The organism is Paraburkholderia sp. XV (assembly GCF_020177535.1).
GTDB classification, from domain to species: Bacteria; Pseudomonadota; Gammaproteobacteria; order Burkholderiales; family Burkholderiaceae; genus Paraburkholderia; species Paraburkholderia caribensis.
Genome location: NZ_JAGUUD010000033.1, coordinates 1 through 57142 on the forward strand (window position 1 = coordinate 1; position 57142 = coordinate 57142).

Annotated in this window: 51 protein-coding genes and 1 pseudogene; 36 read left to right on the forward strand and 16 right to left on the reverse strand. The window is 62.7% G+C overall.

Annotated features, from left to right (window positions below):
* Positions 1-162 precede the first annotated feature (162 nt).
* Positions 163-609, reverse strand: a complete 447-nt coding sequence (gene smpB, locus KFO72_RS17610) for an SsrA-binding protein SmpB (protein WP_035990850.1) — start codon at positions 607-609, stop codon at positions 163-165.
* A 131-nt stretch (positions 610-740) separates the two neighbouring features.
* Between smpB and KFO72_RS17615 the strand changes: the two genes are divergently transcribed.
* Both KFO72_RS17615 and KFO72_RS17620 read left to right on the forward strand, forming a co-directional pair.
* Positions 741-1178, forward strand: a complete 438-nt coding sequence (locus KFO72_RS17615; protein WP_035990853.1) for a type II toxin-antitoxin system RatA family toxin — start codon at positions 741-743, stop codon at positions 1176-1178.
* Positions 1175-1507, forward strand: coding sequence for an RnfH family protein (locus tag KFO72_RS17620; protein ID WP_054934485.1), 333 nt, complete (start codon positions 1175-1177; stop codon positions 1505-1507). The genes KFO72_RS17615 and KFO72_RS17620 overlap by 4 nt, the downstream gene beginning before the upstream one ends.
* Positions 1508-1618: 111 nt before the next feature.
* Here KFO72_RS17620 and KFO72_RS17625 read toward each other — a convergent pair whose 3' ends face one another.
* On the reverse strand, positions 1619-2593 hold the full coding sequence (locus tag KFO72_RS17625; protein ID WP_225032678.1) for a DMT family transporter: 975 nt from the start codon (positions 2591-2593) through the stop codon (positions 1619-1621).
* 308 nt (positions 2594-2901) lie between these two features.
* On the opposite strand from KFO72_RS17625, the gene guaB reads away from it, so the two are divergent.
* The 3 genes from guaB (at position 2902) to guaA (ending at position 6981) form a co-directional block, all read left to right on the forward strand.
* Positions 2902-4362 carry an IMP dehydrogenase gene (guaB, locus tag KFO72_RS17630; RefSeq protein ID WP_054934486.1) on the forward strand — a complete coding sequence of 487 codons (1461 nt, stop codon included), beginning with the start codon at positions 2902-2904 and terminating at the stop codon, positions 4360-4362.
* 6 nt (positions 4363-4368) lie between these two features.
* Entirely contained in the window at positions 4369-5187 is an 819-nt protein-coding gene (locus KFO72_RS17635) for a hypothetical protein (RefSeq protein WP_225032679.1), read from the forward strand.
* Between the two features lie 210 nt (positions 5188-5397).
* Positions 5398-6981 carry a glutamine-hydrolyzing GMP synthase gene (gene guaA / locus KFO72_RS17640; protein WP_107200946.1) on the forward strand — a complete coding sequence of 528 codons (1584 nt, stop codon included), beginning with the start codon at positions 5398-5400 and terminating at the stop codon, positions 6979-6981.
* A 112-nt stretch (positions 6982-7093) separates the two neighbouring features.
* Here the strand turns inward: guaA and KFO72_RS42105 are convergent, their stop codons facing one another.
* Entirely contained in the window at positions 7094-7228 is a 135-nt protein-coding gene (locus KFO72_RS42105; RefSeq protein ID WP_257722136.1) for a hypothetical protein, read from the reverse strand.
* Between the two features lie 347 nt (positions 7229-7575).
* On the opposite strand from KFO72_RS42105, the gene KFO72_RS17645 reads away from it, so the two are divergent.
* The 4 genes from KFO72_RS17645 to KFO72_RS17660 are packed head-to-tail and all read left to right on the forward strand — an operon-like array spanning position 7576 to position 14282.
* A complete protein-coding gene (locus KFO72_RS17645) occupies positions 7576-9030 on the forward strand; it encodes a DUF3375 domain-containing protein (protein ID WP_225032680.1) in 1455 nt (484 codons plus the stop codon).
* Positions 9031-9032: 2 nt separating this feature from the next.
* Positions 9033-9674: a DUF4194 domain-containing protein gene (locus tag KFO72_RS17650; protein WP_224101568.1), complete on the forward strand. Its 642-nt coding sequence runs from the start codon at positions 9033-9035 to the stop codon at positions 9672-9674.
* Positions 9667-13044: an ATP-binding protein gene (locus tag KFO72_RS17655; RefSeq protein WP_225032681.1), complete on the forward strand. Its 3378-nt coding sequence runs from the start codon at positions 9667-9669 to the stop codon at positions 13042-13044. Before KFO72_RS17650 ends, KFO72_RS17655 begins: the two co-directional genes overlap by 8 nt.
* The gene (locus KFO72_RS17660; RefSeq protein ID WP_054934491.1) at positions 13041-14282 is read left to right on the forward strand and encodes a Wadjet anti-phage system protein JetD domain-containing protein; all 1242 of its coding nucleotides are present in this window, start codon (positions 13041-13043) and stop codon (positions 14280-14282) included. The genes KFO72_RS17655 and KFO72_RS17660 overlap by 4 nt, the downstream gene beginning before the upstream one ends.
* A gap of 32 nt (positions 14283-14314) precedes the next feature.
* Here the strand turns inward: KFO72_RS17660 and KFO72_RS17665 are convergent, their stop codons facing one another.
* Together KFO72_RS17665 and KFO72_RS17670 are read right to left on the reverse strand one after the other, a co-directional pair.
* Positions 14315-15775: a UdgX family uracil-DNA binding protein gene (locus KFO72_RS17665; protein ID WP_225032682.1), complete on the reverse strand. Its 1461-nt coding sequence runs from the start codon at positions 15773-15775 to the stop codon at positions 14315-14317.
* A 15-nt stretch (positions 15776-15790) separates the two neighbouring features.
* Entirely contained in the window at positions 15791-17002 is a 1212-nt protein-coding gene (locus tag KFO72_RS17670; RefSeq protein ID WP_225032683.1) for a putative DNA modification/repair radical SAM protein, read from the reverse strand.
* A gap of 272 nt (positions 17003-17274) precedes the next feature.
* Here KFO72_RS17670 and KFO72_RS17675 point away from each other — a divergent pair, with 272 nt between their 5' ends.
* Positions 17275-18816 (forward strand): tetratricopeptide repeat protein, encoded by a 1542-nt coding sequence (locus tag KFO72_RS17675; protein WP_225032684.1) that lies wholly within the window; start codon positions 17275-17277, stop codon positions 18814-18816.
* A gap of 64 nt (positions 18817-18880) precedes the next feature.
* Here the strand turns inward: KFO72_RS17675 and KFO72_RS17680 are convergent, their stop codons facing one another.
* Together KFO72_RS17680 and KFO72_RS17685 are read right to left on the reverse strand one after the other, a co-directional pair.
* Positions 18881-20221 carry an APC family permease gene (locus KFO72_RS17680; protein WP_060601236.1) on the reverse strand — a complete coding sequence of 447 codons (1341 nt, stop codon included), beginning with the start codon at positions 20219-20221 and terminating at the stop codon, positions 18881-18883.
* A gap of 170 nt (positions 20222-20391) precedes the next feature.
* Complete coding sequence (locus KFO72_RS17685) at positions 20392-21237, reverse strand: carbon-nitrogen hydrolase family protein (RefSeq protein WP_062915266.1); 846 nt, start codon at positions 21235-21237, stop codon at positions 20392-20394.
* Between the two features lie 184 nt (positions 21238-21421).
* Between KFO72_RS17685 and KFO72_RS17690 the strand changes: the two genes are divergently transcribed.
* Entirely contained in the window at positions 21422-22240 is an 819-nt protein-coding gene (locus tag KFO72_RS17690) for a response regulator transcription factor (RefSeq protein ID WP_054934497.1), read from the forward strand.
* 106 nt (positions 22241-22346) lie between these two features.
* On the opposite strand, the gene KFO72_RS17695 is transcribed toward KFO72_RS17690, so the two are convergent.
* Together KFO72_RS17695 and KFO72_RS17700 are read right to left on the reverse strand one after the other, a co-directional pair.
* Positions 22347-23021 (reverse strand): glycine zipper 2TM domain-containing protein, encoded by a 675-nt coding sequence (locus KFO72_RS17695; RefSeq protein ID WP_060601232.1) that lies wholly within the window; start codon positions 23019-23021, stop codon positions 22347-22349.
* A 176-nt stretch (positions 23022-23197) separates the two neighbouring features.
* Positions 23198-23434 (reverse strand): hypothetical protein, encoded by a 237-nt coding sequence (locus tag KFO72_RS17700; protein ID WP_225032685.1) that lies wholly within the window; start codon positions 23432-23434, stop codon positions 23198-23200.
* Positions 23435-23593: 159 nt separating this feature from the next.
* Between KFO72_RS17700 and KFO72_RS17705 the strand changes: the two genes are divergently transcribed.
* The 11 genes from KFO72_RS17705 (at position 23594) to KFO72_RS17755 (ending at position 33259) form a co-directional block, all read left to right on the forward strand.
* Positions 23594-23995, forward strand: coding sequence for a DnaJ family domain-containing protein (locus tag KFO72_RS17705; RefSeq protein ID WP_060602705.1), 402 nt, complete (start codon positions 23594-23596; stop codon positions 23993-23995).
* An 80-nt stretch (positions 23996-24075) separates the two neighbouring features.
* On the forward strand, positions 24076-24654 hold the full coding sequence (gene tadA / locus KFO72_RS17710; protein WP_224101588.1) for a tRNA adenosine(34) deaminase TadA: 579 nt from the start codon (positions 24076-24078) through the stop codon (positions 24652-24654).
* A gap of 13 nt (positions 24655-24667) precedes the next feature.
* On the forward strand, positions 24668-25594 hold the full coding sequence (gene ldcA, locus KFO72_RS17715; protein ID WP_176052528.1) for a muramoyltetrapeptide carboxypeptidase: 927 nt from the start codon (positions 24668-24670) through the stop codon (positions 25592-25594).
* 327 nt (positions 25595-25921) lie between these two features.
* Positions 25922-26638 carry a GntR family transcriptional regulator gene (locus tag KFO72_RS17720; RefSeq protein WP_225032686.1) on the forward strand — a complete coding sequence of 239 codons (717 nt, stop codon included), beginning with the start codon at positions 25922-25924 and terminating at the stop codon, positions 26636-26638.
* 394 nt (positions 26639-27032) lie between these two features.
* Complete coding sequence (locus KFO72_RS17725; protein WP_054934502.1) at positions 27033-28529, forward strand: NCS1 family nucleobase:cation symporter-1; 1497 nt, start codon at positions 27033-27035, stop codon at positions 28527-28529.
* Positions 28530-28614: 85 nt separating this feature from the next.
* On the forward strand, positions 28615-29472 hold the full coding sequence (locus tag KFO72_RS17730; protein WP_062915270.1) for an aspartate/glutamate racemase family protein: 858 nt from the start codon (positions 28615-28617) through the stop codon (positions 29470-29472).
* Positions 29473-29627: 155 nt separating this feature from the next.
* A complete protein-coding gene (puuE, locus tag KFO72_RS17735) occupies positions 29628-30581 on the forward strand; it encodes an allantoinase PuuE (RefSeq protein WP_054934504.1) in 954 nt (317 codons plus the stop codon).
* The gene (uraD, locus tag KFO72_RS17740; protein ID WP_225032687.1) at positions 30578-31099 is read left to right on the forward strand and encodes a 2-oxo-4-hydroxy-4-carboxy-5-ureidoimidazoline decarboxylase; all 522 of its coding nucleotides are present in this window, start codon (positions 30578-30580) and stop codon (positions 31097-31099) included. The genes puuE and uraD overlap by 4 nt, the downstream gene beginning before the upstream one ends.
* A gap of 66 nt (positions 31100-31165) precedes the next feature.
* On the forward strand, positions 31166-32179 hold the full coding sequence (gene alc / locus KFO72_RS17745) for an allantoicase (protein ID WP_042313548.1): 1014 nt from the start codon (positions 31166-31168) through the stop codon (positions 32177-32179).
* Positions 32176-32688, forward strand: coding sequence for an ureidoglycolate lyase (locus KFO72_RS17750; protein ID WP_225032688.1), 513 nt, complete (start codon positions 32176-32178; stop codon positions 32686-32688). The genes alc and KFO72_RS17750 overlap by 4 nt, the downstream gene beginning before the upstream one ends.
* Before the next feature lie 202 nt (positions 32689-32890).
* Positions 32891-33259, forward strand: a complete 369-nt coding sequence (locus KFO72_RS17755; protein ID WP_225032689.1) for a VOC family protein — start codon at positions 32891-32893, stop codon at positions 33257-33259.
* Between the two features lie 118 nt (positions 33260-33377).
* On the opposite strand, the gene KFO72_RS17760 is transcribed toward KFO72_RS17755, so the two are convergent.
* Entirely contained in the window at positions 33378-34571 is a 1194-nt protein-coding gene (locus KFO72_RS17760; RefSeq protein WP_054934507.1) for a urate hydroxylase PuuD, read from the reverse strand.
* A gap of 228 nt (positions 34572-34799) precedes the next feature.
* Positions 34800-35153, reverse strand: coding sequence for a hydroxyisourate hydrolase (uraH, locus tag KFO72_RS17765; protein ID WP_042313565.1), 354 nt, complete (start codon positions 35151-35153; stop codon positions 34800-34802).
* 622 nt (positions 35154-35775) lie between these two features.
* Between uraH and KFO72_RS17770 the strand changes: the two genes are divergently transcribed.
* On the forward strand, positions 35776-37185 hold the full coding sequence (locus tag KFO72_RS17770) for an 8-oxoguanine deaminase (RefSeq protein WP_225032690.1): 1410 nt from the start codon (positions 35776-35778) through the stop codon (positions 37183-37185).
* An 81-nt stretch (positions 37186-37266) separates the two neighbouring features.
* Here KFO72_RS17770 and KFO72_RS17775 read toward each other — a convergent pair whose 3' ends face one another.
* Entirely contained in the window at positions 37267-38196 is a 930-nt protein-coding gene (locus KFO72_RS17775; RefSeq protein WP_035990911.1) for a LysR substrate-binding domain-containing protein, read from the reverse strand.
* 317 nt (positions 38197-38513) lie between these two features.
* On the opposite strand from KFO72_RS17775, the gene KFO72_RS17780 reads away from it, so the two are divergent.
* The 4 genes from KFO72_RS17780 (at position 38514) to KFO72_RS17795 (ending at position 43434) form a co-directional block, all read left to right on the forward strand.
* The gene (locus KFO72_RS17780; protein ID WP_225032691.1) at positions 38514-40142 is read left to right on the forward strand and encodes an ABC transporter ATP-binding protein; all 1629 of its coding nucleotides are present in this window, start codon (positions 38514-38516) and stop codon (positions 40140-40142) included.
* A 65-nt stretch (positions 40143-40207) separates the two neighbouring features.
* Positions 40208-41308 (forward strand): ABC transporter permease, encoded by a 1101-nt coding sequence (locus tag KFO72_RS17785; RefSeq protein WP_225032692.1) that lies wholly within the window; start codon positions 40208-40210, stop codon positions 41306-41308.
* A gap of 24 nt (positions 41309-41332) precedes the next feature.
* Entirely contained in the window at positions 41333-42262 is a 930-nt protein-coding gene (locus KFO72_RS17790; RefSeq protein ID WP_054934511.1) for an ABC transporter permease, read from the forward strand.
* 77 nt (positions 42263-42339) lie between these two features.
* The gene (locus KFO72_RS17795; protein ID WP_054934512.1) at positions 42340-43434 is read left to right on the forward strand and encodes a BMP family ABC transporter substrate-binding protein; all 1095 of its coding nucleotides are present in this window, start codon (positions 42340-42342) and stop codon (positions 43432-43434) included.
* Positions 43435-43633: 199 nt separating this feature from the next.
* Here the strand turns inward: KFO72_RS17795 and KFO72_RS17800 are convergent, their stop codons facing one another.
* Positions 43634-43843: a dodecin gene (locus KFO72_RS17800; protein WP_035990918.1), complete on the reverse strand. Its 210-nt coding sequence runs from the start codon at positions 43841-43843 to the stop codon at positions 43634-43636.
* A 172-nt stretch (positions 43844-44015) separates the two neighbouring features.
* Between KFO72_RS17800 and KFO72_RS17805 the strand changes: the two genes are divergently transcribed.
* The 5 genes from KFO72_RS17805 (at position 44016) to KFO72_RS17825 (ending at position 50339) form a co-directional block, all read left to right on the forward strand.
* Positions 44016-44924, forward strand: coding sequence for an NAD(P)-dependent oxidoreductase (locus KFO72_RS17805; RefSeq protein ID WP_082845360.1), 909 nt, complete (start codon positions 44016-44018; stop codon positions 44922-44924).
* A gap of 98 nt (positions 44925-45022) precedes the next feature.
* Positions 45023-46615: an ABC-F family ATPase gene (locus tag KFO72_RS17810; RefSeq protein WP_060601204.1), complete on the forward strand. Its 1593-nt coding sequence runs from the start codon at positions 45023-45025 to the stop codon at positions 46613-46615.
* 170 nt (positions 46616-46785) lie between these two features.
* Complete coding sequence (locus tag KFO72_RS17815; protein ID WP_225032693.1) at positions 46786-48222, forward strand: aldehyde dehydrogenase family protein; 1437 nt, start codon at positions 46786-46788, stop codon at positions 48220-48222.
* A 185-nt stretch (positions 48223-48407) separates the two neighbouring features.
* A complete protein-coding gene (locus tag KFO72_RS17820) occupies positions 48408-49598 on the forward strand; it encodes an NAD(P)H-dependent flavin oxidoreductase (protein WP_054934516.1) in 1191 nt (396 codons plus the stop codon).
* Between the two features lie 96 nt (positions 49599-49694).
* A complete protein-coding gene (locus KFO72_RS17825) occupies positions 49695-50339 on the forward strand; it encodes an OmpW/AlkL family protein (protein ID WP_054934517.1) in 645 nt (214 codons plus the stop codon).
* 119 nt (positions 50340-50458) lie between these two features.
* Here KFO72_RS17825 and KFO72_RS17830 read toward each other — a convergent pair whose 3' ends face one another.
* The 3 genes and pseudogenes from KFO72_RS17830 to KFO72_RS17840 all read right to left on the reverse strand — a co-directional run bounded on the left by KFO72_RS17830 (position 50459) and on the right by KFO72_RS17840 (position 52458).
* A complete protein-coding gene (locus KFO72_RS17830; RefSeq protein ID WP_054934518.1) occupies positions 50459-50662 on the reverse strand; it encodes a DUF1289 domain-containing protein in 204 nt (67 codons plus the stop codon).
* A gap of 102 nt (positions 50663-50764) precedes the next feature.
* Positions 50765-50902 (reverse strand): annotated as a pseudogene (locus KFO72_RS17835) (phospholipase); the annotation flags it as partial.
* A 254-nt stretch (positions 50903-51156) separates the two neighbouring features.
* The gene (locus KFO72_RS17840; protein ID WP_054934520.1) at positions 51157-52458 is read right to left on the reverse strand and encodes an Nramp family divalent metal transporter; all 1302 of its coding nucleotides are present in this window, start codon (positions 52456-52458) and stop codon (positions 51157-51159) included.
* Between the two features lie 547 nt (positions 52459-53005).
* On the opposite strand from KFO72_RS17840, the gene KFO72_RS17845 reads away from it, so the two are divergent.
* The 4 genes from KFO72_RS17845 to KFO72_RS17860 all read left to right on the forward strand — a co-directional run bounded on the left by KFO72_RS17845 (position 53006) and on the right by KFO72_RS17860 (position 57129).
* The gene (locus KFO72_RS17845) at positions 53006-54106 is read left to right on the forward strand and encodes a polyamine ABC transporter substrate-binding protein (protein ID WP_054934521.1); all 1101 of its coding nucleotides are present in this window, start codon (positions 53006-53008) and stop codon (positions 54104-54106) included.
* 115 nt (positions 54107-54221) lie between these two features.
* Positions 54222-55385: an ABC transporter ATP-binding protein gene (locus KFO72_RS17850; protein WP_225032694.1), complete on the forward strand. Its 1164-nt coding sequence runs from the start codon at positions 54222-54224 to the stop codon at positions 55383-55385.
* Positions 55382-56311, forward strand: coding sequence for an ABC transporter permease subunit (locus KFO72_RS17855; protein WP_060601192.1), 930 nt, complete (start codon positions 55382-55384; stop codon positions 56309-56311). Before KFO72_RS17850 ends, KFO72_RS17855 begins: the two co-directional genes overlap by 4 nt.
* Positions 56311-57129 (forward strand): ABC transporter permease subunit, encoded by an 819-nt coding sequence (locus KFO72_RS17860; RefSeq protein WP_062915281.1) that lies wholly within the window; start codon positions 56311-56313, stop codon positions 57127-57129. The genes KFO72_RS17855 and KFO72_RS17860 overlap by 1 nt, the downstream gene beginning before the upstream one ends.
* Positions 57130-57142: the final 13 nt, after the last annotated feature.

Genomic DNA, 57142 nt, shown 5'->3' on the forward strand with positions numbered 1-57142 from the left:
CAGCGCAAAGGCCAGCGCAAAGGCCAGCGCAAAGGCCAGCGCAAAGGCCAGCGCACCGCACAACCCCAACCACGCCAAAACCAAAACCAAAACCAAAACCCGCACCGCGGCAAAACCCCAAAACCCCAAACCCTCACCGCGCCGCGCAGGCCAAAAAAACCCTCACACCGGCGTCCGCATCAACCGGGCCTTTTCCCGCTCCCAATCCCGCTTCTTCTCGGTCTCACGCTTATCGTGCTGCTTCTTGCCCTTGGCAAGCCCAATCTCACACTTAACGCGCCCATTCTTGTAATGAAAATTCAACGGCACAAGCGTATACCCGCGCTGCTCGACCTTGCCAATCAGCTTGCTGATTTCCTCGGCATGCAGCAGCAGCTTGCGCGTACGGACCGGGTCCGGCGTGATATGGGTCGACGCTTCGGGCAGCGGACTGATATGCGTGCCGATCAAAAACAGCTCCGCGTTCCTGATCACGACGTAGCCTTCCTTGATCTGGCCACGCCCGGCGCGCAGCGCCTTGACTTCCCAGCCCTCAAGCACGAGCCCCGCCTCGTAACGTTCTTCGACCGAGTAGTCGTAGAACGCTTTTCTGTTGTCGATGATGCTCATGAATGGAAACTGGCCAACTCGTTTAAAATCACGATTTTAGCAAAGCGGGACGCCGAAAACCCGCCGCGGTGTCATTCAGATGTCACGCGCTCGCTATTTATCAATCCCTGTTGCCACGCGCCGTTCAATTTATGGCAGATGTCCAGAAAACCGTGTTGATACGCCACTCGGCGGAACAGATGTTCGACCTCGTCACCGATGTCGCCGACTACCCCAATTTCCTCCCGTGGTGCGGCGGCGTCGAGATCCGCCGCCAGGAGGAAAACCTGATGGAGGCGAAGATCGACATCAATTTCAAGGGCATCAAGCAGCACTTCGCAACGCACAACACGCAAGAGCGGCCGACGCGCATCGACATGAACTTCGCCGACGGCCCGTTCAAGAAGTTCACCGGCTACTGGCGCTTCACGCCGCTGCGCGCGGACGCCTGCAAGATCGAGTTCGCGCTGCACTACGAATTCGCGAACATTCTGCTGGAGAAAATCATCGGTCCGGTGTTCAGCCATATCGCGAACACGTTCGTCGAATCGTTCGTGAAACGCGCCGACCAGCGCTACGGCAAGGCATGAGCACGACATTGACCATCGAGGTCTGCTATGCGCTGCCGCGCGAGCAGACGCTGATCGAACTTCAGTTGCCCCAAGGCACGACGCTCGGCCAGGCCATCGACGCGAGCGGTATCCTCGCCCGACATCCCGCAATCGATCTGACGAAACAGAAGACAGGCGTGTTCGGCAAGCTCAAGCCGCTCGACACCGTGCTGGCCGACCATGACCGCGTCGAAATCTACCGGCCGCTGATCGTCGATCCGAAGCTCGCGCGGCAGCGGCGCGTCGAGAAATCGCGCCAGGAAGGCTCGGTCGAAGGGCGTAAGTGGCTGCACAAGGATTCGCGCTGACGTCGCGCTGAACCTGCGACTGGCAAACGGCAACGGCGCACCGTGTCACGCGGTGCGCCGTTGCCGTTTTTGCGGCCTGCGTTGGTCGCCCGGCCCATGGCGAGCCGCAGCCTAGTGAACGGCCGCCTGAGCCTTTTCTTCGAGCGTCGAGCGGTCCGAATCGTCATCGGCATGCTGGCGCACCGACCAGCTGACGCCCGCGACCAGCAGCAGGATGGCGGCCATTTCGAGCGGACGGGGCATCCGGTGGTCGTAGATGAACGCGTAGAGCAGCGCGAACAGCGTCTCGAAGACGATCAATTGGCCCGACAGCGTGAGCGGCAGACGCTTGGACGCCGCGTTCCACAGGCCGTTGCCGAGCCACGACGCGCCAATCGCGAGTCCCAGGTTCAGCAGCCAGAACAGATGCCAGCGGGTGTCGACATGCGTCGTATCGACGGCCGACGACGGCACCACCGCCACTACGAGCCACAGCAGCGCGCCGAGCAGGCCCGTCACGACGCCCCACAGCACCGACCACTCGTTGCCGCTGAAATGCGTATGACGCTGCAGATAGCGCGCGTTTTCGACGGCGAACCACGTCCAGCAGGCCAGCGCGCCTACAGCGCACGCAATGCCGATCAGCTTGTTCACGATGGTTCCCGGTGTTTCGCCTGCCGTGCCGAACACATCGACATTGATGCACGCGATGCCCGCGACGACGAGCGCAAGCGGCCACGCGAGCCGCGCGAGCGGTACGGCGCCATGGTCGCGCCGTCCCAGCAGCGTCACGGTGACGGGCAGCACGCCGACGATCAGCGAGGACGGCGCAATGCCGACGAGGTGCACGGCGCCCGTCAGCAGCAGGTAGTACAGCAGGTTGCCCGCCAACGCGAGCCTGACGAGCGCGTTCAGGTCTTCGCGCGTGAGCCGGCGCAGCAGCGAGCGCGCGGAAGGCAGCGCGGCCAGCAGCGAGACGACGCCGTACATCGCGTAGCGGCCGGCGCTCAGCAGCACGGGCGAAAAATCGGGCAACAGCCGCGGCACCAGAAACACCATGCCCCATAACGCTCCCGCCAACATCCCATACACCACGCCGCGCTGCATTGCCTTGCCCCGATCGAAAAACTGAAAGTGCGCGAAGCATAGCCGGACGGGCGTCGTCGCGTCTTGTTCGATTCTGCACTTTGCAGCGCGTCGCCTATGCTGGAAAAACGCGCTTCGAAGGATGACGGGCAGCGCGTGCGTTCGAACGAGCATACGAAACCGGTTCGAACCCGAGCCGAACGCAGAAGCGAAATCAGACGGTCGTTCGACGCGAAAAAACATTGAAGAATTTCGCTAACTGACTGTTCGCGCAGTGAAAACCGGGGAGGTATCGCGTATAATTCGCTTTTGCGCCTATAGGATTTGCCATGCGTCTGATCCAAAAAGCACTCACGTTCGATGACGTGCTCCTCGTCCCGGCCTTCTCCGACGTTCTGCCGCGCGACACCAGCCTGAAAACCCGGCTGACCCGCAACATCTCCCTGAATATGCCGCTCGTGTCCGCCGCCATGGACACCGTCACCGAAGCTCGCCTCGCCATCGCGATGGCGCAGATGGGCGGCGTCGGCATCATCCACAAGAATCTCACGCCGGCCGAGCAGGCGCGTGAAGTCGCCAAGGTCAAGCGCTTTGAATCGGGTGTCGTGCGCGATCCGATCACGGTTCCGCCGCAAATGAAGGTGAGCGACGTGATCGCGCTGTCGCGCCAGCATGGCATTTCTGGCTTCCCGGTTGTCGAAGGCGCGCAGCTGATCGGCATCGTCACGAACCGCGATCTGCGCTTCGAAACGCGCCTGGACGAGCCGGTGCGCACGATCATGACGCCGCGCGAGCGCCTCGTCACGGTCAAGGAAGGCACGCCGCTCGCCGAAGCGAAAGCGCTGATGCACAGCCACCGCCTGGAGCGCGTGCTGGTCGTCAACGACGCGTTCGAGCTGCGCGGCCTGATGACGGTGAAGGACATCACGAAGCAGACGGAACACCCGGACGCGTGTAAAGACGAGCATGGCAAGCTGCGCGCGGGCGCAGCCGTCGGCGTCGGCGCGGACAACGAAGAGCGCGTGTCGCTGCTGGTGCAGGCGGGCGTGGACGTGATCGTCGTCGATACGGCGCACGGCCACAGCCGCGGCGTGCTGGAGCGCGTGCAGTGGGTCAAGAAGAATTTCCCGCACGTCGAGGTGATCGGCGGCAACATCGCGACGGCTGACGCGGCCAAGGCGCTCGTCGAGTACGGCGCGGACGGCGTGAAGGTCGGCATCGGCCCGGGCTCGATCTGCACGACGCGTATCGTCGCAGGCGTGGGCGTGCCGCAGATCAGCGCGATCGCCAACGTGTCGGCGGCGCTCAAGGGCACGGGCGTACCCGTCATCGCCGACGGCGGCGTGCGCTTCTCGGGCGACGTCAGCAAGGCGCTGGCAGCGGGCGCGAATGCGGTGATGATGGGCAGCATGTTCGCCGGCACGGAAGAATCGCCGGGCGACGTGTTCCTGTATCAGGGCCGCCAGTACAAGTCGTACCGCGGCATGGGTTCCGTCGGCGCGATGAAGGACGGCGCAGCTGACCGCTACTTCCAGGACAACTCCGCGAACATCGACAAACTCGTGCCGGAAGGCATCGAAGGCCGTGTTGCGTACAAGGGCTCGGTCGGCGCGATCCTGTTCCAGCTGATCGGTGGCGTGCGCGCGTCGATGGGTTATTGCGGCTGCCGCACGATCGACGAACTGCACGACAAGGCGTCGTTCGTCGAAATCACGGCGGCGGGCATGCGCGAATCGCACGTGCACGATGTCCAGATCACGAAGGAAGCCCCCAACTACCACGTGGACTAATTGCCGATGAAGCCGCTGCTGCGTGCCGTACTGATCATCGATGCCTTGTTGTTGCTGGCGTTCGGGCTGCTGTTCTTGCTCACGCCGTGGAAATCGCTGTACGACGCGCTGCAGCTGGTGCAGACGGACCCTGCGCTGGTTGGGCAGGGGGCGGGCATTGCGCTGATCGGCCTGGCGTGGCTTGCGCTGCATGCGTCGATCGACGGCGCGATGACGGCGACGACGGCCAAGGTCGTCGGCCATGTGAACTGGCTGACAGGCGTGCTGATGCTGGTCTGGCTGGTCGGGCTGCATACACCGCAGTTGACGGGGTTTGGTCAGCTGGTGGCGGTGCTGACGGGTGTGGTGCTGCTCATTATCGGCTTGGGTGGTGTGAAGCTCTCCAGCGCGGTGAAGCGGCGCGAGCGGCTGGCCGGCACGGCTGCCGCCGAACGCACCGATCGTGTGGCGGCGCGCGAGGCCGAGAACGAGGCGCGCAAGGCCGAGCGTGAGCGTAACGCTGCTCGCCCGGGTGTGGTTTATCCTGCTACCACGGGGCCGCATGTGGAGCCGACACTCGCCGCCACGCCTGCCGTGGGCGCGGCAACGCCTGTGAGTCCCGCGACGGGGCATCCCGTCGAGCCGGGCCTGACGGCGCAACCGCCGCGCGCGACGATGCCCGAAGCGGCCGCCGCCGCGCGTGAAGATGCGTTGGCGCATGAACGCCGGGCCGAAGCCTACCAGGACGCCGCCGCGCGCGAACGCGCCGCAGCCCAGCGCAACGAAGCCGACGCGCGCGCTGCCGAAGCGAAATCGGGCACGCCCCGGCCGCCGTTTCATGGCTGACCCGCGCAAGCTCACGCCCACTGCCGAAACAACTGGAATCCGTCTGCGCAGGTCTTTTATCGCGCTTTTTATCGATCACGGCACGCAGCGATGCGGCGCTCACGCCGCCGTCGCCGCGCAAGCCAATCCGTTTCGAATACAACGCCGTTCTGTCGCGATGCGACCAGCGCGGCTTTCCCTATCCGTTCTTTTTAGATTCCGTCCGCTGCCATGCATGACAAGATCCTGATCCTCGACTTCGGTTCGCAAGTCACCCAACTGATCGCACGCCGCATCCGCGAGGCGCACGTGCTGTCGGAAATCCATCCGCACGACGTCAGCGACGAGTTCATCCGCGAATTCAAGCCGAAGGGCATCATCCTGTCGGGTGGCCCGAACTCCGTGACCGAGAGCGACACGCCGCGCGCGCCGCAAGCGGTGTTCGAAGCAGGCGTGCCCGTGCTCGGCATCTGCTACGGCATGCAGACGATGGCCGAGCAGCTCGGCGGCAAGGTCGAGACGGGCCATTTGCGCGAATTCGGTTACGCGGAAGTGCGCGCGCGCAACCACACGAGTTTCCTCGACGGCATCCAGGACTTCGCGACGTCCGAAGGACACGGCATGCTGAAGGTGTGGATGAGCCACGGCGACAAGGTGCTGGAAATGCCGCAAGGCTTCCAGTTGATGGCGTCGACGGACTCGTGTCCGATCGCGGCGATGGCCGACGAGGCGCGCCACTTCTACGGCCTGCAATGGCACCCGGAAGTCACGCACACGGTGCAGGGCCGCGCGATGCTCGAGCGCTTCGTGCTGAAGATCTGCGGTGCGAAGCCCGATTGGGAAATGGGCAACTACATCGACGAAGCCGTCGAGAACATCCGCAAGCAGGTTGGCGACGAGCATGTGATTCTCGGTCTGTCGGGGGGAGTGGATTCGTCGGTGGCGGCGGCGCTGCTGCATCGCGCGATCGGCGATCAACTGACCTGCGTGTTCGTCGATCACGGCCTGTTGCGTCTGAACGAAGCCGAGCAGGTGATGGCGATGTTCGCCGACAACCTCGGCGTGAAGGTGATCCACGTCGATGCGAGCGAAGCGTTCATGTCGAAGCTCAAGGGCGTGACCGATCCGGAAGCGAAGCGCAAGATCATCGGCGCCGAGTTCGTCGAAGTGTTCCAGGCGGAAGCCGGCAAGCTGACGGACGCGAAGTGGCTTGCGCAAGGCACGATCTACCCGGACGTGATCGAGTCGGCGGGCAAGGGCAAGAAGGCTGCGCATACGATCAAGAGCCACCACAACGTCGGTGGCCTGCCGGAGACGCTGAATCTCAAGCTGCTCGAACCGCTGCGTGAACTGTTCAAGGATGAAGTGCGTGAGCTCGGCGTGAAGCTGGGTCTGCCGCCTTCGATGGTGTATCGCCATCCGTTCCCGGGCCCGGGCCTCGGCGTGCGGATTCTCGGCGAAGTGAAGCGCGATTACGCGGATCTGCTGCGTCGTGCGGACGCGATTTTTATCGAAACGTTGCGCACCTTCATCGACAAGGAATCGGGCAAGTCGTGGTACGACCTGACGAGCCAGGCATTCGCGGTGTTCCTGCCGGTGAAGAGCGTAGGCGTGATGGGCGATGGGCGCACGTATGAGTATGTCGTCGCGCTGCGCGCGGTGCAGACGCTCGACTTCATGACGGCGCATTGGGCGCATCTGCCGCATGATCTGCTCGGCCATGTGTCGAACCGGATCATCAACGAAGTGCGCGGCATCAATCGCGTGGTGTATGACATCTCGGGGAAGCCGCCTGCGACGATTGAGTGGGAGTGATCGGACGCCTGAACGTACCGAAACCTGCAAGCATCAGAATGTTCAAAAGCCCGCGTCAGCGGGCTTTTTTTTACTTCGATTCTTCGCGTCGGCAAATTGTGGAGATTCGAGTTTAACGATCGTATCGTTGTGCGTGCTTGCCTAGCTCTTCGAGATCGACGGATGCTGCGAGAAATGCGCCGCAACGCGGCTTGTCCACGAAACGAAGCCAGTGGCTGAACTGGCTGAGAAGGAAGTAGGCAAACATGATGCGCTCCTGTCGTTGAAGGTGGTAACAGGCGCGATTCAGATGGTGTCGAGTGGCGCTCTGTTGATGTTTCAAGAATAGGGACGCGTCAGCGTGATGGACATAGGAGAAGGACGAATTTTGAGATAGCCGGCCGCGGCGTATGTCTCTCGTGCGCATAAGCCGCCGCTGGCGTCCCGTAACACGGCTGCAAGCCAACGCTACCCATTCCATGCTCCGTCATTGCGTTGATCGATTTTTTGATTCGATGGATGCGTTGTCGAGAGAGTGACCATCTGGCGTGGCGCTAGAATGGTTGCGCAAACTTGATGCGTGGCCCGATCGCCAGCCGGTTCGACAGTAAAACTATGAATCTCGACCATTCAACCCTCGATGCTTTACGGATTCACCATCCCGCATGGCGGCTGTTGCGTTCCGACCACGCCCCGCTGGTGGCGAGCTTCCTGAATCGTGTATTCATCGTTCCGAACGTGCGCGCTATTTCGGCAGCGGACTTGTCCGAAGCGCTCGAAGATGAACTTTTCGCACTCCGCGATCGGCTGGGCGCGGACGCTTATCCGAAACGCGCCCTCGACTACCTCAACGACTGGGCTGCCGCGGAAAAAGGCTGGCTGCGCAAGTTCTATCGTCCGGGCTCGGATGACCCGTACTTCGATCTCACACCGTCCACGGAAAAGGCGATCGTCTGGCTGGGCTCGCTAACGGAGCGTGGCTTCGTCGGCACGGAGTCGCGCCTGCTGACATTGTTCGAACTGCTGCGCCAAATGAGCGAAGGCAGCGAATCCGATCCTGAAAAGCGCGTGGCGGAGTTCCTGAAGCGTCGGGACGAAATCGATGCTGACATTGCGCGGGTGCAGTCCGGCGAGCTGGGTTTGCTCGACGACACGGCGATCAAAGACCGCTTTCAGCAATTCGTGCAATTGGCCCGCGAACTGCTTACCGATTTTCGCGAGGTCGAACAAAACTTTCGCATACTCGATCGCCGCGTGCGCGAGCGCATCGCCCTGTGGGAGGGTTCGAAAGGCGCCTTGCTCGAAGACATCATGGGCGAACGCGACGCGATTTCCGACTCGGACCAGGGCAAAAGCTTTCGGGCTTTCTGGGATTTCCTGATGTCGAGCACCCGCCAGGAGGAACTCACGGAACTTCTCGCACGCGTGCTTGCGTTGCCGGCCATTGCAGGTTTGAATCCCGACACGCGCACTGCACGCGTTCACTATGACTGGCTGGAAGCGGGCGAGCATACGCAGCGCACGGTAGCGCAACTCTCTCAACAGTTGCGTCGCTTCCTCGACGATCAGGTATGGCTGGAGAATCGCCGCATCATGGATATTCTGCACGGCATCGAGGCCAAGGCTCTGGCCGTGCGCGACGAGCCGCCGGGCGGTGAGATGATGCAACTGTCCGAGGCTGGCGCCGACATCGAACTGCCGATGGAACGTCCGTTGTACACGCCAGCGCAAAAGCCAGTTATCCAGGATATCGAGCTGGAGTCGGGCGATGTTGATCTCGACGCCGCGGTGCTGTATTCGCAAGTCGTGGTAGACCGCATGCGGCTCGCTGGTCACATTCGCCAGGCATTGCAGGATCGCGCCCAGGTGACGCTACGCGAATTGATCGAATCGCACCCGTTGCAGCAGGGCCTTGCCGAGCTGGTCGCGTATCTGCAACTTGGGAGCGACGCGTTCAAGACGGTCGTTGACGAAGGCATGCAGGATGTCATCGTGTGGCAAACGGCGCGTGACGAAGAGGGGCCAACGGCGAGGCGCGCCCGACTGCAGCGAGTGATCTTTGTGAGATGACGATGGAAGAGGAACTGCAAGAGAAAACAGCGAGCGTCGATTTGTCGACACTCGCGGTCACGTTGCTCAAAGGCGTGATTTATCGTGAAGGCGATGAGCGCCTATGGGGCGCATTGCTCGACCTGCAAATGCGAGTGCGGGACTACATGTCGGTGCTGAGTCTCGAATTGGTGCTGGACGAGGCGGAGGGCTACGCCTTCCTGCGCAGCCGTGCGGAGCCAGCCGAAGCCGACACAGCGCCAAAGCCGCCGCGTTTGATCGCGCGCCGGCCTATCTCTTTTCCGGTCAGCTTGCTGCTGGCACTGCTGCGCAAGAAGCTGGCCGAATCCGACGCCGGCGGAGGCGATTCACGACTGATCTTGTCACGCGATGAAATCGTCGAACTCATCAGGGTCTTCCTGCCGGATACCAACAATGAAGCAAAGCTGATCGATCAGATCGAGACACACATCAACAAGGTGATCGAACTCGGTTTCCTGCGCAGGCTCAAGATCGCGAGCGGGCCATCGAGCTTTGAAGTGCGGCGCATATTGAAGGCGTTCGTCGACGCGCAGTGGCTGTCCGACTTCGATACGCGCCTTGCCGCGTATCGGGAGCAACTTGGACGCGCTTCGGCGGGGCAGGGAGGTGAGGCAGATGAATGAGCGCAACGGCGCGATTCCCCAACTGCTCGAACTGGACTACCTCGGGGATGATACGCTCGCCGGTTTCCGCCTGACGCGGCTGGAAGTATTCAATTGGGGTACCTTCGACGCACGAGTCTGGACGCTTCAGCTGGACGGCAGAAATGGACTGCTGACGGGCGACATTGGTTCCGGCAAGTCGACGCTAGTCGACGCGATCACGACCCTGCTGGTTCCCGCTCAACGCATTGCATACAACAAGGCGGCCGGCGCGGACCTCAAGGAACGGACGCTGCGCTCGTACGTGCTTGGACACTACAAGTCTGAACGTAACGAACTGACGGGCGCGGCGCGTCCCGTCTCTTTGCGGGACCACAACAGCTATTCAGTCATCCTGGGTGTTTTTCACAATGCCGGATATGACCAGACAGTCTCGCTCGCGCAAGTCTTCTGGATAAAAGAAGGGCACAGCCAGCCAGTGCGCTTTTACGTGGCTGCGGAGCGCGATCTGTCGATCGCGGCGGATTTCACCCACTTCGGCAGCGACATTGCCCAGTTGCGAAAGAAGCTGCGTGGAGCGGGTGCGGAAATCGAAGATGCGTTTCCGAAATACGGCGCGTGGTTTCGCCGGCGCTTTGGCATCGAGAACGAACAGGCACTCGAACTGTTTCACCAGACCGTATCGATGAAATCGGTCGGCAACCTGACCGATTTTGTGCGCAGTCACATGCTCGAGCCGTTCGACATTGCGCCGCGCATCGCCGCGTTGATTTCGCATTTTGACGACCTGAATCGCGCACATGAGTCGGTGCTCAAGGCGAAGCGGCAAGCGGAGTTGCTGGTGCCGCTGGTGGCCGATTGCGACCAGCATGGCGCGCTGGCGGCGGAACAGGAACGCTCACGCATTTGCCGCGACGCGTTGAAGCCTTATTTCGCGGGCCTGAAGCTGAGTTTGCTGCAACGACGGCTGCAGTTGCTCGCTGATGACCACGCACGTCTTTCCATACACAGAGAGCGGCGAATCGAGCAATGCGATCAGGAGCGAACGCAAGCCGATCGCCTCAAACTTGCGATCGTCGAGCAAGGCGGCGACAGACTGGAGCAGCTTGCCGCTGCGATTCGCGATGAGGAGCGCGAGCGCGACCGGCGTCAGCGCAGGGCAGACCGTTACGCGCAGTTGTTGGCTGCCATTGGTGAATCTCCCGCTGTCGAGGAATCCTCTTTCATCGCGCAACGCCAACAGGTCGCCGACCTGCGCGAAGGCGCGGGCGTGCGGGAAGCTGACCTGCAGAACCAGATCACCGAGTGGGGCGTGGCACTGCGGGAGGGCAAGCGGGAGCACGACGCGCTCGCCGGAGAGGTTGCCAGCCTGAAGGCGCGGCGCAGCAACATCCCGAGGGATCAGGTGGCAATGCGCGCGGCCATGTGCGCGGCGCTGGGCCTCGACGAAAATACGATGCCGTTCGCCGGCGAACTGATTCAGGTGCGTAAAGAGGCGCACGAATGGGAAGGTGCGATCGAGCGCGTCCTGCACAATTTCGGCGTGTCGTTGCTCGTGCACGATACGCACTATGCAGACGTCGCGGCCTGGGTGGATCGCACGCATCTGGCTGGACGGCTCGTCTATTTCAGGGTGCGTCCCGCACGGGACCCGAACACCGCTGAACTGCATCGTGAATCGCTCGTGCGCAATGTCGCGGTGAAACCGGACTCGCCGTTCTACGACTGGCTGGAGCGGATGCTCGCGCAGCGCTTCGATTACGCATGCTGTCAGACGCAGGAACAGTTTCGCCGCGAGGCTCGCGCCTTGACACGTACGGGGCAGGTCAAGGCGCCAGGCGAGCGCCACGAGAAGGACGACCGCCATCGGCTCGATGATCGCGGCCGTTACGTCCTTGGATGGAGCAATGCGGCCAAGATCGCAGCGCTCGAGCAACAGATGCATGTCCTCGCAACGCGCCTCGGCACGCTCGCCGGGCAGATTGCGCAAGCGCAAGGCGATCAGGCAAAACTGCGGCAACAACTGGAAGCGTTCGCTGCGCTCAATGAGTTCAACGATTTTCGGGAGATCGACTGGCAGACTACGTCGGCCAACATCGCTCGCCTGATAGACGAGAAGGCGCGTCTGGAGGCTGCCAGCAACGCGTTGCTGGAGTTGGCCGCGCAACTCGAAGCGGTGAGGGCCGCACTGAAGGAAAGCGAGCACGCCTTGTCGGAAGTGAATCGGGAGCTTGGCGGCATCGACGCGAAACGCGAAGCAGCCGAGGCATTGCGGGAGCAGACCGAGGCATCGCTGACTGACGTCGATGGCGATACGCGGGAGCGGCTGGACAAGCTACGCGCCGAGATTCTGGGCGAGCATCAGCTTTCAGTCGAATCGTGCGACAACCGTGAGCGTGAACTGCGTGAGGCGTTGCAGGCCCGGATGGACGCAGAGACGAAGCGTCTCGAGCGACTCACCGAGCGCATCCTCAGAAACATGTCGACCTTCAAGGACGCATACAAGCTCGACACGGCGGACTTTGACGCGAGCGTGGAAGCTGCGTTCGAATATCGCGAGCTCCTTGCTCGGCTGAATACCGACGATCTCCCACGCTTTGAGGCTCGCTTCAAGGAGCTTCTGAACATCAACACGATCAACGAGATCGCCAACTTCACGGCACAGCTCGCGCGGGAGCGCGAAACGATCAAGGAGCGCATCGGCCTGATCAATGAATCGTTGGCGCAGATCGATTACAACCCCGGGCGTTACATCGTCCTCGAATCACAGGCGAGCCCCGATGTGGACATCCGGGATTTCCAGGGTGAGTTGCGCGCTTGCACGGAAGGAACGCTGACGGGTTCGGACGACGCCCAATATTCGGAAGCCAAGTTTCTGCAGGTCAAGGCGATCATCGACCGGTTCCGCGGCCGTGAAGGGCTTTCGGATCAGGATCGTCGCTGGACCACGAAAGTGACAGACGTGCGCAACTGGTTTCTGTTTGCCGCAAGCGAGCGCTGGCGTGAAGACGACACGGAGTACGAGCATTATTCCGATTCGGGCGGCAAGTCCGGCGGACAGAAGGAAAAGCTGGCTTATACGATTCTCGCAGCAAGCCTTGCGTATCAATTCGGCCTCGAATGGGGAGCCGTGCGGTCTCGCACGTTCCGGTTCGTGGTGATTGACGAAGCGTTCGGACGCGGTTCGGATGAGTCCGCTCAATATGGGCTCAAGTTGTTCAGGCAGTTGAATCTGCAGTTGCTGATCGTCACGCCGCTGCAGAAGATTCATATCATCGAGCCTTTCGTTGCCAGCGTAGGTTTTGTGCAGAACGAAGGCGGGCGCGCTTCGAAGCTGCGCAACCTGTCGATCGAGGAACATCTCGCGCGCAAGGTGGAGGGCACGGCGTGAGCTGGACGTCGGCCGATGACCTGAAAGCCCAGGTGCGACGCTTATGGGAGCGAGGTGAGCTGCTGCGCAGCATAGTTGGCGACTGCGACGGCGCTGCGCCGACTGTCGTTCCTTTCGGCCAGGAAGGAGCCAGAACCAGCCTGCGGCCGGGTTGCTCATTTCCCTTGCGACTGGCCATGAAGGGGCCAAGCACGACTGAGCTGGCGGAATGCTTTCAGGCTGTGCGGGAATGGATCGCCGGGATGGTTGGCGTCCCCCATGTCCGGATCGAATGGCGTGAGTTCAACCATCGTGTGCTAGGTCTTCAGCGCGTGCCGCAGGCTGTCTGGCTGGACGATCTCGACAGCGCCCTGGGGATGATCGGGAAACGCGCCGACGCGGCGCGTTTTCGGCGGTTGCTGGACCAAGTGGGCTTGCGCCAGCCGGCGCTGTCGCCGTGGTTTCGCCAGCGCCCGCTGCAGGCGCTCGAACTGGCCGAGGAGTGTGCGTGTTTGCTGGCGGCCGTTGAATGGATCGCGCAACATCCGCGTCCAGGTATTTATCTCAGGCAGGTCGATATTGCCGGCGTGCATAGCAAATTCATTGAACGCCGCCGTGGTGTGCTGACCGAATGGCTCGATCTCGTGTTGCCGGTTGAAGCCATTTCGGCCGATCGAAGTGGAAGTGCGCAATTTGCGGCGCGCTATGGGTTTCTGGAGAAACCTGTCCGTATCCGGTTTCGCGCGCTGGATGCCAGCCTGCCGATTCTTCCCGGTACGGCTCTTCCCGACATCACACTGGATGCGGACAGCTTTGCAGCATTGAACCTGCCTGTCCGGCGAGTGTTCATCACGGAGAACGAGACCAATTTTCTTGCCTTCCCGCCGATCGCCGATGCCATCGTCGTATTCGGTGCCGGATACGGATGGGACGCCTTGTCGAAAGCGGCCTGGCTGTCGCGCTGCTGCATCCACTACTGGGGCGATATCGACACGCATGGTTTTGCGATTCTCGACCAGTTGCGCAGCCGCTTCAGGCACGTGGAGTCGTTGTTGATGGACCGTGCGACGCTGATGGAGCACGAAGCGGTATGGGGTGAGGAGCCTGATCAGGTAGTGCGTGACTTGCCACGGCTCGACCATGCGGAACGGGCGTTGTTCGACGAATTGCGCGACAACCGTCTGCGCACCAAACTGCGCCTTGAGCAAGAGCATGTTCGCTTTCGCTGGGTTGAAGCTGCGCTCGCCGCGTTCGCTTGATGGTGAAACACCAGCCCGATGCCCGATGCCCGCTACCGTTCCCGCTCTGCGTCAGCCAGATCACGCGCCCGCGCCAGCGCAGAAGCGATCGCATCCAGCACGCGCTCGCGCGCCTCGTCATGCTCCTGCCGCAACGCGAACGACGGGTGATACGTCGCGATCACCCGCATGCCGTCGACCTCGATTGGCCGGTCGAGCCAATCGCGCAAGCTGACTTTCTCGCGCAGCAGCGCAGTCAAAGCGGTCGCGCCCAACGTGACGACGACGGCAGGCGTCACGCGCTCCAGTTCGCGTTGGAGCCAGTAGCCGCACGCCTCGATCTCCTGCTGCGCCGCCGTCTTGTGCAGGCGCCGCTTGCCGCGCAGCATCCACTTGAAGTGCTTGACGGCGTTGGTCAGATAAAGATGCTCGCGCCGTAACTCCGCGCGCTCGATCGCCACATCGAGTAAGCGTCCGGCTGGCCCGATAAACGGCTTGCCCGCGAGATCTTCCTGATCGCCGGGCTGCTCGCCGATCAGCATGATGCGTGCGTCGTCGGGGCCGATGCCGTCGACAGCTTGCGTCGCGTGCCGCCACAGCTCGCAGCGCCGGCAAGCGTCGAGCGTCGATGGCTGCGCACGCGCCGGTTGCGCGTCATGTGCATCGACGGGCACGCTCTTGCCGCCCAGCATGCCGACGCCGCGAGCCTGCGCGATCCGTTGCGCGCCGCTCTTCGCTTCACTGATCATCGACGGAATCAGGTGGCCTTCGGGCAATCCTTTCCAGAAGCGCACGGGCATGTGCTGTTCGAGCGCCGTCTCGTTCAGGCGGGCGGGATTGAACGTGCTGCGGTAGTAAGCGAGCCAGAGTGCTTCGGCCTCATCGGCGGTGTGCCTGCAATGATCGCTGGATGACGCAGGACGGTGTTCGAGCCGCAAGTTTTTGCCATCCCACCACGCGGCGGCATCGGGCGTCGAGATGAGCCACGTCGAACGACCCATGCGGCGCGCGAAATGTTCGGCCGACCACGCGAGCACATCGTGTTCCGGCTCATACCAGGCGACATATTCGGGCTGATCGGGCGCAGGCACATCGTTGCCCGGCTCGCGCAGCCGGAACCGGACATAGGCGATCATGTCGTGCTTCGCGCGTCGCACGGCCTTGGCCATCTTGTACAGACGCGCGCCGTCGCAATCGGCGGCGGACGCGACCGAGCGGTCACCGTCGTGCCATCGCCACAGCACGCGGTAGAGAAACGCCCAGCGTGCCGTGTCGCGATAGCATGCCGCGTCCTTCAGCAGTTCGCCGAGTTCGCGAGAAATGCGCACCTTGGCGGGCGCCACTGCCGCGCGCGGCACGCGCGCGCGATCGTCGAACAAGGCGGGCGTGGCTGCGCGATCGTCGTCGGCAATCACACGCCAGTCGATATCCTCGGGCGCCATGCGGCTCGCCAGGGCCTGTAACGCGGCTTCGCGCCACGCCTGATAGTCGTCGTCGATCGAGATGATCTGCATGCGCTCGCGCCCGCGTCAAAGCAGCGACAACTGTGTCGGCGGCGGCGTCAGCGCGTGGCGTAAGCGCTGCGTCGACAGGTCGGCATGTGCAGGACGATAGTCGGCTGTTACGACGAATGGCCGCGTCTTGTCCATCGAACAGCGCAGTTGCACGAGATCCTGATAGCGGATGCGCCGCGAGCGCCGCAGTTCCACCAGACGCTTTGCGTTACGCATGCCGATGCCCGGCACGCGGGCGATCATGTGTGCGCTGGCGCGATTCAGATCGACGGGAAAGCGCTCCCGATGATTCAGCGCCCACGCGAGCTTCGGATCGATGTCGAGCGCGAGATTGCCCGGTGTGTCGAACAGTTCGTCGACGCGAAAGCCGTAACCGCGCAGCAGAAAATCCGCCTGATACAGGCGATGCTCGCGCAACAGCGGCGGCGCCTGGGCCGGCAGCGCGGTCGGACTGTCGGGAATGGGGCTGAACGCGGAGTAGTAGACGCGCTTGAGCCGGTAAGCGCCGTATAGCGTTTCGGCCGTTTGCAGGATCGTGCTGTCGCTGGTGTCGTCCGCGCCGACGATCATCTGCGTGCTTTGCCCAGCCGGCGAGAAGCGCGGCGCTTTCGCGTCGCTCCCGGCTTCGTCGCTGGCTAGCCGGATCGAGCTCATGGCAAGGCGGATCGTGCGCGCGCTTTTCTCGGGCGCGAGCCGTTCCAGACTGATTTCGGTCGGCAGTTCGATATTGACGCTCAGGCGATCCGCGTAACGGCCCGCTTGCGCGATCAGTTCCGGGTCGGCGTCGGGAATCGTCTTCAGATGGATATAGCCGCGAAACAGATGGACTTCGCGCAACGACTGTGCGACGCGCACCAGTTGCTCCATCGTGTAGTTCGATGAGCGGATCACGCCGGAGCTGAGAAACAACCCGTCGATGTAATTACGCCGGTAGAAGTCGAGCGTGAGGCTCACGACTTCCTCGGGCGTGAAACGCGCGCGCGGCACATTGCTCGTCCGGCGGTTCACGCAATACTGACAGTCGTACAGGCAAAAATTGGTCAGCAGGATTTTCAGCAGCGACACGCAGCGGCCGTCGGGCGTGAAGCTGTGGCAGATGCCCGCGCCCGTGCTCGCGCCGAGCCCGTCCGCGCCGCGCGAACTGCGCTGCGGCGCGCCGCTGCTCGCACACGACGCGTCGTATTTAGCCGCGTCGGCGAGTATTTCGAGCTTTTTGAGCAGTTCCATGGCAGACGACGATACTGTATATACGTACAGTATTCTACGCCGTCGCGCGTCGTCTACAAGGCATGTATCGACGCAAACCCCGCGGCCGTCGCGGTTTTGTCCTATTTTCAGTGAATAAGCGGAATCACGTCGGCTTCTGCCGTTACATAACTTCACAGCTCGCCAGCGGCACAGTGCAATCATTGCCGCCGCCGGGCCGAATCGACGTATCGACGTATCGACGTATCGACGGTTCGAAGCCTCAGTTTTTTCGCGGTGAAGGACATGATCGAATGACATCCCAGCCAGATATCGACGAGCGGTACGCGGCAGCCGAGCAAGCCTTTGTCACGGGTGACCACGACGTGGCGCGTGCATATCTGAACGGTGTCCTGCAAGCGCATCCCGGGCACGCCGCCGCGCTGCATCTGCGCGGCCTCGTCGCGCTCGAAGCGAAAGAGCCGGACGGCGCGGCGCACTGGATCGAACAGGCGCTGCGCGTGCGGCCCGATCCCGTCTTCTACAACAGTCTGAGCGTCGTGCAGATTCGGTCGGGCGCACTCGCCGAGGGCGCGGCGAGCGCACAACGCGGCCTCGATCTCGCGCGCAGCGAGCCGTCCGTGTCGATCGATACGTCGATTCTCGCCTTCAATCTCGGCGTCGCGCTGCAACTCAACGACGACATGGAAGCGGCAGAGCACGCGTATCGCAGCGTGATCGCAACGAATCCGGCGCACTCCGGCGCGCACAACAACCTCGGTCTCGTGCTGAACGCGCTCGGCGACGTCGAAGCGGCGATCGTGCATCACGGGCGCGCGTATGAACTCGATCCGTCGAATCTCGAAGCGCGCAGCAATATCGGCCATATGATGCTTGCGGCCGGGCGATATGAAGAAGCATGGCCGCATTTCGAATATCGCTGGGCCGCGCTCGGCAACAATCGCGGCGAGCGCGGCGCGCGGCCGGCTGAATGGCCCGTGCCGCAATGGCTGGGTGACGCTGCCCCGACACGCGACGCGCGGCTGTTCATCGTGTACGAGCAGGGACTCGGCGATGCGTTGCAGTTCAGCCGCTTCTTTCCGCTCACGCTCGACCGTTTCTCGACAATCGGCTTCAACTGCCCCAAGCCGCTGCGGCGGCTCTTCGAGGATTCGTTCGGCGAGCGCTATCCGCAGTTGCGACTGGTGGACGACGTGCCCTCCGACTGGCGCGACTGGGACTGCTATTCGCCGATGCTTTCGCTGCCGATGGCGCTCGGCATCGGCCTGCAGAACCTCGGCTCGGCGCCGTCGCGCTATCTGCGCGCCGACCCGCAGCGCGCCGCGTACTGGCGCGCGCGTCTCGCGGACGTCGCGCCGCAAGGTGTGCCGCGCATCGGCATGGTGTGGGCGGGCGGCAAGATCAACGCGCATATGGACAGGATGCGCAGCATCGCGCCTGCGCAGATCGAGCGGCTGCTTGCATGGCCGCGCGCACAGTGGATCAGCTTGCAGAAGGCAGACGATGCGTCGAAGGAACTCGCTTGCGTGCCCCGTCGCAACGTGACCGACTGGATGAACGAGATCGCGGATTTCGCCGACACGGCAGCGCTCGTCGAGCCGCTCGATCTGGTGATCGCGGTCGATACATCGGTCGCGCATCTCGCCGCCGCGATGGGCAAGCGCGTGTGGCTGCTCAATCGCTACGCAGGATGCTGGCGGTGGCTGCGTGAGCGCACGGATAGCCCCTGGTATCCCGGCATGCGGCTCTTCAATCAGTCGGAGCGCGGCAACTGGGTCGACGTGCTGTCGAATCTGATCGACGCGCTGGAAGCGGAATTTCCGGCGCGCGCATAAATGGCAGAACACAAAGCGAAACGCGGCGCATTGTATGCGCCGCGTTTTCTCGCACGCTATCCGTTCAGATCGCCACTTCGGGCGGCGCCTGGCGGAACAGGCGCGTGATCCAGCACAGATACGCGATACCCAGCACGAACCACGCCGCGCCGAGCACGAGCGCCGTCTTTTCGAGGCTCGCGAGCAGCCAGATATCGGCCACCGCGCCGATCAGCGGAAACACCAGTCCGCCGAGCAGGCCGATCTTGCGCTCGCCATGATTGCCCGACAGATACACGCGAATCACGCACAGGTTGACGGCCGTGAACGCGAGGAACGCGCCGAAGTTGATGAACGACGTCGACGTGGCCACATCGAGCTTCAGCGCGATCAATCCGACGATGCCCGCAATCGCGATGTTGATCGCCGGCGTCTTGAAGCGCGGATGGATGTAACCGAAAAAACGCTTCGGCAGGATTTCATCGCGGCCCATCGCATACAGCAGACGACCGACGCTCGCCTGCGCCGAGATGCCCGATGCGAACTGCGCGAGAATCAGCCCCGCGAGAAACACGGTCACGAAAATATCGCCGCCGATCATCTTCGCGACTTCGAACGCGGCCGAGTCCGTGTCCTTGAACTCGACGCCGGGGTGCGCCAGCTGCATCGTGTACGCGGCAATCACGAAAATCGCGCCGCCGATCAGCGCGATCAGCAGGATGGCGCGCGGCATGTTCTTCTTCGGATCGATGGTTTCTTCCGTCAGCGTCGACACGGCATCGAAGCCGAGATACGAATAGGCGGCAATCGCGGCGCCCGCCATCGTCGCGCCGAGCGGCACATGCGGCTTGAAGAACGGTTCGGCCATCGCGATGCCGCCCGGGCCGGCCGCCGCCGATGCATAGTGCCAGCACAAGGCGACGAACATCGCGACGATCGCCAGTTGCACGACCATCAGCACGATATTGAAACGCGCAGCCAGCTCGATCCCGACGATGTTCAGCCCGCTGGTCAGCACGATGAACGCGACGATCCAGATCCACGACGGCACATGCGGAAACGCCGCGTTCAGATACGCGGCGCCGATCAGCCAGATCACCATCGGCAGGAAGAAATAGTCGAGCAGCGTCGCCCAGCCGATCAGGAAGCCCAGGTGCGCGTTGAAGGTCTTGCGCGTGTACGTGTACGCCGAGCCGGCGACGGGGAAGAGCCGCGCGAGCTTGCCGTAGCTGAGCGCCGTGAAGGCGATTGCGATCAGCGCGAGCAGATAGGCGAGGGCGGCTGTGTCGTCGCTGGCCTTGGCGAGTACGCCGTAGGTGCCGTAGACGATCAGCGGCGCCATATAGGCGAGACCGAACAGCAACACGGACGGCAAGCCGAGCGTGCGCTTCAGGTGCGACGGTTCATGGGATGACGACGCTTGCATGATTTCTCCTAAAGCCAGGCCGATAGCGATGGCCGATATGGATGTCTTCTGGATGCCTTATGGTGCCGGGCACTCGCCGTACGGCTGGCATTTCGACGGGCGTGGGCGCGCCCGCGCAGGGCGCGCTCGGCCCCGTGCGGTGCGTCCGGACAGACTGCTAAAAAAAGCGTTCAGTCGGTGCGGCGGCGGCGCGCTTCGACCATCAGCGCGCGATGGCCGTTCGACTGTTCGACGGGCACGAGGCCAAGCGGCACGCGTGCGTCGTGCAGATAGTTGTAGTGCTCGCGACTCGCTTCGAGCCGCTTGAAATCGACGGTGGCCTTCGTCACCGTCTCGTCGCCACCCAGTTCGAGCACGGTTTCCCCGAACGGATCGATCAGTGCGGAGAGGCCGGGGAACGTCAGATTGTCGTCGCCGGAACCGCAGCGGTTCACCATCAGCGCGAACATCTGGTTTTCCATTGCGCGCGCCGTGATTGCGCGTCGATGCACGGGGCCGAACGGGTCCATGTTGCCGTTGGTGACGATCAGCAGATCGGCGTCGAGCGCGGCGACGGCGCGCGCCGATTCGGGAAATTCGATGTCGTAGCAGATCAGCAAGCCCACCGTCAGGCCGTTCCACGTGCAGGTCTCGAAGCGGTCGCCCGGCGTGAACACGCCTACATCCGATGCCCACAGATGCGTCTTGCGATAGCGCAGCACGATGTCGCCGCGTTCGTCGACGAGCACGGTCGTGTTGTAGAACTGCTTGCCGTCACGTTCGGCGAGGCCCACTGCGACGGCCACGCCCTGTTGCCGGGCCGCGTCGCGCACGGCGGACAGGGCGGGGCCATCGAGCGTCTGCGCGACGTCGGCGACGTTCTCGCGCGTCGGAAAGCCCGACAGCGTGGTTTCGGGGAACACGATCAGTTTCGTGCCGCCCGCTGCGTCGGCGCTTCCGATCGTCTCGACGACCTTGCGCGTGTTGTGCGCGACGTCGCCGTCGATCAGCGTGAGTTGCGCCAGTTCTACCTGCATGGTATTGCCTCCTTCCAGATGCCTTTCAGCGGTGCGCGGTGTGCGTCGCGCATCCGTATTGCCTGCGATTCTCGTGCCGCGCGGAACGGTGCGTGCGCCGCCCGCTCTCGTAGTGAGGCCGATTATCAGGGTATTATTTTTGTCCTGAAATTACCCACGAGGGTTACCCTCACCGGAGGACACGATGGACTTCGAATGGCGAGATCTCGCTTTTCACCGGGAGATCGGCTCGGCCATCGACGCCCTCGATGGTCCGCATTTCTGGGCGCGGCTGACGCGGGTGCTCGAACGGCACATCGGTTTCGACAGCTGGGTTGCGCTGCGCTTCAAGCGCGATGCCGCGCCGCTCGTGCTCGCCGAGCAGGCCATGCCCGACGGCAAGATCGACCTGATGTTCCAGGATTATCTGGCCGCGCTCTACCAGCTCGATCCGTTTTATCTTGCCGCGTTCGAAACGCAGGCGTCGGGCTTCTACACGCTCGCCGACGTTGCGCCCGACAACTTCCGGATGACCGAGTACTACCAGCGCTACTTCAAGAAGAATATCGTCGGCGACGAGGTGCATTTCAATGTCGTGATCGATCGCGATCACACGATGGGCTTCTCGCTCGGCAAGACGAGCCGTTACGACGAGCGCGAGACCGCGTTGCTCACGTTGTATTCGCCGTGGGTGCTTGCTTTGATGCAGCAGCGCTTGCGCTTCGAGAAATTCGTCGGCGAAGAAGAGCCGCGCGCGGCCGGGAACGATGAGGCGGATCTGCACGCGCGCTTCGGCATGCTGACGGGCAAGAACGGGCGCGGCGCATTGACCGCGCGCGAGATCGAAGTGGCGATGCTGTCGCTAAGCGGCTTCTCGTCGCGCGCGATCGCGGAGAAACTGTCGATCTCGTTCGAAACGGTGCGCGCGCACAAGAAGCACATCTACGCGAAGCTCGGCGTCGGATCGCAGTCCGAACTGTTTGCGATGTTTTACGAGCCGGGAAGAACGGTCGAACCGGAGTGAATTTCGCGCGCTGCTTCGATTGCTCGTGATCGAAGCAGCGCGCGGCGCACGGTGCTAGCCGCGCGGGCGTGCGTCGAGTTCGTGGTCTGGTGACGGCGCAGGCGGCTCAATAGCGGTCGAGCCGGTTGCCCGCGACACGCACGCGATCACCGGGATGCAAGTCGCCGGGTGAGCCGACATCGAAAGCGCGCACGGAGCCGTCGTTCAGTTGCACCGAAATGCGGTAGCCGCCCGGCGACGACGCGCCCGCCTGCTGCCCCAGCTGGTTGCCCGCGACGGCGCCGCCCAGCACGCCGATCGCAGTCGCCGCATCGCGTCCGTGGCCGCGCCCGAACTGGTTGCCGATCACGCCGCCGACCACCGCGCCGATCACCGTGCCCGCCACACCGCCCGCCGTCACGGCGCCGGGATTCGCAAGCGGTTGGATCGACGAGACGACACCGTATTGCTCGCCATAGCCCTGTTGCGGCTGCTGATATGCCTGGCCGTTTTGCCAGTCTGACTGATCGGAGCCGGGCTGTTGATACTGCGGCTGCTGCGCATACGGCTGCTGATAGGGCTGTTGATAAGGCTGCTGATACTGCGGCTGCTGCACGTAGCCGGGCTGCGAATAGACGGGTTGCGCCGGTTGTGCGTAGGCCGGTTGCGTGGCGTACGTCGAGCCATAGCTCGCGCCATACGGCGAATTGCCAGGGACAACGCAGCCGGCGAGCGGCAGCGTGACGCAGAGCGCGATCAGCGTCGTTCGAACGAGAGGGCGAGCAAAACGGGTGTGGGTCATGTTACGTGATTGTCGTGATGCCACCGGGTGTGGCCGCGACGAGTATAGGGAAACGCGCATCGCTCGTGATGCGCGGCCTGCGTAACAGTATGTAAATTGCGCGTCCGATAAAAACGCCTGGCGACACAGTGAGGCGCGGGCCGGAAGTGGGTCAGACGATCGCGTGAAAAGGGAAGTCAGAAGCGAAAGCCGGTGCCGACGCCGCAGCTGCCGCCAACGCCGCCGCTGCCCCCGCCGACATTGCAAAACACGCCGCAGCCGGCCAACGCCAGCGACAGTGCGACGCCCGTTACAAACATCGTCGCGTACCAGCCGACGCGGCGGCGAATCGCGCCCGGCATCCGCGAGCGGCGGGCGGCGGCGCGCTTCTGCTGAATCGAGACGATGGCGGGAGTGGTATTTCGATGGGACATGACGGGGCCGGAAGATCTGAAAAGCCGACAACCATATCTGCGCCTGGAATGCCAGCAAATACGATAAATCCTAATCTTGGGTGTGTCCTCTAGGCGTCTGACAAATCCATTTCGCAGCGTCCTGATAAAATGTCAGAGCCGCAACGTAGTGGACTGCAAATGAAATTGCTTGATGCACTTGTCGAACAACGGATTGCCGCCGCGGCTGCGCGCGGCGAGTTCGATGATTTGCCGGGAACCGGCGCGCCGCAGGTTCTCGATGACGACGCCCTGGTGCCCGAGGAAGTTCGAGTAGCGAACCGCATTCTGAAGAATGCGGGCTTCGTGCCGCCCGCCGTCGAACAATTGCGAGCGCTGCGCGATCTGCAAAACGAACTGGATGCCGTCAGCGACCGCAACAGCCGCTGCCGCCTGCAAGCGAAGATGCTGGCTCTCGATATGGCACTGGAATCGCTGCGCGGCGGGCCGATGGTGATGCCGCGCGAGTACTGCCGCCGGATCGCGGAGCGCCTGTACGAGCGGGTCGCGGACGAGCCGGCCGCCGGCGCGGGGCCGGCGTGAACACCGGCCCCGCGCCGGCTGTTTTGCCGTCTGCCGTTTCCGTTTCATCTGAAGATTCAGGCGGCGCACTCTGCTCGAACGTGAGCGATGCGAACGCCGACACGCCCGAACCCGCCCCCATTAGCGAACGCGATCGCCGCTTCATGGCGCTCGCGCAGGCTGCCGCCGAAGAGGCGCGCGCCGCCGGCGAGGTGCCTGTCGGCGCGGTGCTGGTCTGCGGCGACGAAGTGATCGCAAAGGGGTTCAATCATCCCATCGGCGGCCACGATCCTTCGGCGCACGCCGAAATGGCCGCACTGCGCGCCGCCGCGCAGAAGCTCGAAAATTACCGGCTGCCGGGATGCGAGCTCTATGTGACGCTGGAGCCTTGCCTGATGTGCGCGGGCGCGATCATGCACGCGCGCATCGCTCGCGTCGTGTACGGCGCGCGCGACCCGAAGACGGGTGCATGCGGCAGCGTCGTCGATGCGTTCGCGAATCCGCAACTGAACCATCACACGACCGTGACGGGCGGCGTGCTCGCAGACGAGTGCGGCGCCGCGTTGCGCTCGTTTTTCGCCGACCGCCGGCGCGCCGCGCGGGAAGCGCGGGCTGCGGCCGCATCGAGCAATGCATCGGACGCGGCCGATCCGCGCCCGGACACCAACCCGACCCACTGACTTGCCACTTCATATGGCCAAGCACCGCACCATCGAACTGATCGCGCCTTCCGGCTATCCACACGATCCGAACGCGGTTCATGTCGCGCTGAAGCGCTTGCGTGCGCAAGGGCATCACGTCGAGAACGTCAGCGCGACGCAGCGGCGCTTTCAGCGGTTCGCCGGCACGGATGGCGAGCGCGCGGCTGAACTCAATCGTCTCGCGGACCCATCGCGCGAACTGCCCGATATCGTGCTCGCCGTGCGCGGCGGGTACGGCGCGGTGCGGCTCCTGCATGGGCTCGACTATCGTGGCCTGCAGCGCCGCCTGGGCGACCAGCCGATCGCCTTTTGCGGCCACAGCGATTTCACGGCGCTGCAGCTGGCGCTGCTGTCGCAGGCGAACGTGAAGACCTTCGGCGGCCCGATGCTCGCCGTCGACTTCGGCGCCGAAAGCGTCAGCGATTTCACGATGAAGCATTTCTGGCACGCGCTGACTTCGGAGACGTTCACGATCTCCAGCACGGCTCCCCAGTCGCAAACCGTCGACGTGACGGGCACGCTGTGGGGCGGCAATCTGGCCGTGATCGCATCGCTGGTCGGCTCGCCGTACATGCCGCCTGTGGAAGGCGGCATCCTGTTTGTCGAGGACGTGAACGAGCAGCCGTTCCGGATCGAGCGGCTGATCTATCAGCTGCATCTCGCGGGCATTCTGGAGCGGCAACAGGCGCTCGTGCTCGGCGATTTCTCGGGCGGCAAGCCGTTCGACTACGACAACGGCTACGATCTGCGCGCGATGGTCGAGCAGGTGAGGTCGGTGATCGGCATTCCGATCGTGACGGGCCTTCAGTTTGGCCATATTCCCGATATGGTGACGCTGCCCGTCGGCGCCGAAGCGCGGCTCGTCGCGGGCGCGCGTGGGTTCAAGCTGACGGTCTCGGGGCATCCCGTGCTCGACTGAAGGTTGCGTTCCCGTTTCACATCCGCGAAGGCGAGGCACTCGCCTTTGTTTTTCAGCATTGAATGCAACTAACGGTCTAGTTCAACCGATACCTCCTAGTCCGGTCACGTCAGCGCAAACCCCGATTTTGTTGACAAAATAGTCTGCAAGACAGCGAGCGATCGAACTGCGCCTATGCGCTGAAAACGAGTGGGGACAACGCCTTCGCCAGGTTTGGGATCATTTTGAGCACGGCAGTCCAAACCAGAATTGTCGTAAATCGACCCGCAAAATTGTTGACAATCTTTATGTCCGTCCTAAGATGGACCCCATAACAGCAAGCTCATCATGTCCGAGACACCCAACGCAACCGCGAGCAGTACGAAACCCGAAGCGATCGCCGAGCGCATCCGCGCCGCGATCCTCGAGCATCGGCTCGCGCCTGGCGCGAAATTGACGGAAGCCCAGTTGTGCGAAGTATTCGGCGTCAAGCGCGGACCGATCCGTCAGGCGCTGGCTCTGCTGTCCACTGACCACCTGGTCGACCTCGAGCCGAACCGCGGCGCGTTTGTCGCGAGTCCGTCGCTGCAGGAAGTGCATGAAGTGTTCGAGATGCGCCGGATCATCGAACTGGCCGTCGTCGACAAGATTTGCGCGAGCCAAGGCTCGCGGCGATTGAAGAACATTGGCGGGATGATCGCTCGGGAGCGCAGGGCGTTCGAATCGCGCGATTTTCCGGCGTGGATCAGGTTGTCGGGCGAGTTCCATACGGAGCTCGCGTCGTTGACAGGCAATACGGTGCTGTGCGATTGCCTGAACGGCCTGGTCGCGCGCTCGACGCTGATCTCGGCGCTGTACGAATCGCTGGGCCGCAGCCCGTGTTCGTTCGAAGACCACGAAGCGATTCTCGCCGCGCTCGACGCCGGCGACGCAAAAACAGCAGGCGCGTTGATATCGCGTCACTTGCAGAGCGTTGAGTTGAAGATGCTGGATCGGCCGGCTAGCGGTGGGACCGATCTGCACGAAGTGTTCGGCACGCGCGCGCCCAGAGCCGCAGCCGGCTGACACGCTGATGGATTGTCGAAGTGCAAGCCTGACGCACGCCCGCGCTCGCTGGCGGTGCGCGCTGCACTGAAGTGAACGGAGCTTGAACAGAAAGTCGACCCAAACGTCGATCGCTACCCCATCCGGTACGCGCCGCACCCGGCACGTGTCGAGACCGAAAGACCGTACGGCGAGGGACGCCCATCAGGCGGCCACGCTCACGCGGCGAAGCCCTGCAGGCATTCGCGGAAAGTGCGCAGGGCCATCAAAACAAGTACGTAAGTACGGAGACATCCGCGGCAACCTGTAAGCGATACGCATGCGAGCCAGCCACATAGTGGGCCGGCCGTGCGCCTGGCATACGCGATGCAATGCTCGTCGATTCCCGTCGGCGTTCCCATCTTTGGAGGAATCCATGGCTCAGTTCAGTGCAGCACCGGATAGTTCGGCAATCCCCGATTACGAGAGCAGCGAACAAGGCGCTCACGCGCTGCCCGCAGGCTACAGCGAACGCCTCTACAACGAAGACCTCGCGCCGTTGAAGCATCAGACGTGGGGCGCCTATAACATCTTCGCGTTCTGGATGTCGGACGTGCACAGTGTTGGCGGTTACGTGTTCGCGGGAAGTCTCTTCGCGCTCGGGCTGACGAGCTGGCAGGTGCTGATCGCGCTGCTCGTCGGCATTACGCTTGTCAACGTGCTGTGCAACATGATCGCCAAGCCGAGCCAGCAGAACGGCGTGCCGTATCCCGTTGCGTGCCGTGCGACCTTCGGCGTGCTGGGCGCCAACGTTCCCGCTGTGATCCGCGGCCTGATTGCGGTTGCGTGGTATGGCATCCAGACGTATCTCGCGTCGAGCGCGCTCGTGATCGTCGTGCTCAAGTTCTTTCCACAGCTGCTGCCCTACGCAGATGTGCATCATCACGGCTTCATGGGCCTGTCGACGATAGGCTGGGCCGGCTTCATGCTGCTGTGGGTGCTGCAGGCACTCGTGTTCTGGAACGGCATGGAGACGATCAAGAAGTTCATCGACTTCGCCGGTCCCGCCGTGTACGTGGTGATGTTCATCCTCGCTGGTTACATGATCTGGCGCGCGGGCTGGAAGAACATCGGCATCAACCTGGGCGGCGTGAAGTATCACGGCATGGAAGTGATCCCGGTGATGATCACGGCGATCTCGCTCGTGGTTTCGTACTTCTCCGGCCCGATGTTGAACTTCGGCGACTTCTCGCGTTATGGCAAGAGCTTCCGCAGCGTCAAGCGCGGCAACTTCTGGGGCTTGCCCGTCAACTTCCTCGCGTTCTCACTGGTGACGGTCGTCACGACGGCTGCGACGCTGCCCGTGTTCGGCGAACTCATTACGGATCCCGTCGAAACGGTGGGCCGCATCGACTATCCGACAGCCGTGATTCTCGGTGCACTGACGTTCACGATCGCGACTATCGGCATCAACATCGTCGCGAACTTCGTTTCGCCTGCATTCGACTTCTCGAATGTGGCGCCGAAGCTCATCAGCTGGCGTGCAGGCGGCATGCTCGCTGCAGTGGCATCGATTTTCATCACGCCGTGGAACCTGTTCAACAACCCGGCAGTGATCCATTACACGCTCGACGTGCTTGGCAGCTTCATCGGACCTTTGTACGGCATCCTGATCGTCGATTTCTTCCTAGTGAAGCGTCAGAAGATCGTGCTCGACGATCTGTACACGGTGTCGGAAAAGGGTTCGTACTGGTATCGCAATGGCGTGAACTATCGTGCAGTCGGTGCCTTGCTGCCGGCTGCAGTGATCGCGGTGATCTGCGTGATGGTGCCGTCGCTGAACGCTCTCGCGAACTTCTCGTGGTTCATCGGTGCGGGACTCGGTGCAGTGTTCTACAGTGTATTGGCTCGCGATCTGCCGCGCGGTGCATAAGAGTTCATCAAAGCGTGCAAGCAATATCTTGCATGGGACGGGAGTAAGCGCTAAAGCGCTAACTCCCGTCGACACAGGAGTCGACATGCGTATCAAACTGATCAACCCGAACACGACGCAACGGATGACGGAAGCCATGGGCCGTTGTGCGCGCGACGTCGTGGCGCCGGGCACGGAGCTGGTGGCGGTGAGCCCGACGATGGGCCCGCCGTCGATCGAAGGCTATTACGACGAGGCGCTCGCCACGCCGGGGCTGCTCGCGGAAATCGAGGCGGGCGAGCGTGACGGCTTCGATGGTTATGTGATTGCATGTTTCGGCGATCCTGGCCTCTACGCGGCGCGCGAACTGGCGCGCGGCCCGGTGATCGGCATCGCGGAAGCGGCGATGCATGCGGCGAGCGTGCTGGCGCCGGGCTTCTCGGTGGTCACGACGCTGTCGCGCACCTGCGGCATGGCGTGGCATCTGGCCGAGCGCTACGGCATGAAGCGCTTCTGCCGCAACGTGCGTGCAACGGATGTCGCCGTACTCGAGCTCGATCAGCCCGGCTCGTCCGCGCGGCGCATCATTCTCGACGAATGCCGGCGCGCGCTCGACGAAGACGGATCGGACGCGATCGTGCTCGGCTGCGCAGGGATGGCCGAACTGTGCCGCGAGATCGAGGACGCACTGGGCGCACCTGTCGTCGAAGGCGTGACGGCGGCTGTGAAGTGGGTCGAAGCGCTGGTTTCGCTGCGGCTGGCTACGGCCAAGCGCGGCGACTATGCGCGTCCGCTCGCCAAGCGCTATGACGGCGAGTTCGCGCGCTTCAGCCCGACGGGCGAGCAGCCAGCTGCGGCGCCTGCCGCCCGGCAAGCCGCCGGGGAAGCACTGCTGCGAGTGAACTCGAGTGCACTACGCGCTGACCCCGCCGCCGATATTGCACCGCACATACACTCAGTCTGACATGCACTATCTGCCCGGGTGTATGGGCGCACCCGGGTGTTTTCGCTACACTGGTTCAACCCTGCCGGCCTTGCCGTAGCGTGTTTTCCCGCTTTTACGACGTCCGCCGGCGCGTACCTGTCAACGCTCACGCCAACCGCTGCGCCATTCATATCATGTCATTCGATCCGAACTATCCGCGCGACCTGATCGGCTACGGCCGCCACCCCGTGCAGGCAAACTGGCCAGGACGCGCGCGCGTCGCGGTCCAGTTCGTGCTCAACTACGAAGAGGGCGGCGAGAACTGCGTGCTGCACGGCGATCCAGGCTCGGAGCAGTTCCTGTCGGAGATCGTCGGCGCGGCGTCGTATCCGGCGCGTCACATGAGTATGGAGTCGATCTATGAATACGGCTCGCGTGCGGGCGTGTGGCGCATCCTGCGCGAGTTCGAGAAGCGCGGCCTGCCGCTGACGGTGTTCGGCGTCGGCATGGCGATCGAGCGACACCCGGAGCTTGCGCGCACCTTTGTCGAGTTGGGCCATGAAATTGCGTGTCACGGCTATCGCTGGATTCACTATCAGGACATGTCGCCGGAGCGCGAAGCCGAGCATATGCGCCTCGGCATGGAAGCGATCGAACGCGTGACGGGCCAGCGGCCGCTCGGCTGGTACACGGGCCGCGACAGTCCCAATACGCACCGGCTGGTCGCCGAATACGGCGGCTTTCTGTACGACTCCGATAACTACGGCGACGACCTGCCGTTCTGGATGGATGTCGAAGTGACGGGCGGCGCGAAAGTGCCGCAACTGATCCTGCCGTACACGCTCGACACCAACGACATGCGTTTCGCCACGCCGCAAGGCTTCAACACGGCGGACCATTTCTTCACCTATCTGCGCGACGCATTCGACGTACTGTACGAAGAGGGCGACGAAGCGCCCAAGATGCTGTCGATCGGCATGCACTGCCGCCTGCTCGGCCGCCCGGGCCGCTTCCGCGCGCTGCAGCGGTTTCTCGATCACATCGAAAAGCACGAGCGCGTGTGGGTGACACGGCGTGTCGATATCGCGCGTCACTGGCGCGAGCATCATCCTTATCAACAACAGGACAACCGCGGGGCTGCGGCATGAAGGCGATGCAATACACACTGGACCAACTCAGCAGCATCTCGACCGACGCGTTCGTCGCGGCGCTGTCGGGCATCTTCGAGCATTCGCCGTGGGTCGCCGAAGTGGCTGCGGCGCAGCGGCCGTACGCGAGCATCGACGCGTTGCATCAGACGATGTCGAACGCCGTCGAAACGGCAGGCGAGGCGAAGCAGCTCGCGCTCATCAACGCTCACCCGGAGCTCGCGGGCAAGGCGGCCGTGCGTGGCGAATTGACGGCTGAATCGACGCGCGAGCAAAGCGGCGCGGGCCTCGGTCAATGCACGCAGGAAGAGTTCGACAAGCTGCTGCGCCTGAACGCGGCGTATCGTGAGAAGTTCGGTTTTCCGTTCATTCTCGCCGTGCGCGGCTATGACCGGCACGGCATCATCGCGAACTTCGAAGCGCGCGTGAACAACAGCCGCGCCGACGAACTGCGCGCGAGTCTCGACCAGATCTACCGCATTGCGCGTTTTCGTCTCGACGATCTGATCAGCCCCTGATCGCTGGGATATCGTCGCACATTCACGCATTTACAAAGCAACAACCAGACTGCAAGGAAGACAACGATGGCACTCCCGATTCTCGACCCCAACGCACCCGACTTCACGCGCCGTTTCGTGAACCTCGCGGACCCGCGTCTTGGCGCACAGGCGCTCGAAGCCAGCGACGATTTTTTCGCGCCGAAAGACCGCATGCTGAATCCGGAGCCGGCCGTTTTCATTCCTGGCAAGTACGACGAGCACGGCAAGTGGATGGATGGCTGGGAAACGCGCCGCAAGCGCACGACGGGCTATGACTGGTGCGTCGTGAAGCTCGCGCGTCCGGGCGTCATCAAGGGCCTCGATCTCGATACCAGCCATTTCACGGGCAACTTCCCGCCGGCGGCATCGGTGGAAGCGGCTCGCGTCGTCGATGGCGCGCCGAACCAGTCGACGCAATGGACGGAGATCGTCCCGTCGACCACATTGCAAGGTAACAGCCACCACTACCTCGAAGTGGGCGACACGAACGCGTACACGCACCTGCGCGTGAACATCTATCCGGACGGCGGCATCGCGCGTCTGCGCGTGTACGGCCAGCCGCAGGTCGATTGGGCGGGCGCGAGTCGCACCGATCTGTTCGACCTCGCCGCGATGGAAAACGGCGCCTACCTGGTTGGCGCGAACAACCAGCACTTCGGCGCCGCATCGACGCTGCTGATGCCGGGCCGCGGCGTCAACATGGGCGACGGCTGGGAAACGCGCCGTCGCCGCGAACCGGGCAACGACTGGGCAATCGTCGCGCTCGCGCAGCCCGGGGTCATCAAGAAGATCGAAGTCGATACGGCGCACTTCAAGGGCAACTATCCGGACCGCTGCTCGATCCAGGCGGCGTATGTGACGGGCGGCACCGATAGTTCGCTGATCACGCAGGCGATGTTCTGGCCGGTGCTGCTTGGCGAGCAGAAGTTGCAGATGGACAAGCAGCACTTCTTCGAAAGCGAGATCGCGGCGCTCGGTCCCGTCACGCATATCCGCTTCAACATCATTCCTGATGGCGGCGTGTCGCGTCTGCGTTTGTGGGGCACGCTCGCATCATGAAGACACTCGCTATCGAACCGCTGACACGCGAAGCGTTCGCGCCGTTCGGCGATGTGATCGAGCTGGAAGGTGCGAAGCAGATCCCGATCAATCTCGGCACGACGATCCGTTATCACGATCTCGCGAAGGTCGACGTCACGGATGAAAACGGCCGCACGCTCGTCAATCTGTTCCGCGGACAGCCGCGCGCGCTGCCGTTCGAAATCACGATGATGGAGCGGCATCCGCTTGGTTCGCAAGCGTTCATTCCGTTGAACGACAAGCCTTATCTGGTTGTCGTGGCGCCTGCCGGCGAGCTGGATGAGTCGATGATTCGCGCGTTCGTCACGAGCGGCTGGCAAGGCGTGAACTACGCGAAGGGCGTGTGGCATCATCCGCTGCTCGCGTTGGGCGAGGTGAGCGATTTCATCGTCGTCGATCGTGGCGGTGATGGGCTGAATCTCAATGAGCAGAATCTGCGCGAATCGCAGTGGTTGACGGAAGACGCGATGAATGCGCTGGTCGTCTGAGTCTGGCGCGCTGTGCTTAGGTTCGAATTGCGCGGTTTGGTAGTGTGACTGGTTGTGGTTGAAAAAGGCCCATTGCGACGGGAGTCGCAATGGGCCTTTGCTTTGGTGTGCGTGTTGTGCGTGTTGCGCGTGCCGTATGAAATCGCGCAGAATCGCGGGCGGCATTGATCATATGCAGGCAAACATCTATCCACGGGAAAACATGCAACCGTCACTGAACCGGGTTCTGTTGTACGTGAAGGACGTCGAACGCGCGTGTGAGTTTTATCAACGCTACTTCGGATTCACGTCTACGCGCGATAACGATGACCGTATCGTCGAACTGACTCCGCCGCACGGCGGCGCGATCCTGATGATTCACCCTGCCGCGAAAGGCGTCAAAGCAGGGCAAGCAACCGTCAAGCTGGTGTTCGACGTCGAAGACGTGGAAGCGTTCAAGACGCGTTGCGCAGATGCAGGACTCGTATTCGGCGCGACGCATCGCGCGGACGGCTACAGCTTTGCGAATGCAAAAGACCCGGATGGCAATTCCGTGTCGATTTCCAGTCGAGGCTTTCGCGTGGGACGTTGAGCGTGCGTGGTGATGCTGCCGTGCCGTCACGGAAATAAAAAAAGCGGACTGCCGCTTGCGCGAACCGCCCGCTAACCTCGAAGAACCGGGCTTGCGCCCGTCATCGACACCTCATTCGTTAATTCACCGCACCGCCCTGGAACCACGCGGCGATCTTCTGCCGTTCCTCGTCGGTCATGTGCGTGACGTTGCCAAGCGGCATCGCCTTCAGCGTCACGGCCTGCTGATAGATGCGCTGCGCGTTCGTCGAGATTTCTGCCGGCGTATCGAGCAGCACGCCAGCGGGTGCACTGCCCATCATCGTCGGATGCGCGGAGTGGCAGGCGACGCAGCGCTGCTGCAACACGGGCACGATGTCGGCCGTCTTCACGACGGGCGCGTTCGCTGCTTCCGCCACGGGAACGACGGGCTTCGGCATCGTCCAGAACAGCGCGCCGAACATCAGCACGATGCCGGCGAGCGGCAGATACCACAGCACCTGGCCGCGATGACGCATCACGAAGAACTGACGGATCAGCGCGCCCGCCAGCATGATGACGACCAGCACGGCCCAGTTGTACGGATGCGTGTACGTCATCGCATAGTGATTCGACAGCATCGCGAACACGACGGGCAGCGTGAAGTACGTGTTGTGGACAGAGCGCTGCTTGCCACGCTTGCCGTAGATCGGGTTGGGCGTTTCGCCCTTGAGCATCGCGGCGACCATCTTGCGCTGGCCGGGGATGATGACGAAGAACACGTTCGCCGACATGATCGTCGCGAGCATCGCGCCCATGATCAGATACGCTGCGCGGCCCGCGAAAATGTGACACGCGAGGAACGCGGCGATCAGCACATAGATGCCCACGCAGATGCCGAGCACCTTGTCCTTGTTGCCGAGCAGCCGGCACAGCGAGTCATACACGATCCAGCCTGCGGCGAGAAACCCGAGCGCCGAGAAGATCGCGACGACGGGGCCCATGTCGAGCACGTTCTTGTCGATCAGATACGTGTTCGGTGCGAACAGATACAACACCGTGAAGAGACCGAAGCCGGACAGCCACGTCGTGTACGACGGCCACTTCGACCAGTGCAGGTCATCGGGCATTTCGGGCGGTGCGACGGTGTACTTCTGCATGTTGTAGAAGCCGCCGCCGTGCACATGCCACAGCTCGCCGAACACGCCGCGCCGGCGCTGGTTCGGGTCGGTGGGCGGCTTCAGGCTGTTGTCGAGCGCAACGAAATAGAACGACTCGCCGATCCATGCAATCGCGGCGATAACGTGAAACCAGCGAATCGCGAGATTCAGCCAGTCGGTGATAAAGCCTTCCATGAAACTCCTCCACTCCTGATTCGTTGTTCGCGCAGCATCTCGGGTGTTGCGCGGCATGCGGGGTTGTTGCGCCGGTGCATGTCCGCTATCGGATCAGTGCATGCAACGGCAATCGGATGAAATCGGGTGCCGATCGATCACGGGTCTCTGGCTTGCGCTTCGCGAATGTCTCCATGTCATCTGCGAAATGCACGCATGCGCACGATCTTGCACGCGACGCCGTTCGCGTCAGCTGCCGCGATAGGTGCTGTAAGCCCAAGGCGACACCAGCAGCGGCACGTGATAGTGCGCACCCGCATCCGCAACGCCGAAACGCAGCACGACGCGATCGACGAAGCGCGGTTCGGGCACTTTGGTGCCGATCGACGCAAAATAGTCGCCGGCATGGAACACCAGTTCATATTCGCCGACGGCGAGTGCATCGCCCTCGAGCAGCGGCTCGTTGCAGCGGCCGTCGTGATTGGTGGTGGTGGTTTTGAGCGCACGGCGCGTGTCGCCGGAAAGCGCAAAGAGTTCGACCTTGATGTCGGCGCCGGGACGGCCGTTGGCCGTGTCGAGCACGTGGGTAGTGAGCTTGCCCATTCGCGATTGTCCTTGTGTGGATGCGAGGTTTCAGCGGCGGCCCGATCCATTACACGTTGCGGCGGATCGAGGCTCCACGTCAGTGGCTACATACCCGTCGGCGGTTTGAAGCGAGCGCCGTGACATCCATTGTAGAAACATTGTTCACCTCCGCGAGCCAGCGATAGGAAAGATAATCGCTACCGCATGACGCCCCGCTGCCGCCCATCGGACAGGCAGTCCGATGCAGGCTTGGCGGGCGGCGCCGCACGGTTCCGATCGTACCGGCGCCAAAAATACCGACTATATGCACGTCGTGAACTTCGGTATCGCAATGGCGCGAGTTGCCAGCGTAATTTTGTCGCCCGAAGGTTACGTCCATGCGCGGCACGGCTGCGCATCCCGAAGACGGCGGAGCACGCTGGGTAACCGGGCCAACTGCGTTCGAACGGACGCGACGGCACGGTGGCGTGCCGGCGACATCGCGTTCGAACGACTTTTGCACTTGCCCGGACAACCGCAGGCTGCGGCGACGGCAGAACGATGCAGCTTTGAGCGGCTACATGCCGGCAGAGCAGCGCGAGGGCGCAGCATCGTGCAGCGGCCTCATCGGCGGCAACACAGGGCAGCACTGGAGAAACGAATGACGATGCAAACCAATTCAACCGCCGCGAGCGGGACGAGCGGCCAACGCGGCAAGACGATGCTCGTCAGGCATGCGGATGTGCTGGTCACGATGGACGGCGAGCGGCGCGAGCTGCGCGACGGCGGCCTCTATATCGAAGATAACCGGATCGTCGCGGTCGGCCGGTCGGATGAACTGCCCGACGTAGCCGACGAAATCCTCGACATGAAGGGCCATCTGGTGATTCCCGGCCTCGTCAACACACACCACCACATGTATCAGAGCCTGACGCGCGCTATACCCGCTGCGCAGGACGCCGAGCTGTTCGGCTGGCTGACCAGCCTGTACAAGGTGTGGGCGAATCTCACGCCGGAAATGATCGAGGTGTCGACGCTCACGGCGATGGCCGAACTGCTGCTGTCGGGCTGCACGACGTCGAGCGATCACCTGTACATCTATCCGAACGGCAGCCGGCTCGACGACAGCATCGCCGCCGCACGCCGCATCGGCATGCGGTTTCATGCGAGCCGCGGCAGCATGAGCGTCGGGCAGAAGGACGGCGGCCTGCCGCCGGACTCCGTCGTCGAGAAGGAAGCCGACATTCTGAAAGACACGCAGCGTCTGATCGAGACATACCACGACGAAGCGCGTTACGCGATGTTGCGTGTCGTCGTTGCACCGTGCTCGCCGTTCTCGGTGAGCCGCGATCTGATGCGTGAGTCGGCGGCCATGGCGCGGCACTACGGCGTGTCGCTGCATACGCACCTCGCCGAGAACGTGAACGATATTGCATATAGCCGCGAGAAGTTCGGCATGACACCGGCAGAATATGCAGAGGACCTCGGCTGGATTGGTCACGATGTATGGCATGCGCACTGCGTGCAGCTCGACGATGCCGGAATCCGGCTGTTCGCGCGCACGGGAACCGGCGTCGCGCATTGTCCGTGTTCGAACATGCGGCTCGCATCGGGCATCGCGCCCGTGAAGAAGATGCGGCTCGCGGGCGTGCCTGTCGGCCTGGGCGTCGACGGTTCGGCGTCCAACGACGGCGCGCAGATGGTCGCCGAAGTGCGTCAGGCGCTGCTGTTGCAGCGGGTCGGCTTCGGACCGGATGCGATGACTGCGCGCGAGGCGCTCGAGATCGCGACGCTCGGCGGCGCGAAAGTGCTGAACCGCGACGATATCGGCGCGCTGGCGCCCGGCATGGCGGCGGACTTCGTGTCGTTCGATCTGCGGCAACCGCTCTTTGCGGGCGCGCTGCACGATCCCGTCGCGGCGCTGGTGTTCTGTGCGCCGTCGCACGTCTCGACGGGCGTGATTGGCGGAAAGGTGGTGGTGAAGGACGGCGTGCTGACCACGGTGGATCTCGGACCGGTGATCGAGCGGCATAACCGTCTCGCTCAGACGCTGTATGAAAGTGCAGCCTGAACGCGTGGCATGAAAGCGGGGCGGCGGCGCGGAGCCGTCGCCTGCACCTTAGTGCCTTGCATGCTGTGAGTGAAAGGAAAACTACTTCGCAATCAAAGTCTTGGTCGCTTCGGCGACGAGGCTACGCAACCAGCGCACTTCATCGGAGTAGTGCACACGCTCATGCCACAGCTGGTAATACTGCATCGGCGGGAAATCCAGCGGCGCGGGCACGACGGTCAATGGCAGGAACTTCGCGTAGTAGTCGGCGAACAGGCGCGTGGTGGTGAAGATCAGATCGGATTTGATCAGCACGTACGGCGCGAGGTTGAAGTAGGGCAGCGTGACGACGACATGGCGCTTGAGGCGCTCGCGCGCGAGATGCACGTCGATCGCGCCGCGCTGGCCGACGGAATAGGGCGTCGGTGCGAGATGCGGTGCGTTCAGATACTGGTCGAGCGTCAGGCCGCCGCGTTTTGCGAATGGATGCGTGTTGCTCATCAGGCACACGATCTGGTCGACGAACAGATTGGACAGGTGCAGTTGCTCGGGCGGTTCCGGCCAGTTTCCGACCACGATGTCGAGCTTGCCGTCCTCGAGCGCCAGTTCGTAGTCGAACGCGGGGCCGAGCGAGTGGAACTCGAGTGTCGCGTTCGGCGCGGCCTGGCGGAAGCGCTCGACGACGGTCGGCACGAACAGGACGTTCAGATAGTCCGGGCAGCCGATCCGGTAGCAGCGGATCGACGTCGCAGGATCGAAGTTGTGTTGCTGAAATTTAATGCGTTCGATTTCGCGCAGTGCATTTTGCACGGGTTCGAGCAGGCGCAGCCCGTACTCGGTCGGCACCATGCCGGATTTGCCGCGCACGAGAAGCGGGTCGCCCGTGATGTCGCGCAGCCGACGCAGCGCGGCGCTGATCGCGGGTTGCGACTGGTTTAGTTTGACGGCGGCGCGGGTGACACTGCGCTCCATCAGAAGGGTGTGCAAGACGCGCAGTAGGTAGGTGTCGATCGCCTCGCGTTGCTGACTCATGACTTCTCCGAAATATATGTCCTGGCTGATCGAACAGGCTTGGGGGTATATGCGTTTTAATATAGAGATAAGAAGCCGTCAAGGGTGGGATACCCGCAAACCACGCTGCGGCGCGGCTCTGCGGGAATTTTGGCGGCTCGACTGGGAGGAGCGATTTCGGTATCGTCGATCGGCTGCGGTAGCACGACGCGCGCGTCCGGGGCCGGAATTTCGAGCGGGATTTGACCTGGCGTTCAAACGGGATTCGAGCAGGACTCAAGTGGGGAGCGCGCGAGCGACGCTCCGTGCCGCCGGCCACACGCGTAATACGGAACAACATGAGCGACACACCTAACGGCGGCCCGACGGGCAGCAGCGCATACGCAAACGGCGCAAACCGTAGCGACGGCGCCACAGCGCGCCTCGCACTGACGGGCATCAGCAAGCAATATCCTGCAGTTCGCGCGAACGACGACGTCACGCTGATCGTCGCTCCCGGTGAAATTCATGCAGTGCTCGGCGAAAACGGCGCGGGCAAGAGCACGCTGATGAAGATCATCTACGGCGCGGTGCGCCCGGATGCAGGCGAGATCCGCTGGGAAGGCCAGCTCGTCGAGATCGCGAACCCGGCCGCGGCGCGCAAGCTCGGCATCGGCATGGTGTTCCAGCACTTCTCGCTGTTCGAGACGCTGACGGTCGGCGAGAACATCGCGCTCGCGCTCGACGAGCCATTCGATCTGAAGGTACTGGGAAAGCGCATCCGCGAAGTGTCGGCGGAGTACGGACTGGACATCGATCCCCAGCGTCACGTGCACAGCCTGACAGTGGGCGAGCGGCAGCGCGTCGAAATCGTGCGCTGCCTGTTGCAGAATCCGCGTCTGCTCATCATGGACGAGCCGACCTCGGTGCTCACGCCGCAAGCCGTGCGCAAGCTGTTCGGGACGCTGCGGCGGCTCGCATCGGAAGGCTGCAGCATTCTTTACATCAGCCACAAGCTCGACGAAATCCAGGAACTCTGCGACACGGCTACCGTGATGCGCGGCGGCAAGGTGACAGGCCGCGTGACGCCGCGCGAAGAGACGCATGCATCCCTTGCGCAGCTGATGGTCGGCCACTCGCTGCCCGATTACGAGCGCCGCGTGCACACACCGGGCGATGTACTGCTCGACGTGAAAAATCTTTCATCTGCCAGCGACGATCCGTTCGGGACCTCGCTCGCCGATGTGTCGTTCAGCGTGCATGCAGGTGAAATATTCGGCATCGCGGGCGTATCGGGTAACGGTCAGGCGGAACTGCTGGCGGCGCTCTCGGGCGAGCACAAGGGCAATCGCGCCGATGCCGTGACGATCTGCGGCAAACCTGCTGGCAAGCTCGGCGCGGCGGCGCGTCGCCGGCTAGGCTTTGCCTTCGTGCCCGAAGAGCGGCTGGGACGCGGCGCGGTGCCCGCCATGTCGCTCGCGGAAAACGCGTTGCTGACGGCGCATCGGCAACAGATGGTGCGTTCGGGGTGGATCGACGCGGGCGCAATGCGCGCGTTCGCGAAGCGCTGCATCGAATCGTTCGACGTGCGTTGCGGCGGCGACGGCGCGCTCGCGCAGAGCCTGTCGGGCGGCAATCTGCAGAAATTCATCGTCGGCCGCGAGATTCTGCAGGCGCCGAAGGTGCTCGTCGTCGCGCAGCCGACCTGGGGTGTCGACGTCGGCGCGGCCGCGTTCATCCGACAGCAGTTGCTGGATCTGTCGGCGCGCGGCGTCGCGATTCTGGTGATATCCGAAGAACTCGAGGAACTGTTCGACATTTGCGACCGGATCGCCGTCATTGCGCGCGGGCGCATGTCGCCGGCCCGCATGACGGGCGACACCAACGCGGAAGAAATCGGCCGCTGGATGGCCGGGCTGTTCGGCGACCGCGAGGGCACACCGCCGGAAGGTGCACCCCCGTCCGCGGGGCACCCGGCACATGCATGAAATGTGATGCACGCACTGAAGTGCTTACGAATGCAACTGCACAGACAACATCGACAACACGCACAATGATTCTTCCGTATCGACTCGAAGCCCGCACGTCGCCGTCACGAACGATGCAGCTTGCCGTGCCGCTGATCGCCGCGCTTCTCACGCTTGTGATCGGCTATCTGATTTTCAGTCTCGTCGGGCGTGACCCGGGGCAGGCGATGGCCGCGTTTTTCATCGAGCCGCTGTCGAGCGTCAATGGCTGGGCCGAACTGCTGCTGAAGGCGTCGCCGTTGTGCCTGATCGCGCTGGGCCTTGCCATCGGCTACCGCGCGAACGTGTGGAACATCGGCGCGGAAGGGCAGATGCTGCTCGGCGGTATTGCGGCGAGCGGTGTCGCGATCTACTTCGATCAGGCGACCGGCTGGTGGATCCTGCCGGCCATGATGATCGCGGGCGTGCTGGGCGGCATGGCGTGGGCCGCGATTCCCGCGCTGCTCAAAAGCCGCTTCAACACCAACGAGATTCTCACGAGCCTGATGCTCACCTACGTGGCCACGCAGTTGCTGATCTATCTCGTCAGCGGTCCCTGGCGCGACCCGCAGGGTATGAATTTCCCGCTCTCCGAAATGTTCTCAGGCGATGCACTGTACCCGACGTTCTATGGAGACTGGCACTGGAAATTTCTGAAGGGCACGCGGCTGAACGCGTCGATCTTCGTGACGATCGTCGCGATCCCGCTCGTGTGGCTGTTCATGCGCAAGAGTTTCGCGGGTTTCCGGATGAACGTCGGCGGTCTTGCGCCGCTGGCCGCGCGCTACGCAGGCTTCTCCGACAAGAAAACGATCTGGACGTCGTTGCTGATCAGCGGCGGCCTCGCGGGACTCGCGGGCATGGGCGAAATCTCCGGTCCCATCGGCCAGTTGCAGGCGACGTGGTCGCCGGGCTACGGCTTCACGGCGATCATCGTCGTGTTCGTTGGACGGCTGCATCCCGTCGGCATCGTGCTCGCGAGTCTGCTGATGGCTTTGCTCTACCTCGGCGGCGAAGCCGTGCAGACGTCGATGCAGCTGCCGCAGGCGTTGTCGGGCGTGTTCCAGGGGCTGCTGCTGTTCTGTCTGCTCGGTGCGGACCTGTTCGTCAACTATCGCGTGCGCCGTCGCGGCATCGCGGCATCGTAAAACCGTCGAAACAGATCAAATCTCATGGATATTCAACAAGCCAGCGCGCTCACGTCGAGTGCCGTCGTCGCAGCGATTCCGCTGATGTTCGCCGGCGTCGGCGAACTCGTCACCGAGAAGTCGGGCGTGCTCAACCTCGGCGTGGAAGGGATGATGCTGATGGGCGCCGTGACCGGCTACGCGGTGACGGCCGTGACGGGCAACCCGTGGCTCGGCGTGCTCGCCGCGATCGGCGCGGGCATCGCAATGTCGCTGCTGTTCGCGTTTCTCGTGCTGTCGATGCTCGCAAACCAGGTCGCGACCGGGCTCTCGCTGACGATCTTCGGCATCGGCCTGTCGGCCTATGTCGGCAAGCCGTACACGTCGGCGGCCGTGCGCGAGTCCATCGGCACGTGGGTCATTCCCGGCCTCTCGAAGATTCCCGTGCTCGGACCTGCACTATTCAGCCTGACGCCGCTCGACTACCTCGCGTTCATCATGTTCGGCGTCGTCGGCTGGTTTCTGTATCGCACGCGCGCCGGGCTGGTGCTGCGCTCGGTCGGCGAGTCGCCGCAGGTCGCGCATTCGGTCGGGTTTCCCGTGATCGGCGTGCGCTATGGCGCGACGCTGTTCGGCGGCGCGATGGCCGGGCTCGCCGGCGGCTACTACTCGATCGTCAATCTGCATTTGTGGCAGGAGCAGTTGACTTCAGGTCGTGGGTGGATTGCGCTGGCGCTCGTCGTGTTCGCGACGTGGCGTCCGGGGCGTCTGCTTATCGGTGCACTATTGTTCGGGGCAGTGACGGGCCTGCAGTTTTATGCACAGGCGATCGGCGTTCCGGTGCCGACGCAGTTCCTCGCGATGCTGCCGTACGTTGCAACGGTCGTTGTGCTCGTGCTGATTTCGCGCAATCCGAACACGATTCGCCTGAATGCGCCCGCGTCGCTCGGCAAGCCATTCTTCGCGGCGGGCTGAGCTCGGCGTCCAGCGATGCATGACAGTGCATGCCAGTTCATCAAGTAAAAACATCTGATTCGACGACAGGAGAAAACATGAAGAAAAGAACCATGCTGAGCGCACTGGCGTTGGCCGCCGCAACGCTGGCGACGGGCGGCGCGCTGACGCAGAGTGCGCAGGCGGCCGATGTCCCTGGCGTAGCATTCGTGTATCTCGGCAACCCCGGCGATGCCGGCTGGACCTACGCGCACGACCAGGGCTCGAAGGAAGCGGAAGCGAAGTTCGGCAACAAGATCAAGATCACGCGTGTCGAGAACGTGCCCGAGTCCGCCGACTCGGAGCGCGTGTTCCGCGATCTGGCAAACAAGGGCAACAAGATCATCTTCGGTTCGAGCTTCGGCTTCCAGGACTTCGAACTCAAGGTTGCGAAGGACTTCCCGGACACGGTCTTCCTCCACGCAACGGGTTACAAGAAGGCAGCAAACTTCGGCACGTACGACGTTCGCATGTATCAGGGTGCCTATCTGGCAGGCGTCGCCGCTGGTTACGTGACGAAGACGAATACACTCGGCTTCGTCGCTTCCGTGCCGATTCCTGAGGTGGTGCGCAACATCAATGCATACACGCTCGGCGCGCGTTCGGTGAACCCGAAGGTGCACACGAAGGTCATCTGGATCAACAGCTGGTTCGATCCGGGCAAGGAAAAGCAGGCCGCCGAAACGCTGATCGGGCAGGGCGCGGACGTGCTGCTCCAGAACACCGATTCGAGCGCGACGCTGGCAACGGCTGCGGAAAAGCATGTGCATGCATTCGGCTGGGACTCGGACATGAAGAAGTTCGGTCCCGAGGCGCATCTGGGTTCGGTGGTCGCGCACTGGGGCGTGTACTACTCGGCTGCGATCCAGCAGGTGCTGGACGGCAAGTGGAAGAACGATCCCGTGTGGTGGGGCATTCCGCAGAAGGCCGTCAATCTCGAAGACATGAACACGACGGCAATTCCCGCCAACGCGATGAAGGATGTCGACGCGAAGCGCGCGGAACTGGCAAGCGGCAAGTGGGATGTGTTCACGGGCCCGATCAAGGACCAGACGGGGGCAGTGAAAGTGCCGGCTGGGAAGACGCTTGCCGATCCTGAACTGCAGCGTCTGAACTGGTACGTCGAAGGCGTGGACGGTTCGTTGCCGAAGTGACGCCGCAGGCACGCGGGATTCGTGCGGGGTTTGCTTTCCGCGATTGAAAGGCATGCAGTGCGCGTCTGTCGCGTCATGCACTAACGCCAAAAGCTGCATCCGGTTTTGTACCGGATGCAGCTTTTTTTCATGGTTGCGCGGATCGTGCCGCCTGCAGGCTGCACGCTTCATGCAACCCGCTGCGCGACTTCTCCCGGTCTCAATCGTCGATCCGCAATCCGACCTTCAGTGTCACTTGCCAGTGCGAGACCTTGTTGTCTTCGATGTGACCGCGCGTTTCGATGACCTGGAACCAGTGCAGATTGCGCAGTGTTTTTCCGGCTTTTTCGATCGCGCAGCGGATCGCGTCGTCGCTGGACTTCGTTGACGAGCCCGTTAGCTCGATCTGCTTGTACACGTGGTCGCTCATGATTCACCTCCTGATGGTCCAAAAAGTATAGGCAATGACTGTTGCGTGTCGAACGCGATTCATGCCGCACATCGCGTGCCCGGCATGCTGCAACGCGATGCGGCCGGTATGATGAACAGTTCACATGCCGTCGTTCGGCGGTGGAGGCAGTCCGTTGCGTGCGGTGCATTAAATGGAGGAGAGAGAAGTGGAGATCGGTTTTTGCGGACCGGGCTTGATGGGGGCGCCCATGATTCGTCATTTGCTGGGTGCAGGTCATGCAGTGCAGGTGTGGAACCGCACGCGAGCCAAAGCGGAGGCACTGGTGGCGGACGGCGCGGCGGTCGCGTCGACACCCGCTGGACTCGTCGGCAGGGCTGAAGCCATTTTCCTGTGCGTGCTCGACGCGGCGGCTGTCGAAGAAGTCGTGTTCGGCGCGAACGGCATCGTACCGGGCGTGCTCGAGGCGAAAGGCAACAGCCGCGTGCGCTGGATCGTCGATCACGGCAGCATCCCACCGTCGGCGACGCGCGCGTTCGCCGCGCGGGCGGCGGAAGCGAACATCGGCTGGATCGACGCGCCCGTCTCGGGTGGCGTGGCGGGCGCGATCGCCGGAACGCTCGCTGTCATGGCCGGCGGCGAGGCCGCTGACGTCACGGCCGTCACGCCCGTCATCGAGTCCTATGCGGCTCGCGTCACGCACATGGGCGCAGCGGGCGCGGGACAGACCACCAAGCTGTGCAACCAGGCGATCGTGACGTCGACGGTGGCGGCCATTGCCGAGGCCGTCAGCCTCGCGCAGCGCAGCGGCATCGACGCCGCACGGCTGACGCAGGCGCTCGCTGGCGGCTGGGCCGACTCGGTGCTGCTGCAGACCTTCGTGCCGCGCATGACGGAGTCGGGTCAGCCGCCCATCGGCGCGCTGAGCACGTTCCAGAAGGATGTAGACACCATTGCCGCCGCCGCTTACGAAACAGGCACTCCAATGCCGGTTTCGGGCGCAGTGCAGCAACTGTTGCGTCTCGGTGCAGCCATGGGACTGGCGGATGCAGATTTGTCCGGTTTCATCGACGTGTTGCACACGCCGCGTAAAAAAGGGTAGCAGGACGCTCGCGGCAGGCCTGGAGCGCGGCGCGCGTGATGCGATAACCTGCTAAAATACTAGGTTTTTCGCCGATCTATCATTCAAAGGGACGCGCCGTGCTGTCTACTGCCAACATCACCATGCAATTCGGGCCGAAGCCCCTGTTCGAGAACATCTCGGTCAAATTCGGCGAAGGCAACCGCTACGGCCTGATCGGCGCGAACGGTTGTGGTAAGTCGACGTTCATGAAGATCCTGGGCGGCGATCTGGAGCAAAGCTCGGGCAACGTGATGCTCGAGCCGAACGTTCGTCTCGGCAAGCTGCGCCAGGACCAGTTCGCTTACGAAGACGTGCGCGTGCTCGACGTCGTGATGATGGGCCACACGGAAATGTGGGCGGCGATGACCGAACGCGACGCGATCTACGCGAACCCGGAAGCGACCGACGACGACTACATGCACGCAGCCGAACTGGAAGCGAAGTTCGCCGAGTACGACGGCTACACGGCCGAAGCGCGCGCGGGTGAACTGCTGCTCGGCATCGGTATCTCGATAGACCTGCACAATGGTCCGATGAGCAACGTCGCGCCGGGCTGGAAGCTGCGCGTACTGCTCGCGCAGGCGCTGTTCTCGAAGCCGGACGTGTTGCTGCTCGACGAACCGACCAACAATCTGGACATCAACTCGATCCGCTGGCTCGAAGACGTGCTGAACGAGTACGACTCGACGATGATCATCATCTCGCACGATCGACACTTCCTGAACCAGGTCTGCACGCACATGGCGGACATGGACTACGGCACGCTGAAGGTCTACCCCGGCAACTACGACGACTACATGCTCGCGAGCACGCAGGCGCGCGAGCGTCAGCAGGCTGCGAATGCAAAGGCCAAGGAACGTGTCGCCGACCTGCAGGATTTCGTGCGCCGCTTCTCGGCCAACAAGTCGAAGGCACGCCAGGCAACCAGCCGTCTGAAGATGATCGACAAGATCAAGATCGAGGAATTCAAGCCGTCGTCGCGTCAGAACCCGTTCATCCGCTTCGAGTACGAGAAGAAGCTGCACAATATTGCAGTGGTCGCGGACAGCATTACGAAGAAGTACGACCGCACGATCTTCAGCAACTTCAGCCTCAGTGTGCAACCGGGCGAGCGCATCGCGATCATCGGTGAGAACGGCGCGGGCAAAACGACGCTGCTGCGTTCGCTGCTCGGTAATCTGAGTGTCGACCATGGTTCGGTCAAGTGGGCCGAAAACGCGAACGTCGGCTACATGCCGCAGGACACGTACGAAGAGTTCCCGAGCGACGTCACGCTGATGGACTGGATCGACCAGTACCGCAAGGAAGGCGACGACGAGCAGATGGTGCGCGGCACGCTGGGCCGGCTGCTGTTTAATGCAGACGACATCAGGAAGTCGGTGAAAGTGCTGTCGGGCGGCGAGAAAGGCCGCATGATCTGGGGTAAGCTGATGCTCGGTCGCCACAATGTGCTGCTGATGGACGAGCCGACCAACCACATGGACATGGAGTCGATCGAATCGCTGCAGATCGCGCTGGACAAATACGACGGTACTTTGATCTTCGTTTCTCACGACCGTGAATTCGTGAGCGGGTTGGCGAACCGGATCATCGAGGTGAAGACGGATGGCACGCTGACTGACTTCGGCGGCAACTACGAAGACTTCCTTTCGAGTCAGGGCGTGCAGTAAGCGTTACCGCATCGATTCAGGCGAAAACCCGCTTCTTGCGAAGCGGGTTTTTTATTGCCCGCTGCCGATGCATCTTGCGCTCTCGCGCCGATTCCTCTTGTGCGTGTCCGATCGCGTCGTTTCGCCACGAGTAAAATGGACAGACTATCCAGGAGACAGGACGCAAGACAATGAAGACCTTCGAGCATTTCTACATCGCCGGCAAATGGATCAAGCCGTGCGGCACAGGCATGATCGATGTGATCGACTCGAGCACGGAAGAAGTGATGGGCCGCATTCCCGAGGGCGTCGAAGCCGATGCCGAGGCGGCCATTGCCGCTGCACGCGCTGCTTTCGACAGCTGGGCCGCGACGCCGCCGAAGGAGCGCGGCGCGTACCTGCAAAAAATTGCAGACAATCTCAAGGCGCGAACCGATGAACTCGCGGGCTACATCTGCGGTGAAGTCGGCATGCCGATCAAGCTTACCCGCGCGATACAGGTCGGCGGTCCCGTGTATAACTGGCGGGCCTATGCGAAGCTCGCGGGTGAATTCGAGTTCGAAGAGCAGGTCGGCAATTCGCTCGTCGTGCGGGAACCCGTCGGCGTCGTTGCCGCGATTACGCCGTGGAACTATCCGCTAAACCAGGTCACGCTGAAGGTGGCAGCCGCGCTTGCGGCTGGCTGCACTATCGTGCTCAAGCCGTCGGAAGTGGCGCCGCTGAATGCCTTCGTGCTGGCGGAAGCAATTCATGAAGCCGGGCTGCCCGCCGGCGTGTTCAATCTGGTGAGCGGCTATGGTCCCGTGGTCGGTGAAGTGCTCGCGAGCCATCCATCCGTCGATATGGTGTCGTTCACCGGCTCGACACGGGCTGGCAAGCGCGTGTCGGAACTGGCGGCCGCGTCGGTGAAGCGAGTTGCGCTGGAACTAGGCGGCAAATCGGCGTCGGTCATTCTCGACGACGCGGATTTCGCTGCGGCGATCAAGGGCACGGTGGGCGCGTGCTTCCTGAATTCGGGCCAAACGTGCTCGGCGCACACGCGCATGATCGTGCCCGAATCGCGCTATGACGAAGCGCGCGACCTGGCGAAGAAGGCGGCCGAAGCATTTGTCGCAGGCGATCCTCGCGTCGAAACGACACGTCTGGGTCCGCTGGCTTCGGCTGCGCAGCAGTCTCGTGTACAGCACTATATTGCGCGTGGCATCGAAGAAGGCGCCGAGCTCATCACGGGTGGCACCGGCATGCCGGATGGAATCTCAAAGGGCTTTTTCGTGAAACCGACGGTGTTCGGCCGCGTGCATCCCAAGGCGACGATTGCGCAGGAAGAAATCTTCGGTCCCGTGCTGACCATCCTTACTTACAAGGACGAAGACGAAGCCGTGCGCATTGCTAACGACTCGGTGTACGGACTCGGCGGCGCGGTATGGGCGGGGAGCGATGAGCACGCCATCCGCGTCGCGCGGCGTATCCGCACCGGACAGGTCGATATCAACGGCGGCGCATGGAACATGGCCGCACCGTTCGGCGGCTACAAGCAGTCGGGACACGGGCGCGAGAACGGCACCTACGGGCTCGAAGAGTATCTGGAGTACAAGTCGATGCAATTGAAGGTGGACAAGCCTGCATAGATTTGCATGAGCGCGAGACGGGGCAATTCATGTCGACGCGCGCGCACAACCGATGACGGAGCGCAACGAAAGCGCGTGTCGATGGCCGGCACGCGCTTTTTGTTTGACCTCACGCAAGATACTGCATTTGCCAGTTGCGACCATCGAGGCTTTTCGTCGAATCCCATCGGCGACGGAGGCCTCTCATGTTTCCATCTCATCCCTTTGCACCGCTCGTGATTCGCGGGCGATCGCTGTTACCCATCGTGCAGGGCGGCATGGGTGTCGGCGTGTCCGCGCATCGGCTTGCGGGCAGCGTGGCGCGCGAAGGCGCACTCGGCACGATCGCCAGCATCGATTTGCGCCATCACCACGCGGACCTGCTCGAGCGCTGCCGCGCGACCCCCGACCGCGCGACGCTCGAAGACGCCAACCGCATCGCGCTTACACGTGAGATTCATGCCGCCCGAACCCTCAGCGAAGGGCGCGGCATGATTGCCGTCAACGTGATGAAGGCGGTCAACGCGCATGCGGACTATGTCCGGATCGCCTGTGAGCTGGGCGCGGACGCGATCGTCATGGGAGCAGGCCTGCCGCTCGATCTCCCCGACCTGACGCAAGGACGCGACATTGCGTTGATCCCGATTCTGTCCGACAGCCGGGGCGTTGGCGTCGTGCTCAGGAAGTGGATGAAGAAGGGCCGCTTGCCCGATGCGATCGTGATCGAGCACCCGGCGCATGCAGGCGGTCACCTCGGCGTGACGAATCTCGACGACATGCACGATGCGCGTTTCGAGTTCACACGCGTACTGCAGGAAATCGACGAGATATTCACTTCACTGCAGATCAGTCGAAGTGAAGTGCCGGTGATCGTTGCAGGCGGCATCAACAGTCATGAAGCGGTGCGTGCGTGTCTCGAAGCAGGCGCGAACGGCGTGCAGATTGGCACGCCGTTCGCCGTCACCGAAGAGGGCGATGCCCATCCGAATTTCAAGCGCGTGCTGGCCGATGCGACGTCCGAAGACATCGTCGAGTTCGTCAGCGTGACGGGCCTGCCGGCGCGCGCCGTGAAGACGCCGTGGCTCGAACGCTATCTGCGCAACGAATCGCGCATCCGCACAAAAATCGGTGCACTCACACGCGCGTGCCCGACCGCACTCGAATGCCTGAGTGCATGTGGTTTGCGCGACGGCATTGAAAAATTCGGGCACTTCTGCATCGATACGCGCCTTGCGGCTGCACTGCGCGGCGACGTGAACAACGGCCTGTTTTTTCGTGGACGCGAAGCCTTGCCGTTCGGCACTGCGATCCGCAGCGTGCGCGATCTTCTCGAACTGCTGCTGACAGGCGCGGCGCGACCGGTGGTCGCAGGGCGGCTTGCGTTTTCGCTGGGTTGACGGGGGTCAAAGAGCACGCGTAGGGGAATGCCGACAATGCTCACGTGCGCGATTCTTCGCACCTCGCGCAACCACACAAGAAAATCAGGGTAGCTTATGAACAAGAAAATTCGATCCATCGGGGCAGCATTGTGCACAGCCGGGCTGGCGCTAATGACTTCACACGCATTCGCGGCAGACGGCGACCCGACTTCGGGCATTCATGCCGGCGACATACTCGTGCGTCTGCGCGCAATCAGTATCATGCCGCAGGTGCGTACGAGCGACACGCTGTCCGCCCTGAATGTCGACGTCAACAACGCGACCGTGCCTGAACTCGACTTCACATACATGATTCGCGACAACATCGGCGTGGAACTCATTCTCGGCACGTCGCGGCATCAACTGACTTCGAACCTCGGCGACCTGGGCGGCGTCAACGTGCTGCCGCCTACGCTGCTGCTGCAGTATCACTTCAATCATCAGGGGCAGGTTCGGCCTTATGTCGGCGCGGGCGTGAACTACACGTACTTCTACAACGACGGGCTGCATGCGGGCGACCAGCAGATTTCCGTCAAGCGCAGCAGTTTTGGTCCGGCACTGCAGATAGGCGTCGACGTGCAGTTGACGAAATCGGTGTTCGCGAACGTCGATGTGAAGAAGGTCTGGATGAAGACGGATGCATCGCTCAATGGTGCATCGCTCGGCACGCTGCATATCGATCCGTTGATCGTCGGCGTGGGTGTCGGGATGAAGTTCTGAGTACCGCTCGTCTCAACGTTGATGCAATGAAAAACGCCGGCTCGTTATGAGCCGGCGTTTTCGCCTGGCGGATCAGTGCATGCGCAGCGGCGCGGTGCATCCGCCCAACAGGCGATGCATCACAGCTTGTCGAATTTGAATCGCATCGCCGTGCCTTCGAGCTCGATCCGCGTCCAGACGGCACGCTTTTCCTCATCGGTCAGAAACACCCAGTTCGATACTTCCGTCGCCGTGCGGCCGCACCCTTTGCAGACTTCGTCGAAAAGCGTCGAGCAGACGCCGATGCAGGGGCTGTCGGGAAGGTCGTGCAGATTCGATGACATCGAGATACCTTGAACGGGAAATGCGTGCGGTCCGCTATGGTAAACCAAAAGCGCAGTCGGCTTCCTGCACCCATTTCGCGCTCGGCCGACATGCATTGGACTTCATCGCGCGATGCTGTAGCCGATACGCGCCATCCAATGCTGACGCTTGTTGTAGTCCAGCAGATCTTCGCTGTAGCCGTTGAAGTAGCCGACCCACAGATACTCACCCCATGCGCTGCTGCCGAGCAGCCTGGCCAATGTGCACGCTGCAGAACCGTCGACGACGAGATCTGCGACGAACTCAGTATGCATTGCATTGCCTTGCATTGCACTTTGCTGCAAACGTCCTCAATGCATTTTCATACTTGCGGCGCAATCGCGTGTAGCGGCTCGATGCAGTGTCCCGACACGGATCGCGATCAAGTCATTGTAAAAGACGACTTACAAAGCGCGCGCCGCACGCGCGCATGCAACGAAGCGGGCGGCAATCGAATGCATCTGGACGCGTCCAGTCAACCGGTCGCTGTTTCCCAGATCAACGCGCCATTCAGTGCAATGATGCCCGCGGCGCACATCCACGCGAGTGCGAGCGGGGCGCCGCGCACGCGCCAGCCGTGCATCAGCTGGCTGTCCGACCCGAAGCGGATCAAGGGCACGACGGCGAGCGGCAGTTGCAGGCTCAGCACCACCTGGCTCGCTACCAGCAACTGTGCCGAGCCGTGCGGCCCGAACAGCCCGACAGCGACGAGCGCCGGGCCGATCGCCAGCGCGCGCGTGAGCAGCGCGCGTTGCCAGCGCGGCAGGCGGATCTGCAGGAAGCCTTCCATGACCGCCTGACCCGCCAGCGTGCCCGTCACGGTCGCGCTCAGGCCGCACGCGAGCAGCGCAGCGGCGAACAGGATAGCCGCCCAGTGCGAACCGACGATGGGCGCGATCAACCGGTGCGCATCGGCAAGGTCGGTCACGGCGCGATGGCCGCTCGCGTGGAAGACGGCCGCTGACACGACGAGCAGCGCCGCATTGATCACGAAAGCCAATGAAAGCGCGCTGAAGGTGCCGAAGTTGACGCCGCGCAAGGCATCGGCAATGTCGGCGTCGCTGGCGGAGCGCGCGTGCGTTTTGACGAGTGACGAATGCAAATACAGGTTGTGTGGCATCACCGTGGCGCCCAGAATGCCCGCCGCGAGCCATACCATGCCGGCATTGCGCAGCAGTTCCGGGCTGGGCGCCGCACCCGTCAGCGCGGCTCGCCAGTCGGGCCGCGCGAGCACCAGTTCGATCACGAAGCACAGGCCGACGAACAGGATCAGCGCGACCACCACCGTCTCCAGCGTGCGCTGTCCGTGCCGTTGCAAGGCGAGCATCGCGAAGGTGCCGACTGCCGACATCAGCACACCCGCCGTCAGCGACACGCCGAACAGCAGCTGCAGCGCGACCGCGCTGCCGACCACCTCGGCGACATCGCACGCGATGATCGCGATCTCGCTCGTGATCCACAGGAATAGCGTCATGCGCGGACCGGTGCGCTCGCGGCACAGCTGCGCGAGGTCGCGGCCCGTCACTACGCCGAGGCGCGACGACACCCACTGCAGCAGCATCGCCATCAGGCTTGACATGATGACGACGCTCAGCAGCGTGTAACCGTAGCTCGCGCCCCCCGCGAGCGCGGTCGCCCAGTTGCCGGGGTCCATATAGCCGATCGCGACCAGCGCGCCCGAGCCGACGAACGGCAGCCAGGTGCCGCGGCGCGGCGGCTTCGAGCCTGGGCGGCGCCGGCGGCGGGACGGATCCAACGCGAACGGGTTCGAGTTCATTGCACTGTGACGGTGAAAGACGCACTCCACGGGGCAATCGGCATGCCATGCAGTCCACTGCACCCGGATGCATAAAGCCGCGACCACTATCTGGGCCAATTTGACAGTCTATAGTGATGGTGAAAGAGGGTAAGGGGCGGGATGCAGTCCGCTTCAGGGGCGAGCAAGGCGCAGGAAGGCTCGATGCAGGAAGCAAGGTTTTTTTCGGGTGGACAGGACGCGATAACCCGATAAAATTGCGGCCAATTTTGCAGCGGCGTGCCGGCTGTGCCGACCGGATGCATGTGGCGGGACGGAGTGCCTCTGTTCAGCCTCGACAGGCCGCCGGAGGCAGGCTCGATGCCGGAACCGCATGGAATCCGGCTGTAAGCCGGAACCCGGTCACAGAACCGCGCGCTGTACCCTTTGCGCGACATCTGGCGGTTTTTTTTGAATCGGGCATCGATTGATGGTAGTTTTCGGGTTTTTCAAGGGTAGCCGCAGGCAGCGCACAGCGGCTTGAAGCGGGGTAAGCGACCGGTTCGCGCTGGTCAGAACGGAGAACGGAATGAAGAAACGGGTGGTGGGCCAACTGGCTGCGCTGGTACTGTGCGCGACGCCTTTCCTGTCGGCGGCGGCAAAAGATACACAACTCAATGTGTACAACTGGTCGGACTACATCGCCAAGGACACGATTCCGAACTTCACCAAGCAGACGGGCATTCAGGTCAAGTACGACAACTACGATAGCGACGACACGCTGCAGGCCAAGCTGCTGACGGGCAACTCAGGCTACGACATCGTCGTGCCGACCAGCAACTACGCGGGCAAGCAGATCGCAGCGGGCATCTTCGCGCCGCTCGACAAGTCGAAGATCCCGAACCTCAAGTATCTCGACCCCGCGCTGATGGCGCTCGTCGCGGGCGCGGACCCGGGCAACAAGTTCTCGGTGCCCTGGGCATACGGCACGACGGGCCTCGGCTACAACGTCACCAAGGCGCAGCAGATTCTCGGCAAGGGCGTCGCGCTCGACAACTGGGACGTCCTGTTCAAGCCGGAAAACATTTCGAAGCTCAAGGCATGCGGCGTCTCCGTGCTCGACGCGCCCGACCAGATGTTCGCGGCCGCGCTGCATTACATCGGCAAGGATCCGATGAGCACGAACCCGGCCGACTATCGCGAAGCGCTCGCGATGATGAAGAAGATCCGTCCGTACATCACGCAGTTCAACTCGTCGGGCTACATCAACGACATGGTCGGCGGCGACATCTGCTTCGCCTACGGCTGGTCGGGCGACGTCGTGATCGCGAAGCATCGCGCGGCGGAAGCGAAGAAGGCGTACAAGATCGACTACTACATTCCGAAGGGCGGCGCGCCCGTGTGGTTCGACGTGATGGCGATCCCGAAGGACGCGAAGAACAAGGAAGCGGCGATGGAATGGATCAACTACATCGAGACGCCGCAGGTCCACGCGGCCATCACCAACGCCGTCTACTATCCGAGCGCGAACACGGAAGCGCGCAAGTACGTGGACAAGGATGTCGCGAACGATCCCGCCGTCTATCCGCCGGCGGACGTCGTCAAGACGCTGTTCCTGTTGAAGCCGCTGCCGCCTGAAATCCAGCGTCTGCAGACGCGGCTGTGGACCGAGTTCAAGTCCGGCCGCTGACCTCGTCACTGAGCCAGTCTGAGCCAGACGATAGTGCAGGCAAGCATCATCATGAAGCCCTCGGTATCCAGCCGGGGGCTTTGTTCGTCAAATGCAGGGAGAGAAGCAGCAGATCATGAGTGACCAGTCGAACGTGCTGGCAGGGGCCGGCGTGTCGTCCTCGGGCAATTCCGCCGCTGCGCAGAACGCAGCGGACAATTTCGTGCAGATCGTCGACGTCGTGAAGAAATTCGGCGAGACGGTCGCGGTCAAGGGTGTCAACCTGTCGGTGAGGAAGGGCGAGCTGTTCGCGCTGCTCGGCAGTTCCGGTTGCGGCAAGTCCACGCTGTTGCGCATGCTCGCCGGGCTGGAAACGGTCACCTCGGGCAAGATCCTGATCGACGGTGAAGACCTCGCGCAGATGCCGCCATACCGGCGTCCCGTCAACATGATGTTCCAGTCGTACGCGCTCTTTCCGCACATGACGGTCGAATCGAATGTCGCGTTCGGCCTCAAGCAGGAAGGCGTGCCGAAGGCCGAGCTGAAGGAGCGCGTGCAGGCCGCGCTGGAGCTCGTGCAGATGGCGCGCTTCGCGAAACGCAAGCCGCATCAGCTGTCGGGTGGCCAGCAGCAGCGCGTCGCGCTGGCGCGCTCGCTGGTCAAGCGGCCGAAGCTGCTGCTGCTCGACGAGCCGATGTCCGCGCTCGACAAGCAGATCCGCCAGCGCACCCAGATCGAGCTCGTCAATATTCTCGACAAGGTCGGCGTCACCTGCATCATGGTCACGCACGATCAGGAGGAAGCGATGACGATGGCGGGCCGCCTCGCCGTGATGAGCGAAGGCGAGATCGTGCAGCTCGGCACGCCCAACGAGGTCTACGAGTATCCGAACAGCCGCTTCTCGGCGGAATTCATCGGTTCGACGAATCTGTTCGACGGCAATGTCGTCGAGGACGAGCCGGATCACGTGTACATTGAAACGGCCGATCTGCCCGTGCGGCTGTACGTGAGCCACGGCATCACGGGGCCGCTCGGCATGCCCGTGACGATTTCGGTGCGTCCGGAGCGCATCGCGCTCACGCGCAAGCCGCCTGAAGGCGCGTTCAACTGGGGCAAGGGCGTCGTCACGAACATCGCGTACATGGGCGGCTACTCGCTGTATCACGTGAAGCTCGACGCGGGCAAGACGGTGATCGCGAGCGTGTCGAGTCTCGCGTTGTCGGAAATCGAAACGCCGACGTGGGGCGATGAAGTGTACGTGCGCTGGAGCGCATCGGCGGGGGTGGTGCTGACATCATGAAGAGCGCGCTGCATTCGTTCATGACGTGGCCCGTGCGCCGCTTCAATCTGACGGGCAGCACGGCCGTCGTCGCCGGGCCGTTCATCTGGCTGCTGCTGTTTTTCCTCGTGCCGTTCCTGCTGGTGGTGAAGATCAGCTTCGCTGATCTGCAGCTCGGCATTCCGCCGTACACGGAACTGACGTCGTTCAAGGACGGCGTGATTCATGTCGCCCTCGACCTCTCGCACTACGCGTTTCTGCTACAGGACAGCCTGTACTTCGCGACGTATGTGAACTCGGTGGTGGTCGCGGGGATCTCGACGCTGCTGTGCCTGCTGCTCGGCTATCCGATGGCGTACTACATCGCGCGCTCGAACCCCGGCACGCGCAACATCCTGATGATGGCGGTGATGCTGCCGTTCTGGACCTCGTTCCTGATTCGCGTGTACGCGTGGATTGGCATCCTGAAGAACAATGGGCTGCTGAACAACTTCCTGATGTCGATCGGGCTGATTCATTCGCCAATCGAGCTGTATCACACGAACACGGCCGTCTATATCGGCATGGTCTATTCGTACCTGCCGTTCCTCGTGATGCCGCTCTACGCGCATCTCGTGAAGATGGACCTGACGCTGCTCGAGGCCGCATACGATCTCGGCGCGAAGCCGTGGCGGGCGTTCTGGCAGATCACGCTGCCGCTGTCGAAGAACGGCATCATCGCGGGCTGTCTGCTGGTGTTCATTCCTGCCGTGGGCGAGTACGTGATTCCTGAACTGCTCGGGGGCGCGAATACGCTGATGATCGGCCGCGTAATGTGGAATGAGTTCTTCGACAATGCAGACTGGCCGATGGCGTCCGCCGTCACCTGCGCTATGGTGCTGCTGCTGCTCGTGCCGATGGCGCTTTTCCAGTATTCGCAGGCGAAGGAACTGGAGGAGCGACGCTGATGAAGCCAAATCGTGTATTGCAGTTCATTGCACTCGCAATCGGCTTCGCGTTCCTGTACGTGCCGATCATCAGCCTCGTCGTGTATTCGTTCAACGAGTCGCAACTCGTGACGGTGTGGACGCGGTTCTCGACGCGCTGGTATGCCGCTTTGTTGCAGGACGAGGAGCTGATCAATGCCGCGTGGCTGTCGCTGCGCGTGGCGTTGCTGACGGCGTTCGCGTCGGTGATCATCGGCACGTGGGCCGGCTTCGTGCTCGCGCGCATGGGGCGGTTTCGCGGCTTCACGCTGTACACGGGGATGATCAATGCGCCACTCGTGATTCCGGAAGTGATCCAGGGCATTTCGCTGCTGCTGCTGTTCATCGAAATGGGCAAGTGGCTCGGGTGGCCGGCGGGACGCGGCATCTTCACGATCTGGATCGGCCACGTCATGCTGTGCATTTCGTACGTCGCGATTATTGTGCAGTCGCGCGTGCGTGACCTGCATCCGTCGCTCGAGGAAGCAGCACTGGATCTAGGCGCCACGCCGGTACGTGTATTTTTCTTCATCACGCTGCCGCTGATCTCGCAGGCATTGATTGCCGGATGGCTGCTGTCGTTCACGCTGTCGATCGACGATCTGGTGCTGTCCGCGTTCCTGTCCGGGCCGGGTTCGACGACGCTGCCGCTGGTGGTGTTCTCGCGCGTGCGGCTGGGGCTGAACCCGGAGATGAACGCGCTGGCGACGTTGTTCATTGCAGTCGTCACCGTCGGCGTCGTGGTGGCAAATCACTTCATGCAGCGCGCCGAGAAGCGGCGCCTGGCTATGGCTGTGTAGTTCATCCCGCTGT

What these genes read in the sequence shown, in the direction of transcription:
- smpB (WP_035990850.1), bottom strand. Translation starts at nt 609, where the DNA reads ATGAGCATCATCGACAACAGAAAAGCGTTCTACGACTACTCGGTCGAA.
- KFO72_RS17615 (WP_035990853.1), top strand. Translation starts at nt 741, where the DNA reads ATGGCAGATGTCCAGAAAACCGTGTTGATACGCCACTCGGCGGAACAG.
- KFO72_RS17620 (WP_054934485.1), top strand. Translation starts at nt 1,175, where the DNA reads ATGAGCACGACATTGACCATCGAGGTCTGCTATGCGCTGCCGCGCGAG.
- KFO72_RS17625 (WP_225032678.1), bottom strand. Translation starts at nt 2,593, where the DNA reads ATGCAGCGCGGCGTGGTGTATGGGATGTTGGCGGGAGCGTTATGGGGC.
- guaB (WP_054934486.1), top strand. Translation starts at nt 2,902, where the DNA reads ATGCGTCTGATCCAAAAAGCACTCACGTTCGATGACGTGCTCCTCGTC.
- KFO72_RS17635 (WP_225032679.1), top strand. Translation starts at nt 4,369, where the DNA reads ATGAAGCCGCTGCTGCGTGCCGTACTGATCATCGATGCCTTGTTGTTG.
- guaA (WP_107200946.1), top strand. Translation starts at nt 5,398, where the DNA reads ATGCATGACAAGATCCTGATCCTCGACTTCGGTTCGCAAGTCACCCAA.
- KFO72_RS42105 (WP_257722136.1), bottom strand. Translation starts at nt 7,228, where the DNA reads ATGTTTGCCTACTTCCTTCTCAGCCAGTTCAGCCACTGGCTTCGTTTC.
- KFO72_RS17645 (WP_225032680.1), top strand. Translation starts at nt 7,576, where the DNA reads ATGAATCTCGACCATTCAACCCTCGATGCTTTACGGATTCACCATCCC.
- KFO72_RS17650 (WP_224101568.1), top strand. Translation starts at nt 9,033, where the DNA reads ATGGAAGAGGAACTGCAAGAGAAAACAGCGAGCGTCGATTTGTCGACA.
- KFO72_RS17655 (WP_225032681.1), top strand. Translation starts at nt 9,667, where the DNA reads ATGAATGAGCGCAACGGCGCGATTCCCCAACTGCTCGAACTGGACTAC.
- KFO72_RS17665 (WP_225032682.1), bottom strand. Translation starts at nt 15,775, where the DNA reads ATGCAGATCATCTCGATCGACGACGACTATCAGGCGTGGCGCGAAGCC.
- KFO72_RS17670 (WP_225032683.1), bottom strand. Translation starts at nt 17,002, where the DNA reads ATGGAACTGCTCAAAAAGCTCGAAATACTCGCCGACGCGGCTAAATAC.
- KFO72_RS17675 (WP_225032684.1), top strand. Translation starts at nt 17,275, where the DNA reads ATGACATCCCAGCCAGATATCGACGAGCGGTACGCGGCAGCCGAGCAA.
- KFO72_RS17680 (WP_060601236.1), bottom strand. Translation starts at nt 20,221, where the DNA reads ATGCAAGCGTCGTCATCCCATGAACCGTCGCACCTGAAGCGCACGCTC.
- KFO72_RS17685 (WP_062915266.1), bottom strand. Translation starts at nt 21,237, where the DNA reads ATGCAGGTAGAACTGGCGCAACTCACGCTGATCGACGGCGACGTCGCG.
- KFO72_RS17690 (WP_054934497.1), top strand. Translation starts at nt 21,422, where the DNA reads ATGGACTTCGAATGGCGAGATCTCGCTTTTCACCGGGAGATCGGCTCG.
- KFO72_RS17695 (WP_060601232.1), bottom strand. Translation starts at nt 23,021, where the DNA reads ATGACCCACACCCGTTTTGCTCGCCCTCTCGTTCGAACGACGCTGATC.
- KFO72_RS17700 (WP_225032685.1), bottom strand. Translation starts at nt 23,434, where the DNA reads ATGTCCCATCGAAATACCACTCCCGCCATCGTCTCGATTCAGCAGAAG.
- KFO72_RS17705 (WP_060602705.1), top strand. Translation starts at nt 23,594, where the DNA reads ATGAAATTGCTTGATGCACTTGTCGAACAACGGATTGCCGCCGCGGCT.
- ldcA (WP_176052528.1), top strand. Translation starts at nt 24,668, where the DNA reads ATGGCCAAGCACCGCACCATCGAACTGATCGCGCCTTCCGGCTATCCA.
- KFO72_RS17720 (WP_225032686.1), top strand. Translation starts at nt 25,922, where the DNA reads ATGTCCGAGACACCCAACGCAACCGCGAGCAGTACGAAACCCGAAGCG.
- KFO72_RS17725 (WP_054934502.1), top strand. Translation starts at nt 27,033, where the DNA reads ATGGCTCAGTTCAGTGCAGCACCGGATAGTTCGGCAATCCCCGATTAC.
- KFO72_RS17730 (WP_062915270.1), top strand. Translation starts at nt 28,615, where the DNA reads ATGCGTATCAAACTGATCAACCCGAACACGACGCAACGGATGACGGAA.
- puuE (WP_054934504.1), top strand. Translation starts at nt 29,628, where the DNA reads ATGTCATTCGATCCGAACTATCCGCGCGACCTGATCGGCTACGGCCGC.
- uraD (WP_225032687.1), top strand. Translation starts at nt 30,578, where the DNA reads ATGAAGGCGATGCAATACACACTGGACCAACTCAGCAGCATCTCGACC.
- alc (WP_042313548.1), top strand. Translation starts at nt 31,166, where the DNA reads ATGGCACTCCCGATTCTCGACCCCAACGCACCCGACTTCACGCGCCGT.
- KFO72_RS17750 (WP_225032688.1), top strand. Translation starts at nt 32,176, where the DNA reads ATGAAGACACTCGCTATCGAACCGCTGACACGCGAAGCGTTCGCGCCG.
- KFO72_RS17755 (WP_225032689.1), top strand. Translation starts at nt 32,891, where the DNA reads ATGCAACCGTCACTGAACCGGGTTCTGTTGTACGTGAAGGACGTCGAA.
- KFO72_RS17760 (WP_054934507.1), bottom strand. Translation starts at nt 34,571, where the DNA reads ATGGAAGGCTTTATCACCGACTGGCTGAATCTCGCGATTCGCTGGTTT.
- uraH (WP_042313565.1), bottom strand. Translation starts at nt 35,153, where the DNA reads ATGGGCAAGCTCACTACCCACGTGCTCGACACGGCCAACGGCCGTCCC.
- KFO72_RS17770 (WP_225032690.1), top strand. Translation starts at nt 35,776, where the DNA reads ATGACGATGCAAACCAATTCAACCGCCGCGAGCGGGACGAGCGGCCAA.
- KFO72_RS17775 (WP_035990911.1), bottom strand. Translation starts at nt 38,196, where the DNA reads ATGAGTCAGCAACGCGAGGCGATCGACACCTACCTACTGCGCGTCTTG.
- KFO72_RS17780 (WP_225032691.1), top strand. Translation starts at nt 38,514, where the DNA reads ATGAGCGACACACCTAACGGCGGCCCGACGGGCAGCAGCGCATACGCA.
- KFO72_RS17785 (WP_225032692.1), top strand. Translation starts at nt 40,208, where the DNA reads ATGATTCTTCCGTATCGACTCGAAGCCCGCACGTCGCCGTCACGAACG.
- KFO72_RS17790 (WP_054934511.1), top strand. Translation starts at nt 41,333, where the DNA reads ATGGATATTCAACAAGCCAGCGCGCTCACGTCGAGTGCCGTCGTCGCA.
- KFO72_RS17795 (WP_054934512.1), top strand. Translation starts at nt 42,340, where the DNA reads ATGAAGAAAAGAACCATGCTGAGCGCACTGGCGTTGGCCGCCGCAACG.
- KFO72_RS17800 (WP_035990918.1), bottom strand. Translation starts at nt 43,843, where the DNA reads ATGAGCGACCACGTGTACAAGCAGATCGAGCTAACGGGCTCGTCAACG.
- KFO72_RS17805 (WP_082845360.1), top strand. Translation starts at nt 44,016, where the DNA reads ATGGAGGAGAGAGAAGTGGAGATCGGTTTTTGCGGACCGGGCTTGATG.
- KFO72_RS17815 (WP_225032693.1), top strand. Translation starts at nt 46,786, where the DNA reads ATGAAGACCTTCGAGCATTTCTACATCGCCGGCAAATGGATCAAGCCG.
- KFO72_RS17820 (WP_054934516.1), top strand. Translation starts at nt 48,408, where the DNA reads ATGTTTCCATCTCATCCCTTTGCACCGCTCGTGATTCGCGGGCGATCG.
- KFO72_RS17825 (WP_054934517.1), top strand. Translation starts at nt 49,695, where the DNA reads ATGAACAAGAAAATTCGATCCATCGGGGCAGCATTGTGCACAGCCGGG.
- KFO72_RS17830 (WP_054934518.1), bottom strand. Translation starts at nt 50,662, where the DNA reads ATGTCATCGAATCTGCACGACCTTCCCGACAGCCCCTGCATCGGCGTC.
- KFO72_RS17840 (WP_054934520.1), bottom strand. Translation starts at nt 52,458, where the DNA reads ATGAACTCGAACCCGTTCGCGTTGGATCCGTCCCGCCGCCGGCGCCGC.
- KFO72_RS17845 (WP_054934521.1), top strand. Translation starts at nt 53,006, where the DNA reads ATGAAGAAACGGGTGGTGGGCCAACTGGCTGCGCTGGTACTGTGCGCG.
- KFO72_RS17850 (WP_225032694.1), top strand. Translation starts at nt 54,222, where the DNA reads ATGAGTGACCAGTCGAACGTGCTGGCAGGGGCCGGCGTGTCGTCCTCG.
- KFO72_RS17855 (WP_060601192.1), top strand. Translation starts at nt 55,382, where the DNA reads ATGAAGAGCGCGCTGCATTCGTTCATGACGTGGCCCGTGCGCCGCTTC.
- KFO72_RS17860 (WP_062915281.1), top strand. Translation starts at nt 56,311, where the DNA reads ATGAAGCCAAATCGTGTATTGCAGTTCATTGCACTCGCAATCGGCTTC.